Genomic DNA, 51,748 nt, shown 5'->3' with positions numbered 1-51,748 from the left:
ACTTGTCCAGGACGGCGGCGAGGAGCGCAGGACGTGGTGGTAGGGCGGTGACGACGGTGACCACCCAGCTCCCGAGTGTCGCCGACCCGAGCCACTGGGTCATCGACCGCAAGGCTCCGGCGGCGACCCTCCCCCAGGTCAAGGTGCCCGCGCACGCCGCACCGACCCGGCAGTCGCCGGAGCGGCCGGCCGACGTCTTCGGGGAGGTCCGCGATGTGGCCTACCACGGGCAGCTCTGTGGCACCGACGTGATCGACGCGAACAGCGGTCCCGGCCCCATGACCCTGACGCTGACCCAGACCCGTTCGACGGCGACCCAGTGGACGGCGAGCGCGTCGATCGACGTGTGGAAGATCTCTGCCGGCGTCGGCTTCAACGTGACCGACACCATCACGAACACCGAGTCCGGCTCCTACACGGTTCCGGCCGGGAAGTTCGGCAACCTGCAGGCGTACCAGCTCTTCGACTACTACACCTACAGCATCTACGACACCCAGGTCGGCGCCTACATCGGCGACGGGGAAGTGAAGAAGCCAGTAGGGTTCTGCTACAACAGCTCGACGAACTAGGAGAGTTGAGTACATGCGGCGATCCAGTCGGTTCCTGGGGGCGGCGAGCCTCGTCGCTACAGCCGTCCTCGCGGCTGCGTGTACCGACAACGGGACAGCGCCGGCGCCTCAGCAGGAAAGCGGTCCCTGGTTCCTGGAGGCGACGGCCGCCGCACGGGCGGATGCCGTCGTCCAGCGCAGTATCGACGCTCCGCCCGCCAAGGGCACCGCCAAGATCCTCGGCATCGCCGATGTCTCGGGCACCAGCGTCGTCCTCGCCGTCAGGAACGGCACCTGCCAGGTGGCAGTCCTGCCGGACGGGCTGACCGATCCGACCGCCACCGCTCCCGATTCCGTCGGAGCGCCGCGTCCCACTGCCAGTTCCTTCGCGGACACACACGTGGATTTCCCCGGGAATGTTCTTGCCGGAACATACACCCAGGCCTCCGCTCAGCTGAGCCCCTTCAAATTCACGGCCCTCGGCTGTGGCGAGAAGGCTATGGCGGTCAGGCTGGAAGGTGTCGGAAAATCCGCTGAGGCACAGAAGAAGGCCGGTGACTCGCTCCGTTTGTGGAAGAACGGGGCAGATCTGGTTCTGGCTGTCGGAACCCCTGAGGCAGTTCATCAGGCCCCGACGTCTGGATGATCGTCGCGCGAAGACGGAGGGTGCGCTCCCACGGGAGCGCACCCTCCGTCTTCGCACCTGCGGGCCCGTCAGTGATCCACAGCAGCGCCTGCCCGCCCGCCCCTCGTCCCCGACGACGGGACGGCCGGTCGGCAGCCAGGCGGACGGGGCGACATCGAAAGGCCAGGTCATGCGGTGAACCGTAGGGGCGGACGCTGACAGGGGCCGGCCGGTGACGGTCAGTCGGGGCGCTGGCCGTGGAGGAGGAGCGGGAGGGCGCGGCCGGTGAGGGCTTCGGCGGTGCGGGCGGCCTGGGAGGGGGCCATGTGGTTGGGGAGTTCGTGGACGGGGACGAAGCGGGCGCCGAGCAGGCGGCTGCGCTTCTGCGGCGGGACGGTGACGGGGTGTTCGTCGCGCAGGGTGCCGCCGTCGAAGACGACGTTGAAGCGCTCCAGGTAGCGGTCGGAGGGGGTGTAGTCGAGGGCGACGGCGTGGGTCAGGCGCAGGATGATGCCGGTCTGGGCCTGCAGGTGGCGGGCGGCGGCGCGGTGCGGGGGCTCGTTCGCCTTGCCGGCGCCGCCGGGCAGGATCATGCCGTCCAGGTAGTCCGGGTCGACGAGCAGGACGTCGCCGCGCTGGTTGCGGACGAGAACGAGGCAGCCGAGCCGGCAGATGGGGGGCTTGGCGAGCAGGCGGGGGTCGTGCACGGGGAGTTCACTTCCTGAGAGCGCAGAACAACAGGAGGGCGAAGCAGGCCCACCACAGCAGGCGGGCGAGGAGTTCAGTCGTCATACGTGAGGCGCTCGTAGCGCAGGCCCTTGCGGAGCAGGTCGACAATCCGCAGCAGGTCGAGGGGGCGGGCGGTGAGGTGCAGCAGGTACTCGCAGGTGGAGCGGCCGGTGTCCCAGTCCACCTCCAGGGTCGGGAGGTTGACCCGGCCGAGGGCGAGGACGGTGGTGAGGTCGTCCAGGACGGCGGCGGCCTGCCGGCGCTGCTCGGCGGTCACGCGGGAGAGGGTCACTGCTCCCCCGGCCGCTTGTGCACCTCGAACAGGCGCCAGGCCGAGAAGGCCTCGGTGAAGGAGGAGAAGCCGCTGCGCTCACCGTTGGGCTTGCACAGCCACGCCCCGGTGCACTCGTTGCGCACCCGGTAGCACCGGGCCTCGGTGTCCCACCGGACACCGTAGCCGTGAAGGCGGGGGGATTGGTCATGAGTCATGGGAGTCAAACTCTCTGCGATCGGAGTTTCACGTTCTGTGCACATGGTGGCCCAGCTTCACCTAGCATCGGAAGCGGAATTGGACTTGTCTTCCAGGACATCCAAGTTGGAGCACCCATGGTGAACATCAGGGAGATTGACCCAGAGTCAAGCCGCTGGGCTCCCTTCGGAGTTCTACTCCGCAGGTCACGGCGCGCGGCCAACCTCACCCAGAAGCAGCTCGCGAAGCGCATCGGCTGCCACCCCAGTACTGTCTCCGTCGCTGAAACTGCCACGAAGCAGGTGTCGAGACAGTTCGCCGAGAAGGCGGACGAAGTCCTCGGGACCCACGGCTCGCTGACGCTGATGTGGATCCAGGCCGCCAACAGCGCAGGCCTCGCCGAGGGGTTCGCCGAGTTCACCAAGCACGAGGCCCAGGCCACGGAGATAAGGCTGTTCGAGATCGGCGCCATTCCTGGCCTGTTCCAGACCCGGGCCTATGCCGAGGCCGAGCTGGCAGGCGCGGTCGATCTGGGTGAGGTCACCGCCGAGCAGGCCGAGGAACGTCTCAACTTCCGGATGACCAGGCAGAAGCTCCTGGAACGCACGCCTCCACCCCTGGTCTTCGTCGCCCTCGACGAGAGTGCTCTTCGATGGCGGCTCGGCGGTCCCTCTGTCATGGCCGAACAGCTCCAGCACCTCGAAGACCTGGCCAGCGGAATGCCGAACATCCTGGTGCAGGTTGTCCCCTTCACTATGGGCGTCCACCGATCGTTCCGCTCGGCCGTCACACTGCTGACAATCGGGGAAAGCACCCACTTCGGATACACCGAGACGCTGCACCGAGGTTTCCTCGAACGCGATCGGACCACTGTCGTGACGTGGCGCAGGAGATACGATCGTCTCCAAGTAGACGCGCCGCCCAGGGCCGAGTCCCTGAGCGTGATCAGAAGCATCCGGAAGGAACTGGCACCATGAGCTCCCGCCTCGACCTCTCCTCTGCACGCTGGGTCAAGTCCTCCCACAGCACCGACGGCGGCCAGTGCATCGAGGTCGCTCCCGGTTTTCCGAACGTGATGCCCGTGCGCGACTCCAAGGACCCCCACGGCCCGGCCCTCGTCTTCCCCGCCGCCGCCTGGCAGTCCTTCGTCACCGCCGTCCGCACCGGCGAGTTCGACGCCCGCTGACCCCAGCGCTTTTAGCCCCGCCGCCCCGGCCCCCGGGGCGGCGGGGCCGTCTCCACTCCTCCGCCAGGTTCAACTCCCCCGGCCACCGCGACTCCAGGGGTGATCCACGAGTGATCCGGCCGAACCTCCTCCAGCCGAACCTCAAGACCGGCCACGACCGGGAAGTTCTCGCCGTCTACCCGTACCGATCGGCCTGCCCGCGATCGGTCTGGGCGCAGCTGATCGCCGAGGCCCGGTCCGAGGTCTTCCTCGCCGGGTACACCAACTACTTCGCCTGGCTGGAGCAGCCCGAGTTGCTGCAGACCCTCCGCCGCAAGGTCGAGAGCGGGTGCCGGATCCGCTTCCTGCTCGGCGATCCGGATTCCGACACGACCCGCGAGCGTGAGCAGATCGAGGGACTCTGGTCCCGGGGCCGCGACATCCGCACCGCCCCGCTGGACGCATAGGAAGTCGGACCCGCCGACTTCCCACTCCTCCAGGAGGGAACCGCCATGAACCCCAACTCCCCCATCACCTGGCGCAAGAGCTCGTACAGCTCCGACGGCGGCCAGTGCGTCGAGGTCGCTCCCGGTTTTCCGAACGTGATGCCCGTCCGCGACTCCAAGGACCCCCACGGCCCCACCCTCGTGTTCTCCGCCGCCGCCTGGCAGTCCTTTGTCACCGCCGTCCGCACCGGCGAACTCCCCACTCCCTGAAACCGGGAGGACCCGACATGACCGACGGGAGCCGGGCAACATGAACCACTCCGGGATCTGGCTGAGCCGTTACGAGTTCCTCAGCAGCAGCCGCAACGGCACCTTCACCGGGCTGCACCACGTCGTCCTGACGCAGGAGGGCGACCGCATCACCGGGCGCTCGCTTCCCGGCGCCTCCTCCAACCCCGGTTCCCCGCTGTCCTTCGACCTGACCGTCGACCGGAACATCGTCACCGGCACCTGGGTCGAACAGACCGCTCAGGACGGCTACTACCACGGAGCCCGCTACCACGGTGCCGTTCAGCTGCTGGTCGATCCGACCGGGCGGCGCATGGCCGGCAAGTGGGTCGGGTTCGGCAAGGAATTCGACGTGAACACCGGCCCGTGGGCTCTCAGGCTGCTCGACAAGTCCACGACCGACGAAATTCTGGCCAAGTACAGCGCACCACCCGCAGAAGGCCCGGCGCTCCACAACTGACCTGCCTGCTCACGCGCCGCTGCCCCGGGGCAGCGGCGCCCCTGACCCTCCCGCCACGAGTACCAGCCCCACGCCGACCGCCCTGAGACGCCGGGGTGATGAACCGTGCCCCTGCCGAACCTCCTCCGGTCGAACCTCAAGACCGGCCACGACCGAGAAGTCGACGCCGTCGACTTCCCACTCCCCCAGGAGGGAACCGCCATGAACCCCAACTCCCCCATCACCTGGCGCAAGAGCTCGCACAGTGGGCAGGGCGGCCAGTGTGTCGAGGTCGCGGACGGCCACCAGAGCGTCGTTCCGGTCCGCGACTCCAAGAACCCCCACGGCCCAGCGCTCGTCTTCCCCGCCACCGCCTGGCAGTCCTTCGTCACCGCCGTCCGCACCGGCGAGTTCGACGCCCGCTAACCCCAGCAATCAGCCCCGCCGCCCTGGCACTCCGGGCAGCGGGGCCGTCTCCACCGAGGTTCCAGGGGTTGGCCGAACTCTCCCTGCATCGAGGACGCAGTGCCCCCGGACGAGCCGAGCCGCGCCGGCCTTTGCGGCTTCCGCTTCGCCGAGCACATCGAGGAACTCCGGTCCCGGGGCCGTGACATCCGCACCGCCCCGGTGGACGCGCGCACAGGAAGTCGGACCCGCCGACTTTCCGCTCCGCCCGGCCGGGGGCCGTCGGCAGGTCGGCCGGCTCCGGTCAGGATGCGGCGGGCAGCTGCGCGGCGAGCTCGGCGAGGACCCGGGCGGCCGGTTCCGGGGCGGCCAGCCACTTGAGGTGGCTGCCGGGGAGCGTGCGGACGGCGTAGGGGTTCCCGGGGGTCAGGGCGTCGGCCTCGCGGATCATCCGGTCCTGCATGGCGAGCGGGATGCTGGTGTCCTCGGTCAGCCGGACGTACGTCCGGGGGATCCGCCCCCAGGTGTCGGGGCGGGCCCGGTCGTCGGGGGTGCCGGCGTCGAGGTTCTCGTCGGGCTGGAAGGTGTTGAGGAGGACCAGGAACTCCTCGTCCGTCCCGTCGGCGAACAGCGCCGCCTTGAAGGCCGCGAGGGCGTCCGGGTCGGCGGTGCGGAAGTTGGAGCGCAGCAGCCCGAGTTCGGCGGGGTTGCCGACCAGCGCCGAGGCGAGCGCGGCGGGGTCGACCGCGGCCATCTCGGGTTCGGCGTAGTAGGCGCTGACGTCGAGGTCGACGGGGCACCAGGAGGAGACGTAGACGAGGTGGTCGATCAGGTCGGGCCGCTGGTTGGCGGCGACGGTGGCCGTCAAGCCGCCGCGGCTGTGCGAGACGAGGACGACGGGCCCGTTGCGCTTGGCCCGCTCCAGGATCCCGATCAGGTGCGCGGCGTTGTCGGCGAGCGTGACGCCCTTGATCACCCCGGGCGTCGCGGCGAGTTCGGCGAGGTCCTGCGGCGCCTGGTAGGCGCGCGGGTAGGTCGCGGCGAAGCCGTGTCCCGGGAGGTCGACGGCGACCGAGCGGTGCCCGAGGAGGCCGAGTTCGGCCTGGAGCGGGGCGAAGGAGAAGGAGTTGGCGAACGCTCCGTGGACCAGGACGAACGTCGGCTGCATCTGGGCTGGGACTGCCTTTCCGGGCGGCGGCGGTGGTGTCGGCGGCGGGGCGGCGCAGCCACTGGGGTGGTGCACGAACAGCTGCCCGCTGCCGGGGATTTCACCCTACTCGGTGAAGATCATCCGCACTACCCCCGGGCCGGGGCCGACCGGCCTCCGACCGGCCGTCAGGTCCAGGGCAGGGAGGAGCGGGTGCGCCAGTAGGCCTCGGCGGGTTCGGGCATGGCGGCGAGGGTGGCGAGGTCGTCCGGGGTGGGGGTGAGGTGGGCGGCGGCGAGGTTGGAGGCGAGCTGGGCGGGGGTGGCGGCGCCGGACAGGACGACGTCGGCCCAGGGCTGGGCGGCGGCGGCCGCCAGGGCGAGGGCGTCGGGGGTGGCGGCGGTGCGGGTGGCCAGGGCGCGCAGGGCGGCGGTGTCGTCCCCGGTGGCGTTGCGCCCGGCCAGGCGGCCGTTGGCCATGCCCTCCTTGACCACGACCAGCCAGCCGGCCCGGTGGGCCTCGGCGAGGGCGGGGGCGGCGGAGGTCTCCAGCAGGTTCCAGGTGGCCTGGACGGCGCTGAACAGCGGACGGCCGTCGACGGTGACGGCCAGGGCCCGGCGGATGGCCTCGGCCTGGGCGGGGCCGCTGGTGGACAGGCCCACCCGCACGCCCTCGGCGGCGAGGGCGGCCAGGCGCCGGTGCAGGGCGGGGTCGGTGAGGGCGGGGCTGTCGGTGGTGACCGAGTGGACCAGGTAGACGTCCAGGTGGGGGCCGAGCAGGGCGCGGGTCTCGCGGATCTGCCGGTCGTACACCGCCGTCGAGTGCTCCTTGACCTCGTGCGCGGTGACGCCGGTGGTGCGCCAGTCGGCCGTGTAGGTGTAGCCCCACTTGCTGCCGACCGTCACCTCGGCGGCGGCCTCCGGGTGTTCGGTGAGCCACTGGGCGAGGAACTCCTCGGCGCGGCCGTAGGAGCGGGCGGTGTCGAAGTAGCGCACCCCGGCGGCGTAGGCGGCGTCGAGGAGGGTGTGGGTGCGCTCGCGCAGGGCCTCGACGGTACGTTCGGCGGGCAGGTCGGCCGCGCGCCCGAGGGTGATGTAGCCGGGCCGGCCGACCGCCGCGGTGCCCAGGCCGAGCCGGGCCCGGGCCGGGGCACCGGGGACGGAGGCGGGGGCGGCGGCGGTGGGATCGGTCGGCATGCTGGCTCTCCTCGGGTGGCGCGACGGTGCTCACCTGGGACTTTAGACCGTCGGCAGCGGAGCCCGGGCCTGGGCGGCCGGAGCCCGGGCCGGGGCGGACGGGGCGGACGGGGCAAACAGGGCGGACGGGGCGGGCTGGGCGGACGGGGCCGGGGCGGCCGACTGGTCCAGGCGCAGCACGAAGTTGACGTAGCCGGGCGGTTTGCCCGGCCAGTGCCGGTCGTTGCTGGTGAGCAGCCGGCTGCGCACGCCGTCGCGTTCGGTGAGCGGTCCGGCGGTGGTGCGCAGGTTGGGTTGCCAGTCGCGGCCGCGCGGGCGGTGTTCCAGGGTGAGGGTCCAGCTCTCGCCGTCCACTTCCAGGACGGCGCCGGGCCGGCCGGGCAGCACCCGGGTGCCGGACGGGCCGCGGACGACCGCCCGTTGGTCGAAGTCGGCGTTGCGGCCGACCACGGTGATGCGCCAAGCGCCGTGGAACCTGAGCACGTTCGCCTCCCGCCCGTCGTGGCGCGCCGTCCGGCGGCGCGCCCCTCGTGGGGGTCAACGGCTGCGGGGTGTGCCGGGGATCAGACGGAGGGTGACCGGGCGGCGGCGGTCACGGGGCGGGGGCCGCCGGGGCGGGGGCCGTCCGGGCCGTGCGGGCGGCCCGGGCGGGTCCGGGCGGGGACCAGGCGCGGCGGGAGGACGAGCCGGGCGGCGGTGCGGCACGGCGGGGATACGGCGGTGCGGCACGGTGGGGGTGCGGCACAGCGGGGGTCGACGCCGTGCGGTCTCACGGGGGTTCGGCCCTTCCCGGCCGGGGCGCCGGGGCCGGTCGGGCGGTCCGGTGGAGATGCCAAGTGCCGCTGGTACGTGCTGATGTGATGATTCGTCAGCTCGGGTCGGCGGCGCCTGCGGGTCTGCCCGTCCAGGATGTCAGCCGACGCTACGCGGGTCAACTGGCGTTGACTGCGGGTATCTTCTGATCCATGCCAGCTGATGCCGTTCGGCTATCGTGACCTGGCCGGCCCTGTCCGTCCGCCGAGGTCGCGGCGCGGAGGGCCCGGGCGTGAGGAAGGTGGGGCATGACGGAGTCGACGGGGGACGGCGTTCGGGTGGGACCGGAGGGCGCTCCACCGGAGCCCGCCGGGGACGGCACCGCGAACGCGGACACGGGAGCGGGTACGGGCACGGGCGCCGACGCGGACACGGAGACGGACGCGGGCACCGGCACCGGCACGGAGGCGGGCGGCCCCGCGAGCACGGAGGCGGACGGCCCCGCGAGCACGGAGGCCGGCGGGCTGGCGGCCCGGATCGAGGCCCTGTTCCACACGGTGCGCCGCCCCGACCGCGAGCAGTACACCAACGAGGAGGTGGCCCGGGCCTGCCGCGAGGCGACCGGGGAGTCCTTCTCCACCACCTACCTGTGGCAGCTGCGCACCGGGCGCCGGGACAACCCGACCAAGCGCCACCTGGAGGCGCTGGCCCACTTCTTCCAGGTCCCGCCCGCGTACTTCTTCGACGAGCAGCAGGGCGCCGAGATCGCCAAGGAGCTGGCCCTGCTCGGCGCGCTGCGCGACGCGGGGGTGCGCAGCCTGGCGCTGCGGGCGGTGGGCCTGTCGCCGGAGGGCCTGGACACCGTGAGCGAGTTGGTCGACGTGATCGCCCGTCGGGACGCGGCGCGCAAACGCCCTTCGCCCTGAGCGCGGGCCGCGCCACCCCGCGGGGCCTTCGGGCCGCCGGGGTACGGGGCCGCCGGAGCTGCGGGGCCGCCGGGGCCGCGGGGCGGGCGCAGGAGCGTGGGAGGCCCGTGCGGAGGCGCCGGCGGAGGAACCGTAGGGGTGGGAGCGGTGAGGGGAGCTCGGGTTGTGGGGTGAGTTGTGGGGCGGCCGGGACTACCGGTCCTCGCTGCGGCGCTGTCGCCGGATGGCCGAACGGCTGGAGCTGCCGCGCCCGTTCGACCCGGTGGTGCTGCTGGAGCAACTGGCGGTGCGGCGCGGGCGGCCGATCGAGCTGCTGCCGGTGCCGGCCCGGCCGCACGCCCCCTGCGGGCTGCTGGTCTCCACCCTGGAGGCGGACTACATCCTGTACGCGGCGGACACCGGTGTGCTGCACCAGCGGCACATCCTGGTGCACGAGATCGCGCACCTGCTGCTCGACCACGCCGGCTCCGCGCCGCTGGCCCCGGCCGCCGCGCTGCTGCCCAACCTCTCCCCGGCGCTGGTGCAGCGGGTGCTGGGGCGCACCAGCTACGACGAGCCGCAGGAGCGGGAGGCGGAGCTACTGGCCTCGCTGATCCTGAGCCGGGCGGAACGGGCCGACGCCGCCGACCGGTCGGGGGCCGGGCGGGCGCCGGCCGGCGGGTCGCTGGACGCGCTGGGCGTCCTGCTGGCCGCCAGGCGGCACGGCGGCCCGAACGACGACGGCCCGAACGACGGCGGCCCGAACGACGACGGCCCGAACGACGACGGGCCGCAGGACGCCGGGCCGACGGACGAGGGCCCGACGGACGCCGGGCCGCAGGGGCGCCGGTCGTGAGCGAACTCGCCCTCTACCCCGTCGGGTTGTTCTTCGTGCTCAGCTCCGCCCACTTCTCCCGCAGCCGGATCGACTCCCGCCCCGCCGCCCGCTTCACCTGCTACGGCACGGCCCTGCTCGGCACCGCCCTGCTGGTGCTCGCCCCGCCGACCGTACGGGCGGTGCAGGGCACGGGGGTTCCGGTGCTGGCGGTGCTGGTGATCGTGCTGGGCGACGGGCTGCGCGACGGCGCGGCCGCGGCGATGCGGCTGCTCGTACCGGCGCTACGGGCGGCCGACGCCGCGGGCTCGGCCGGCACCGCCGCCGCGGACAACGGCGACGGCACCGGCACTGCCGCCGACGCCGCCGAGCCCCTACGGCGGGAGGTGCGGGGTGGACTGGCCCTGCTGGCCGGGGTGCTGGGGCTGCGGGTGGCGCTGATCACCGCCGCCGCGCCGGGCCTGGCGGGCCAGGACCTGAGCGTCGGCCCCGAGCTGTCCGCCCGGCTGGCGCTGGCCGGGTACACCGCCGTGGGCATGCTGCACACCGCGGTGTGCCTGACCGCGCTGCTGCGCGAGCTGGCCCGGCGCGCCCGCGCGGCCGGCCCCGGGCGGCTGGGCACCGGGCTGCGGCTGCTGGCCGGCGGGCTGGTGGCCGGGCTGCTGTGGAACGCCTGGAGCGTGGACGACGTGCTGCGCGCGGCCGTCACCGGCAGCCAGGACGGCCCCGAGGACCTCCTGTGCGCGGCGCTGGGCGGGCTGTGCGCGGCGCTGATCGCGGCCGGCCTGGGCAGCACCCTGTGGCCCGCGGCGACCGGGGCGGTGCGCGGCTGGCTGCGCGCCCACCGCCGCTACCGGGCGCTCACCCCGCTCTGGCGCGACCTGCACACCGTGCTGCCGGAGATCGCCCTCGACCCGGCCCGCCGGCTGCCGCTGCCCCCGCGCGACCCCCGGTTCGCGCTCTACCGGCGGATCATCGAGATCCACGACGCCCGGCTGATCCTGCGCCAGCACCTGGACCCGCGTGCCGCGCAGTGGCTCGACCGCGCCACCCGGCGCTTCCCGCCGCCCGCCGACCACACCGCTGCCACCGCCGAGGCGGCGTCGCTGGCCGCCGCCCTGGAACTGGCCGCGGCCGGCACCCTGCCCGGGCCCGCCGCACCCGCGGCGCCCGCGGCCGACGCCCTGGGTTCCTTGGAGTCCCCGGACACCCTGGACGGGGAGGCCGACCACCTCGCCCACCTGGCCCGGGTCTACGCCACCTGCCCGGCCGTCGCCGAGGTCCGCACCCGCGCCCGCGCCGAGCGGACCCGGGCCGCGACGGCCACGCGGTGACGGGCCCTACGGGCAGGTTCCGTCACCGCTCCCAGTACCACCGGACCGCTTCGAACAGCAGGCCCAGGGGGAAGAGCGGGACCATCGAGAGCACGCCGGGCCCGGTCCCCTTCGCCGGGACGGGTTCGGGTTCCTCCCTTTCCTCCACCGGGACGGTTCCCGGGTGGTACCGGAAGTGCAGCCCGAGCTCGCCCGGAGCGGTGGTCACCGAGTCCAGGCGCAGCTGCCGGTCCGCCTCGTTCGTGAAGCGTGGCTTCGCCCAGTGCATGGACACGGTGGCGATCGGGGCCTCGTCCGCAGGGGCGCCCTCGAGGGCTGCCGACCAGCTGGAACCGTCGATCCGGTACGGGTAGTCGACTGCCCGGTCGATGAGGTCGCCCAGGGTGGTCGTCGGGTCGACGGTGAAGTCCCAGTGGTGTGGTGGGTCGTCTCCCGGGTGCACGCTGTCGCGCGTCAGGATCACTCGCATGCCCGGCACGCTAGCCCGACGAACCAATTATCGTCAATCTGACGCAAACCTCCCGGGTGGAGCCCCGCCGCCTCCGGACCGTGACGGCCCCGCGGTGACGGGCCGGCCGTGACGGCCCCGCCGTGAGCCGCCGTGGGCCGCCGTGGGCCGCCGTCAGGCGTCGAGCAGTTCGGTGACCAGCCGCACGGCCTCCGGCACCTCGACGTGGTCGTCCAGGGCGGCGCCGAAGTGCCCGCCGGTCGCGGTCACCACGGCGGTGGCACCCAGGCCCCGGACGAACAGCCCCACGTGCTCGGCGGGGTCGGGCTGGTTCACCGGGTCGTCCATGGCCTGCAGAACCCGGAAGCCGCGCGCCGTACGCCGGATCCGCTCCCAGTCGAAGCCGCCCTCGAAGAACCCCGCGAGCAGCTCGTAGCCCACCTCGTGCGCCGAGGCGGCCACCAGCACCACCCCGGCGAACACCCCGTCGGCCTCCGGGTCGTGGCCCTCCAGGAAGCGCAGCACGTTGACCGCGCCGATGCTGTGCCCGACCAGCACGGTCGACCCGGCCGGCCCCGCCGCCCGGACCGCCTCGCCGTAGACCGCGCGCCAGGCCTCCCGCTGCGGGGCGGCGGCCTCGGGCAGCCGCGGCACGGTGACCCGGTGCCCGGCGGCCTCCAACCGCTCGGCCAGGTACGGGAACCAGACACTGTCGTCACTCGCGCCCAGGCCGTGCGACACCACGATCTCGCTCATGTGCGATCCACTCCCCATGAATCCTTCGGACCCTTCCGGATCCTTTGGCCCTCAATCGAAACGCTCCGTCGCGTTTCGATTGAACGGTAGCACGCTGCTACGGTGACGGGGTGCCAACCGCAGAAACCCCCGGCCGTCGCACCGGCGGCCGCATCCGCAGCCAGGACGCCCACGACGCGGTCCTGGCCGCCGCCGTCGAACTCGTCGAGGAACTCGGCTACCAGGCCGTCACCGTCGAACGGGTCGCCGCCCGCGCCGACGTCGCCAAGAGCACCATCTACCGATGGTGGAAGTCCAAGGCGCCACTGGTGCTGGACGCCTACCGCACCGCCGTCGAACAGCGGATGCCCGAACCCGACACCGGCACCCTGGCCGGCGACCTGACCGCCTTCACCACCGCCCTGTACGGCGTCGCCTCCCACCCCCTGCGGGTGCGCACCCTGCGCGGCCTGATGGCCGAGGCCCAGCTCGACCCCGCCTTCGCCGAAGCCTTCCGCCAGTGGGTGCAGAGTCGCCGCGACGTCGTGCTCACCCTGCTCGCGCGCGGCGTCCAGCGCGGTGAACTCCCGCCCGCCGCCGACCTGGAGGCGGCCACCGACCGGCTCTTCGGCCTCTTCTGGTACCGGCTGATGGTCGGCCACCAGCCACTGGAACCCGCCCAGGCCGCCGACCACGTACGGCAGTTGCTGGACGGCCTACGCGCCGGGCGGGCGGGCTGACCGTACGACACCGCGTCGGCCCAGCCCGTACGTCAGTCCCACCAGAAGCCCCAGTGGACGGCGCCGACCAGGTCCTCGGCGTAGCCGGCCAGGCCCTCCTCGGCCCCGAGGACGTTGTCCGGGCAGAACGCGGCGTGCTCGGCCGCCACCAGCAGCGCCTGCGCCCGGCTCGTCGGCGGCGCGGCGACGCTCAACTCCATGGAGGCGGCGCCCACTTCGACCAGGCGGGCGCCGAAGCGCTGCTGCCAGCCGTGCAGTACGGCGGCGATCTCGCCGGTGTCGCCGTGGCCGTTGGTGCCGTTCCAGCCGCAGGCGGCCAGCGCCTGGGCGCCGCCGTCCGCGCGGACCAGGCCGATCCGCAGCGAGGGCCGGGCGCGCAGCAGTTGGCGGGCCAGGCGGTCGGCGCACTCCTGCGGGTCGCGCTGCGGCACCGGGGCGGGGGCGGGGCCGGGCCAGGTGTCGCCGTAGGGGGCCAGCGCCTCCAGCAGGTCGGCCCGGTCCTGCGGGTCGCCGCTCGGGCACCACAGCAGCGACTTCTCCCACCACTCGCGCAGCAGGGCCGCCACGTCGTACCGGTCCGCCCGGAACTCCCCCGACCCGCCCGGCTCCCCCGGCTCCCCCGGTTCGCCCGGTTCGCCGGGTTCGCCGGGTTCGAGCCCCAGGTCCCGCGCCTCCAGGTGCGGGACGCCGTTGCCGGGCGCCAGCAGCAGCGGCCACAGCCCCGAGCGCGCGTGCTCCCGGCGCAGCCGCTCCCACGCGCCCTGCGGCGCCGGCCCGTCGCTCACCCACAGCGACGGCACCACCTGCCGCCCCGGCAGCAGTGGCGCCGTACGGCCTTCGGCGCTGCGGTCGGGGAAGCGTCGGCGCAGGTCGCGGAGCAACTGGGAGTCGATCATGCCCCCACGGTAGGGGTACGCACCGACAACGCCCCCGGCAGGCCCGCCCCACCCCGTCGTCCGCCTCGACGCCGCCGGGGTCGTGCAGCTGCCCGCGCAGGACCCCGCTCCTCACCAGATCCTCGTGCGGTCCGGGCGCGCGGGGGCTCGGGGGGCGGTTCTAGGGTGGTGGGAGGAGTGCGGCGGCCGGTCCGTCGTGTCCCGGGGTCTGCGCTGGGTGGCTGGAGGTGGGGCATGGGTGGCGCGTCCGATGGGCGTCGGGTGAGGGTGCTGGCGGCGGCGGTGCTGCTGGCCGCGGGCGCGGCGGTGGTGCCCGGGGCGGGGGTGGCCTCCGCCGCCGGGAGTGCGCCGGTGCGGGCCTGTCCGGTGCGGGCCGGGGCGCCGGGGCCGCCGCCGGGGGCCGTACCGGCCTCGGTGCCGGTGCCGGACGGGGTGGACGTGCCGGCGACGGCGGCGGTGTACGGCGCCCGCTACCCCGGTGAGGTGCACTTCCTGGTCGCGCCCGCGGGCTGGACCTGCGACGCGGTGTTCTTCGCCGGGGACGGCGGCCAGCAGGCCTACCTCCACCCCGGCGCCCCGGCCGCCGACCCGGCCGGCACCCGCTTCGACGCGGTGGTGCAGGCCGTGTTCGTCAGCGGCGGCGCACAGACCGAGATCGACCTGGCCTGCGGACTGCTCCCCGCGGCCGGGGCCGCCCCCGCCACCTGCAACGCCCCGCAGCGCTCGCCCGCGACCCTGGTGCACCCGCTCCCCACCCGGGCCCCGGGCCTGCTGCTGGCGGCCGTCGGCGTCCCGGCGAACGCCACCGAGCCCAACCTTCCGGCCGCCGGCGGGCCGAACCGTACGGTCGCCCTGGTCACCTTCCAGTCGCCCGGCGGGCCCGCCCAGGAGGTCAGCTGCGCCCTCCCGGCGTCCGCCTCGCCCGTCGCCACCTGCCGGGCCGCGCTGGGCCACCTGCTGGCCACCGGGGCCGCCGCCGGGCAGCTCACCCGCGCCGACCTGGCCGCGGCCCTGGCGGACCTGGACGCCTTCGTGGGCGGCTACCTCGCGCCGCAGCCGTAGTGGTGTGACCCTCAGGACTGCCCGACGACCAGCCGTACCAGTGCGACCGCGTCCCTGAGGCTGAGGCCGGGGTGGGCGCGGCGCAGTTCCCGTACGGCCTTGACCTCGGCCGTGCGGGGGTCGATCCCGGCGTGTGCCAGGACGCTGCGGGCCCAGTCCACCGGGGTCGGGGCGGCGGGCGGGACGAAGTCCTCGACGATCCGCAGGGCCCGGCGCAGGCCCGGCTGTTCGGCCTGGTCGGCGGTGTCCAGGGCGGCGTGCAGGGCGGCCCTGAGCGGTTCGAGGCCGGCCGGCTGCGGGGAGCCGGGCAGGGGGACGAGCATGGTGGTACCTCTTTCTTCCTTGCTTCGGGGTCAGGGGGCCAGGGGTCAGTGGGCGCTCATGGCTCTCAGTAGGCGCTCTTGGCCAGGCGCTTGCGCTCGCGTTCGGACAGCACGGAGCCGGACTCCTTACGGGCCATCCGGCGCAGCAGGCCGGGGGCCAGCAGGAAGCCCGCGAGGGCCCAGCACAGCAGCACGCCGGTGATCTGCGGGTGCTGCCAACTGCCGGAAACCTCCAGGGCCTTGGCGCTGTCGGGCAGCAGGGCGGAGCGCACTCCCTGGGCGATCCAGCGCAGCGGGAAGACCGAGCCGACGGCCTGGAGGGCGGTGGGCAGGTCGCGCAGCGGGGCGAAGGCGCCGGAGATGAACATCAGCCCGAGCATGGGCATCATGTACAGCGCGAGGGCCTCGCGGGCCGGGGGCAGCAGGGCGCCGATCGCGGCGCCCATCGGGACGACGGCGGCGGTGCCCAGCAGCAGGGTGAGGGCCAGGGTGAGCCACTGTCCGGGGGTGGCGGGCAGGTCGGCGTGCAGCAGCAGGGCGCCGCCGGCCAGCAGCAGGAGGATGGAGGCGCCCATGGTCACCAGGACGAAGAGCGCCTTGGCGACCAGGTAGGCGGGCATCGCCCCGGGGACGCCGCGCAGGCGCAGCAGGGTGCCGTCCTCCCGGTCGCCGGAGAGGAACTGGGGGACGGTCATCAGTCCGAACATGAAGACGGTGGAGGCGATGCCGCCGGCCAGGCTGAGCTGGGTCAGGGCGTCGCCGGAGCCGTCGGTGCCCGCGTTGCCCGCTGCTGTGCCGCTGGGGCCGTCGGAGCCGGAGCGCCAGTAGGAGATGGCGAGGAAGACCAGCGGGGTGGTCAGGTAGGAGTAGAAGTCCTTGCGGCTGCGCAGGAGTTGGCGCAGTTCGACGGCGCCGCGGCGCAGGCCGAGGACGTAGGGGTTCACGGGGTTCACGGGGTTCACGCGGCCTCCGCCGGGTCGGTCGAGGGGGTGGCGACCATGCCGAGGTAGGTGTCCTCCAGGCTGGGGCGGCGCACCTCCAGGTCGGGGATCGGTCCGCCGAGTCGCTGGTGCAGGTCCCAGACCGTCTGCGAGGGGTCGGCGGTGCGCAGGCTGCGCGGGGTGCCGTCGGGTTCGCTCCAGCGCACCTCGGACTCGGCCCGGGCGGCTTCGGCGAGTTCGGCCAGGGTGCCGCAGGCGGTGAGGCGGCCGGCTTGCAGGATGCCGATGCGGTCGGCCAGTTGCTGGGCCTCGGTGAGGTCGTGGGTGGTGAGCAGGATGGTGGTGGCGCGTTCGTCGCGCAGTTCGCGCAGCAGGGCGTGGAAGTCGCGGCGGGCCTCGGGGTCGAAGCCGGCGGTGGGTTCGTCGAGGAAGAGCAGGTCGGGGCGGCCGACCAGGCCGAGGGCCACGTCGAGGCGGCGGCGCTGTCCGCCGGAGAGGGTGGCCGCGGTGCGGTCGGCCTGGTCGGTGAGGCCGACCCGGGCCAGCAGTTCGGCGGGCTCGTAGGGGTCGGGGTAGTAGCGGGCGAGGTGGCCGAGCAGTTCGCCGACGCGCCAGCGGCCGTGGTCGCGGCTGGACTGCAGGACGATCCCGATCCGGGCGCGCCAGGCGGGGTCGTCGCGGGCCGGGTCCTGTCCGAGGACGGTGACCTCGCCGGCGGAGCGGCGGCGGTAGCCCTCCAGGATCTCGATGGTGGTGCTCTTGCCGGCGCCGTTGGGGCCGAGCAGGGCGAAGAGTTCGGAGCGTTCCACGCTGAGGTCCAGGCCGTCCAGGACGTCCCGGCTGCCGTAGCGCATCCGCAGTCCGGACGTCAGGATCGCCGGTTCTCCCCCGGGCCGTTCGTCTCCGGAGCGCTCGGCCGCGCGCTCCTGCGGCGTCGTCGTCGCGGTCATGTCCCTGCCTCCCCCTTGCACATGCCCGCCACGCTAGTACTTGCCCGGCGGGAAAGTAAATGCCAGGATCTCCGGTGCTGTCAGAAGCCTTCCGGGACCGGGGAGTTGGAGCATCAGGTGAGCGTTCACGACATCGCCCCCGAGGACGCCCTCGCGTCCTTGCGCACCGCGCAGCGGGCCCGGGCGGCGGCCCGGCGGCCCAACCCGCTGCCCGCCTGGTACCCGGCCACGGCCGCGGGCCTGTTCGGGGCGGGCTTCGCCGGGATCGGCCTGTCCGTCCTGCTTCCGGAGCGGCTGTGGATCGCGACGGCGCTGCTGCGACTGGCGGCGGCGCTGCTGCTGGTGGGCCACGTGGTGGTCAGCCACCGGGTCGAGCACCGGCCGGGCATCGTCGCGGCCCTGCCGCGCGGGGCCGCCGGGCTGCGCGCGGCCGCGCTCCAGCTGCTGCCGCCGGCCGCGGCCGGGGCGCTGGCCCTGCCCTTCGGCCTGCCCGGGTTCCTGCTCACCCTCGGCCTCGCGGGGGGCCTGACCCACTTCCTGCTGCTGCGCCGCAGGCGGGCGGCCGGGGCGGGCGCCGAGTGAGCGCCGGGCCGCCGCCGGAACCGGCCTTCGACGAGCTGATCCACCAGCCCACCCGGCTCGCCGTGGTCGCCTTCCTGTCCGGCTGCGCGGAGGCGGAGTTCCGCGCCGTACGGGAGGGCTGCGGGATCTCGGAGTCGGCGCTGAGCAAGGTGGCCGCCACCCTGGAGGCCGCCTCCTACGTCAGGCTGCGCCGCGGCTACGTCGGCAAGCGGCCCCGCACCTGGCTGCGCCTGACCCCCGAGGGCCGCCGCGCCCTGGCCGCCCACCTCGCCGAGTTGCAGCGCATCGCCGCCTCCGCCACCGCCCTCGGCGCCGCCCTGGAACAGGCGGCGGCCGAGGGGTAGCCCGGGCGGGGCCGCGTATCCGACTCACGGCTTCCTTCCGTGCGAGGCGGCGGGCGCGCATTCGCACCACACCACCTTCCCCACCCCGCCCGGGCGCGGGAAGCACCCCCACTCGCCGGCCAGGGCCGCCACCAGGAGCAGCCCGCGCCCTCCCCCGGCGGCGGGGTCGGGCCGCTGGGGCACGGGCGGCCGCTCACCCGCGTCGTGCACCTCGATGCGCAGCCGGGTGGCGTTCAGATCGAAGGACACCCAGATCAGCCGCCCCGGCAGGCCCGAGTGGAGGACGGCGTTGCCAACCAGCTCCGAGGTGAGCAGCTCGCCGACCTCGCGGTAGCGGTCGCCGTCCGCCACCGTGGCGAGCAGCTCGCGCAGCATCCGCCGCGCGAGCGACGGCGAGCGGCGCGATCGCGGGAACCAGCAGCCGCGACGGACGGACGGACTGGCGGACGCATCGGTTTCAGGCATGGCGGAGCCACCTCCGGTGGGGTTGGGGATCAGGATCGGGCGAGAACGCCCGGCAACGGATCGAGGCATGGGGATGCCCGGCAGCAAGCTCGCGTTGATCACGCTCTGTGTCGCGACTTGCTACGCCAGGTAGCATGCATCCGCTTTAAGATCATCCGCAACGTTGCCTGAGGAAAAGGTGCGGGAAGTCGGGATTGCCTGCGCGGCTACTGTGAGCGCAGATTGACTGCTGATCAGAGGAGGTTGCGTGCAACCGGATCGCGTGGCGAGCGCGCCGTCCACCGTGCTGGGACGGCAGTTGGGCGAGGAACTGCGGGGCATGCGGGAGCGTGCGGGCTTGAGCACCGGCACGGTTGCCGAGGCGCTGGACTGCACCAAGGGCAAGATCTCGCGAATCGAGAACGGTCGCAGCCCTGTTCGGATTCCGGATCTCACTGCGATGCTCCGGCTCTACGGCGTTGACGAACCGACCGTTCACGAGCGCCTGGCCGAGCTTGCTCGCACGGCCAACAAACGGCGGCGCGGCAGTGGCTGGTGGAACGAGTACGGCGACGTGCTCGCGGACACCTACCGCGACTTCGTCGCACTGGAGGCCGTGGCGTCCTCGGTGCGCACGTTTCAAAGCCAGATGATCCCGGCACTGTTGCAGACCCCGGACTACGCACGCGCGCTCACCGCGGCGGGCCGCCGCTGGAAGCGGCCGGAAGAGGTCGAGCAATTCGTGACCGTTCGCCTGAGGCGGCAGGAACGCTTGACCGCCGACCCGCCGCTGTTCCTCTCGGTCGTGCTCGCCGAAGGTGCTCTGCGCCAACAAGTCGGCGGGCCTGCCGTCCTACGGGATCAGCTCGCGCACTTGGCGCAGGCGGCATCATTGCCCAACGTGACGATCCGGGTGGTTCCGTTCAGCGTCGGCGCGCACGCCAGCATGGCCGGGCCCTACGTGATCCTGGGATTCCCTTCCGAGGCCGCGATGGATGTCGTCCTGCTGGACAACCCGTCGGGATCCATGTGGCTCGAGGGTGCGACGGAGGTGCAGGCGTACTCGGAGCTTTGGGACGATGCCTCCACGAAGGCACTGCCGCCTACGGAATCCCTGCAACTGATCACCTCTATCAAGGATCTCGACGCATGAGGCACATACCCGACTTCTCCACCGTCACTTGGCGCAAGAGCTCGTACAGCGGCCCCGACAACGAATGCGTCGAAGTCGCGGACGGGCTCCCGGGCGTGCTTCCCGTCCGCGACTCCAAGGACCCGCAGGGGCCCTCACTCCTCTTCACCGCCGATGCCTGGACCGCCTTCATCGCCGCCGTCCGCGCGGGGGACTTCCCGGCGTAGGAAGTCGGCCGGGCCGACTTCCTGTGCAGAGAGCCGGAGGATGCCGTTGGGCGGCCCGGCCGGGGCGAACCTGGCCGGGCCGCCGTTGCTTCGGCGCTCCCCGGGCGGCGGGGCGGCCGGGGGCTGTCGGCGGGAAGGAATATCGTCCGTCTTCGTCGAGCGTGTCGATCCACGGGCGCGCCGTTCGACCTTGGGTTGGAAGGGGCCGGGAGGCGGCCCCCCGTCGAAGGAGGTCTGTGATGGCGAAGTACATGCTGATCATGCGGGGCACGGACGAGTCCATGGCGAAGATGATGGAGACGCCCTTCGAGGAGATGCTGGAGACCGTGGGGCGCTTCAACGAGGAGCTGATCCGGGCGGGCGTGCTGGTGGCCGCCGAGGGGCTGGACGACCCGTCGCAGGGCGTGGTGGTCGACTACAGCGGCGAGACGCCGGTGGTCACCGACGGCCCGTACGGGGAGACCAAGGAGCTGTTCGGCGGCTTCTACCTGCTCGACGTGGCCTCCAAGGAGGAGGCCGTGGAGTGGGCCAAGCGGATGCCGGCCCTGCCCGGCTCCAAGTGCGAGGTGCGCCGGGTGCCGAGCATCGAGGAGTTCCCGCAGGACAACGAGTGGATCGTCAAGGAGCGGGCCTGGCGCGAGCGCACCGGCCAGCTCTGATGCCCGCAGCCACCGACGGCCCCGACCGCCTCGACGGCCCGCCGGACGCCGAGGCCGCCCGGCGGGCCGTCGAGGCGGTGTGGCGGATCGAGTCCGCCCGGATCGTGGGCGCACTCGCCCGCTACACCGGGGACTTCGCGCTGGCCGAGGACGTCGCCCAGGAGGCACTGGCCGAGGCCCTGGTCTCCTGGGCGCGCGACGGCGCCCCGGCCAACCCGGTGGGCTGGCTGCTGGCCTGCGCCCGGCGCCGGGCCATCGACGCCTTCCGCCGCGCCTCGGCGCTGGACGAGCGCTACGCCGCGCTGGCCGGCGGCCTGGCCGAGGGCCAGTTCAGCACCGGCTCGGCGACCGGCCCCGACCCGGCGCCGGAGCTGCCGTTCGACCCCGACCGGGTCGACGACGACGTCCTCGCCCTGATGTTCACCGCCTGCCACCCGGTGCTCTCCCCCGAGGCCCGGGTGGCGCTCACCCTGCGGGTGGTGGGCGGCCTGTCCAGCGAGGAGATCGCCCGGGCGTTCCTGGTGCCGGTGCCCACCGTGCAGGCCCGCATCACCCGCGCCAAGAAGACCATCGCCGCCGCGCACGTCCCCTTCGAGCTGCCGCCGCCCCGGGAGCGGCGGGCACGGCTGGGCGCCGTCCTGAGCGTCCTGTACGTGGTCTTCACCGAGGGCTCGACGGCCACCGCCGGCAACGACCTGCTGCGCACCGACCTCGCCTACGAGGCGCTGCGGCTGGCCCGGACGCTGGCCGCCCTGTTGCCCGAGGAGCCCGAGGTGCACGGCCAGCTCGCCCTGTTCGAGCTCACCGCCTCGCGCTTCCCGGCCCGCACCGGCCCGGACGGGGAGGCGGTGCTCCTGGAGGACCAGGACCGGCGCCGCTGGGACCACTCGGCGATCCGCCGCGGCCTGGCGGCCCTGGGCCGGGCCGCCGCCCCGGGCCGGGGCCTGGGCCCGTACGGCCTCCAGGCGGCGATCGCCGCCTGCCACACGGCGGCGCCGTCGGTGGCCGACACCGACTGGGAACGGATCGTGCTGCTCTACGAGGCGCTCGGCCGGGTGGCGCCGTCCCCGGTGGTCGAACTCAACCGGGCGGTGGCCGTCGCGATGGCCGAGGGGCCGGGACCGGCGCTCGCCCTGGTCGACGACCTGGCCGTCTCCGGACGCCTGGCCGGCTCCCACCTGCTGCCGGGGGTGCGCGGCGAACTGCTGACCCGCCTCGGGCGCACCACCGAGGCCCGGGCGGAGCTGGAACTCGCCGCCCGGCTGTGCCGCAACACCCGCGAGCGGGCGGTGCTGCTGCGCAAGGCGGCCGCGCTCGACTCCGTGGGGTGACCGTACGGCCCCGCGTCCGGTTGTCGGACGCGGGGCCGTACGGCTCTGCCGTTGAGCCGTTCAGCACTGCGGCCGGCGGCCGTGGTTGGCCCCGCGCCTGGCCCGGGCCTTCTTCTTGCGGCGGCGCTTCGACGACATGGCGACTCCTCTCGCAACCGGCCCCCTGGTCCCCCGGCCTTGGGGCCCCCGGCCTTCCACCGTTCCACACCCGGGCCGCCCCGGCCCGTCGAAGAGCCCCCGTCGCCCTCGCCGCCCCGTCGGCCCCGTCGCCCCCCGGGCCGAACGCTCAGGCCCGGCCCGCCAGGGCGGCGCGCCAGGCGGGGCTGTCCACGTAGTGGTTGTCGAAGCGCTCGGCGGAGGCGGCGATCGCCCCCGGGTCGGCCTCGCCGCGCATGACCGTCCCCAGCAGGCGCAGGTAGTCGAAGCGGTCCATGCCGGGGGCGAACACGAACAGCACGTCGGCCTCGGAGCCCGGGGCGGCGGCGAAGGCGTGCGGGGTGTGCGGGGGCACGGCCAGGAAGTCGCCCGCGTTCAGGACGGTGACCTCCTCCCCGACCAGCACCCGCAGCGAGCCGCTGATCACGAAGAACAGTTCCGTCGCCCGGGTGTGGAAGTGGGCCGGGGCCCCGACCGCGCCCCGGGCGAAGGCGGAGCGGTAGACGGTGAAGCCGCCCTCGCCCGGGGCCGTTTCCGCGAGCAGGGTCATGGTGGCGCTCGGGTCCGCGCAGGTCTCGGCCTCGCCGTGGCGGGCCAGGACCGGGGCGGTGGCGGTGGCGGGAGCGGTGTTCTTCGTCGTCGTCATGTGACCAGACTAGGAGCGGAAAGACCCACGATCAGGGGGCAATCGATCACCGTTTCCGTGGGTCAATTCCGCTCGCGGGGCCCGTGCCGGACCGCCCCGAGTACGGGCGCAGCGTGCGCAGTTGGGGGATCCACCGGGCCGTCCTGGACGAGGGGGTGCGCACCCCGGAGGAGTTCGAGCGCCACCGCGCCGGGTTCTCCTGAGACTCTCCCGAGGATCTCCCGAGCCCGCCGCCCGTCGACCGCCGCCCGTCGTCCGTCGGGTCCGTCGTCCGTCGGGTCCGCCGGCCGCCGGGTCCGTCACTGGCCCACGCGGCCGTCCACGCACTCGCGCAGCAGGTCGGCGTGGCCGCAGTGGCGGGCGTACTCCTCGATGCGGTGCACCTGGAGCTCCCGGACCGAGAGCCGCTGCTTGCCGAGGCGCTCGCCGAGGTCCGGGTGGGCGGCCAACACGGCGTCCAGGGCGGCCTGTTCGCGTTCCAGGTCGCGCCAGGCGGCCTCGACCAGGGCCGGGTCGGGGAGCGCTCCGTCGAAGTCGGCGTCGCGGGGACCGTAGAGCTTGGGCTGCGGCTCGTCCTCGCGGATCCAGTTGTGCCAGTGGCGTTCCACCTCGGCCAGGTGGCGCACCAGGCCGAGCAGCGACATGGTCGAGGGCGGCACCGAGCGCCGGGCGAGCTGCTCGGCGTCCAGGCCCTCGCACTTCATCCGCAGGGTGAGGCGGTAGTTGGTCAGGTAGTCCTCGATGGTGGCGGCTTCGCCGTCCGGGGAGGGGCCTTCGCTGTTGCGCGGGTCGTCGGCCGGGTCGGCCCACATGTCGGGGTAGACGGTGGCCTGGGTCCATCGCTCGGGTCGCTCGCTCATCCCCGCATGCTCGCCCACACTCCCGGCCCGTTCAACCCGGTTTCCCTGCGGCCGGATCCGGGACTGCCGGCCGGCTCGGGGGCGGCGGGCCGGTTCGGGGGCGGCGGGCCGTCAGTCGCGCCGGCCGGCGCGCGCCGCTTCGCGCAGGAAGCCGAGGAAGCCGGTCACGGCGGGTGGCACCCGGCGGCCCCGGAGGGTGGCGGTGCGGACGTGGCGCACGGGGGTGTCCTGGGGGTGGAGCGGGACCAGGGCGATGTCGGGGCGGGCGGCGCGGGCGGCCAGGGCGGGGATCAGGGTGGGGCCCAACCCCGCGGCGACCAGGCCGAGTTTGGCGGCCCAGGCACCGACGGCGTACTCGATGCGGGGCTGGAAGCCGCTGCGCAGGCAGGCGGCGAGCAGGGTGGACCCGGGGTCGCGGCGGGCGGCGATCCAGGGTTCGTCGGCGAGTTCGGCCAGCCGCAGGCGGCGCCGGCCGGCGAGCCGGTGGCCGCGCGGGAGGGCGACCAGGACGGGGTCGCGCAGCAGCGGGCGCAGGTCGAACTGGTCGGTGTCGTAGGCGTCCTGGGGGTTCTCGGCGTAGGAGGCGACCACGGCGAGGTCGATGGTGGCGTCGGCGAGGCGCTCCAGCAGGTGGGTGCTGAGGCCTTCGGTGAGGGTGGTCTCGACCTGCGGGTGGGCGGTGCGGAAGGCGGCGAGGGCGGCGGGGAGGAGTTCGGCGTTGGCGCTGTCGAAGGCGCCCACCCGCAGGCGTCCGGCGTCGAGTTCGGTGAGGGCGACGAGGTCGCGGCGGGTGGTGTCGAGGCGTTCCAGCAGGGCCTCGGCGTGCGGGAGCAGGGCGCGGCCGTGTTCGGTCAGCCGGACTCCGCGGGCCAGGCGGTCGAACAGCGGGGCGCCCAACTCGGCTTCCAGGGTGGCGATCTGGCGGGAGACCGCGGACTGGGTGAAGCCCAGGCGCTCGCCGGCGGCGGTGAAGGAGCCCAGGTGCGCGACGGTGCGGAAGACGTCCAGCCAAGCCATGTCCATTGGGCATGGGTACCATGCGAGACATTCGTTTGTCGCCTGGCTCGGGGGTGCCTAGCGTGGGGGCCATGGAAAAGATCGCCTTTCTGGGCCTGGGCCGGATGGGGCTGCCGATGGCCCGTCGCCTGGCCGCCGCCGGCTACCCGTTGACCGTGTGGAACCGCACGCCCGGCCGGGCCGACGGCCTGACCGAGGCTTCGAGCCCGGCCGAGGCCGTGGCCGGGGCCGGCATCGTGGTCACGATGCTCTCCGACCCGCAGGCCGCCGCCGAGGTCGCCGGACGCTTCACCGCCGCGCTGGCCCCCGGCACCCTGTGGATCGACATGTCCTCGATCGGCCCGCGCGCCGTCGCCGGGCTGCGCGGGCAACTGCCGGACGGCGTGGCCCTGGTGGACGCCCCGGTGCTGGGCAGCGTCGGCCCGGCCGCCCGCGGCGAGCTGACCGTCTACGCGGGCGGCGAGGACGGCGACCTGGAGCGCGCCGAGCCCGTGCTGTCCCACCTGGGCCGGGTGCGGCGCTGCGGGGGCCCCGGGGCGGGGGCGGCGTTGAAGGTGGTGGTGATGGGCGCGATCGTCACCTCGGTCGCCGTCCTGGACGAAGTGCTGTCGGTGGCCGGCGAGTTGGGCGTGCCGCAGGAGCAGGCGCTGGAGGTGCTGGCGGGCGGGCCGCTCGCGGGGGTGGTGGCCCGGGCGCGCAGCACGGAGTCGGACTTCCCGGTGCGGCTGGCCGCCAAGGACCTCGCCCTGGCGGGCGGCGGCCCGCTGCTGGCGGCGGCCCGTCAGGCGCTGCTGGCGGACCCGTCGATCGCGGACCGGGACCTGTCGGCGGTGGTGCGGGCGCTGCGGGAGGAGTGATCCCCTGGGGGCGGAGCGCCCCGGGTCGGGCCCGGGGCGGCGGGCCCGGTGCGGCGGGCGGGCCCGGGGCGGAACGGGCCCGGCTCGGAGGAACGTCCAGCCCCGGCCCGCCCCCGGCGCGGGCCACTTGGTGGCCGCCGCCGATGGCCGAGCGCGCGTGCCGTCCGGTGTAGTGGGGGCGTCCGCGCCGACCACCGAGGAAGGGCGCCCCTTGTCCGCTCGCAGCGCCGTGCACGGCGTCGCCCGACTCGCCGGGCCACGGCTGCCCCTGGTGTCCTTCCTCGCCCGGCTGCCCGCCGCACTGTGCCCGACCGGGACGCTGCTGATGGTGACCGCGCTGGACGGGGTGGGCCGCGGCGGGGTGGTGGCGGGCCTGCTGTGGGGCGGGCAGGCGGTGGGCGGGCCGTTGCTGGGCCGGCTGGCCGACCGGCGCGGCCACCGGCCGGTGATCCTGGCGGCGTCGCTGGCCAACGCGCTGCTGACGGCCGCCCTGGTGGTGGCCTCGGTCGCCGGCCTGGCGCCGGCGGTGCAGGCCGGGTGCGCGGCGCTGGCCGGTTTCACCGTGCCGCAGATCGGGCCGCTGTCGCGCACCCGCTGGATCGCGCTGGCGGGCGGGCGCCGGGACGGCCACCAACTGGTCGGTCCGGCACTGGCCTTCGACGCGGTGGTGGACGAGACGAGTTTCGTGGCCGGCCCCGCCCTGGTCGGGGTGCTGGCCTGGGCGGTGCACCCGGCGGCGGGCCTGGTGTGCGCGGCGGCGCTGATGGCGCTGTTCGGCACGGTGTTCGCGCTGCACCCCACGGCTCCGGCGGCGGTGGCGCGCGCGGTGGCGGCGGGGCGGGTGCTCTCCGGGCCGCTGCTGGTGCTGATCGCCGTGACGGTGCTGCAGGGCGTGGTGTTCGGCGCCGCCAACACCGGCGTGCAGTACCTGGCCCGGGGCGACGCGGGCGTCGGCGGCCTGGTCTGGTCGGCGATGGGGGTGAGCAGCGCGGCGGCCGGGGTCGTGCTGGCCTCGTTCGCGGAGCGTTTCGACCTCACCGCGCGGCTGCGCACGGCGGTGGCGGCGCAGGCGGTGCTGCTGCTGGGGCTGCTGCCGGTGGGCGGGGTGGCGGGTGCGGCGGTGGCGGTGGGGGCGGTCGGGTTCGCGGTGGCGCCGGCGCTGATCGCGGTGTTCGGGCTGGTGGAGCGGGTCGCGCCGGCGGGTCGGATGGCGGAGGCTATGACGCTGCTGGGCAGCGGGCTGATCGCGGGTCAGGGCCTGGCGGTGACGGGGGCGGGGCCGCTGGTCGGCGCGTACGGCCACCTGGCGGCGTTCGCGCTGGCCTGTGCGGCCGGGGCGCTGGCCCTGCTGCTGGTGCTGGCGCTGGTGCGGCTGCGGCGCTTCCCGCCGGCCCGTCCGGCGCCGGCCCCGCTGGCGGCGGCGGCCGCGGCCTCCTGACACCCGCGGCCTCCTGTCACCCGCGCCTTCGTGACGCCCGCGCCTTCGTGATTCCCGCGCCTTCCCGGCTCCCGGGGCCGTCAACCGCGCGCCTCCTGCGGATCCCCCCGGGGCCGGTCAACCCCCAGCCCCCCGTTCACCCGGTCAGGGGGGCTGGTGTGCGGGCCGGGGGGCGTGGGCCGTAGCGTCGTGGCGGCGGACGGTGACGGCCCGGGGAGGGCGGCAGGAGTGCAGGTCATGAGGGCTGGACGGGGCGGGCGGGCCGGAGCGGCCGGACGGGCGGGACGGGGCGCGGTGGCGGTGGCGCTGGCGGCGGTGGTGCTGGCGGCGTCGGCGTGCGGGGCTCCGCCCTCCGGGGCCGGACCGGACAGCGCCGACCTGGCCGGACGGGCGCCGCGCGCGGACGCGACCGGCGGGGTGGCGCCGGATCCGGACGGCCGTCCGGTGGCGCTGGTCTACCGGGGCCCGGCGGCCTGCGAGGGTTGCCCGGAGGCGGCGCACGACCTGCTGGAGCACGACGGCTACGCGGTGCGCTACATCGGGCCCGAGGAGGAGGTCCGCTTCGGCCCGGACGCGCTGTCCGGCGCGGCGCTGTACGTGCAGCCGGGCGGCACCAACGGGCAGGAGGTGTCCACCGCCTGGCGCCTGTTGCAGCGTGACCCGGGCTTCTCCCCGGAGCTGGTGCGCGCCTACGTGCGCGGCGGCGGGCACTACCTGGGGCTGTGCATGGGCGGCTACCTGGCCGGCCACGACCCCGGCTACGGCCTCCTGCCGGGCGACTCCGGGCAGTACATCGGCTCCCGGGGCGCCACCGTCACCGACGAGCAGGACCACCTGGTCGACGTCTCCTGGCGCGGGCAGCCGCGGCGGATGTACTTCCAGGACGGCCCGTACTTCGACGTGGAGGGCCCGGACGCGCGGGTGCTGGCCCGCTACACCAACGACCGGGCCGCGGCCGTGGTCGCCCCGTACGGCTCGGGCCGGGTGGCGGTCACCGGCCCGCACCCGGAGGCCCCGGCCGACTGGTACCGCGACTACGGCCTGCCGGACGAGTCGCCGACCGGCCTGGCCCTGGGCGAGGACCTGGTGCACACCCTGGTGGGCACGGAGCCGAAGTCCTGAACACGGAGCCGAAGTCCTGAACCGGGCCCCGGCCCCCACCCACCCCTGACGCACCCCCGAGCCGACCCCGACCCCGTCGGCCCGCCCCCGCGCGCACTAGTGCACCGGCCGGCACCCCCGGGGCCACCGCAGCAGCCGGGCAACCACCCCGCACCGGCCCCGGGCCAACCCTCGACCGACCCCGAGCCGACCCCGAAGCGCCCCTAGTGCACTAGTGCAGCAGCCCCAAATCACCACAGAACACGGCTTGTTGAGCGCCATGCGTACGCCGTACGGTTGCAGGCATGGAGAACACCGACATCCTCGTCTCCGGCGCCGGCATCGCCGGCCCCGCCCTCGCCCACTGGCTGCGCCGCCACGGCTTCCACTCCACCGTCGTCGAGCGGGCCCCCGCCCCGCGCCCCGGCGGGCAGGCCGTCGACCTGCGCGGCGCCGGACGCACCGTCATCGAGCGGATGGGCCTGATGGAGCGCGCCCGCGCGCTGTGCGTGGAGCAGCGCGGCATCGCCCTGGTCGACACCCGCGGCCGGCACACCGCCCGGATGCCCGTGGAGCTGTTCGGGGGCGAGGGCATCGTCTCCGAGCTGGAGATCCTGCGCGGCGACCTCGCCGAGCTGCTCCGGCAGGCCACCGACGGCGTCGAGTACCTGTACGGCGACACGGTCACCGCCCTGGCCGAGGACGCGGACGGCGTCACCGTCGACTTCGAGAACTCCCCCACCCGCCGCTTCCACCTGGTCGTCGGCGCCGACGGGCTGCACTCGGCGGTGCGCCGCCTGGCCTTCGGCGCGGAGCCGGAGCACTACCGCCCGCTCGGCGGGCACCACTGCTGGTTCACCGTCCACGACCCGGCGCTGGCCCGCGAGTTGGACCGCTGGTTCCTGATGTACAACGCCCCCGGCGGGCTGGTCGCCACCGCCCGGCCGGGCCGGCTGCCCGGGGAGGTCAAGGCCTCCCTGGCCTTCCGCTGCGGCCCGCTCGCCCTCGAGCGCGGCGACGCCGCCGCCCGGCGCCGCCTGGTCGCCGACCGCTTCGCCGGCGCCGGCTGGCGGGTGGAGCGCCTGGTCGCCGGGCTGGCCGCCGCCGACGACTTCGCCTTCGACTCCTTCGGCCAGATCCACCTGGAGCGCTACAGCCGCGGGCGCGTCGCGCTGCTCGGCGACGCCGGCTACAGCCCCAGCCCGCTCACCGGCCTGGGCACCAGCCTCGCCCTGGTCGGCGCCTACCTGCTGGCCGGTGAACTCGCCGCCGCGGCCGGTGACTTCACCGCCGCCTACACCCGCTACGAGGAGCTGATGCGCCCCTACGTGACCCGCGCCCAGGAGCTGCCGCCCGGCGGCGTCGGCGGCTACGCCCCCGACAGCGCCCTGATGATCCGCCTGCGCGCCGCCTCGATGCGCTGGATGGGCCGCTGGCCGCTGCGCGCCGTCCTGGCCGCCCAGTTCGCCAAGGCCGGCGACATCGCCCTGCCCGACTACCCACTGCCCGCCTACCCACTGCCCGACAACCCGCCGGCCGCCCACCCGCTGCCCGCCCGCACCACCTGAGGCGCGCCCCGGGCTTGCACCTCACGCGACGTCAGGAGGGATGCTCGTGCCATGCCCTCCGATGAACAGACCTGGAAGGTCGGCCCGCTCGCCGAGGCGAGCGGACTGACCGTACGCACCCTCCACCACTGGGACCACCTCGGCCTGCTCTCCCCCTCCCGGCGCACCGCCTCCGGCCACCGCGCCTACACCGAGCGGGACGTCGTGCGGCTCTACCAGATCCTCGCGCTGCGCCGCCTGGGCCTGGGCCTGGAGACCATCGCCACCTGCCTGGACGCCGGTGTGGACGCGCGGCGCCTGGTGCGCGAGCACCTGGCCGCCACCGAGGCCTCGCTGGCCGCGCTGCAGGAGCTGCGCGAGCGCCTGGACCACCTGGACGGCGAACTCGCCGCCGAACGCGAGCCCGGCACCGAGGACCTGCTGCGCCTGGTGCGGGCCACCGGCGCCACCCGGCCCGCCGCCGACGAGGCCCTGCGCCGCCACCTCGACGAGGACCAGCTGCACGCCCTCGCCGACCACGCCGCCGCCCTGGGCCCGGCCGCCCACTACCTGCTGGAGGTCGAGTGGCCCCAGCTCTACCGCCGGGCCGAGGCGCTGCGCGCCGCCGGCACCGATGCGGCCGACCCCCGGGTGCGGCGCATCGCCGCCCGCCTCGACGAGCTCTCCCGCCTGTTCAGCGGCGGCGACACCACGCTGTCCGCCGCCGTGCGCACCGCCTGGCGCAAGGACCCGGCCGCCCTGTCCGGCGACCCGGCCGCCCCGGCCGACGCCTGGGCCGACCTGCGCACCTTCCTGGACCGGGCCCGCGGGAGCGCCTCGTGATCCCCCGTCGGGCGCGGCTGCGCATCGCCCTGTCCAGCACCCTGCCCGTCCTGGCGGCGACTGTCCTGGTGCTGTTGCCGCTGTCCGTGGCGGGTCTGCTGCCCTGGTCGGTGCCGCCGGCCGTGCTGCTGGCCCAGGCGGTGCAGGCCTGGCTGGTCCTGCACCGCCTGGGCCGCCCCACGGGCGGGTCCTGAGCGCCGCTCGGGCCGACGGCTACGCGGCGCGCGGCTGGTTGAAGCGCAGCATGTTGCCGGCCGGGTCGCGGAAGGCGCAGTCGCGCACGCCGTAGGGCTGGTCCATCGGTTCCTGGAGGACCTCGGCGCCGGCGGCGCGGATGCGCTCGAAGGTGGCGTCGCAGTCGTCGGTGCGGAAGATGACGCCGCGCAGCAGCCCCTTGGCGAGGAGTTCGGCGGCGGCCCGGCGGTCGTCCTCGGAGGCGTGCGGGTCCGCCAGCGGCGGTTCCAGGACGATCTCCACCCCGGGCTGCTCGGGCGAGCCGACGGTGACCCAGCGCATGCCCTCGAAGCCGACGTCGTTGCGCACTTCGAAGCCGAGGACGTCGCGGTAGAAGGCGAGCGCCTTGTCGTGGTCGTCGACGGCGATGAAGCACTGTGCGAGTTCGATGCTCATGGGCCTCAAGTTACGGGAGCGGGGCCGCCCTTCGCCTCACATGCGGCGCCTCAGGTGCGGCGCCTCAGGTGCGGCGCACCGGGCGGGTGCGGATCTTGGCGATGCAGGCGGGGATCGGCTCGCCGTCGGCGTGGTCGCGGGCGCGGTAGGCGCTGGGGCTCTCGCCGACCAGTTCGGTGAAGCGGCTGCTGAACGAGCCCAGCGAGGTGCAGCCCACCGCCATGCACACGTCGGTGACGCTGAGGTCGCCGCGGCGCAGCAGCGCCTTGGCCCGTTCGATGCGGCGGGTCATGAGGTAGCTGTACGGGGTCTCGCCGTAGGCGGTGCGGAAGCTGCGGGAGAAGTGGCCGGGCGACATCAGCGCGGTGCCGGCCAGGGCGGGCACGTCCAGCGGCTGGTCGTACTCGCGGTCCATCCGGTCGCGGGCCCGGCGCAGCCGGACGAGGTCTTCGAGGGGTACGCGGGTGGGCACACCAGCCACCGTACCGGGCCGCTCGGACACTCTCCCCCGCCCGGCGGCGGCCCGCTCGCGCCCGCGGGCCGGGCGGTGGCGCTGGGCGGGGCCATGGAGCGTGGTGCCCGCCGCTGGAGCGGCGGGCACCGGCCCCCTCAGGGCGTGCGCGGGCCGCGGGCGAGCAGCGGGGCGGTGCCGTCGTGCGGCAGGACGACGAGGTAGCGCCAGGGGCCGTCCTCGGCCAGGGCCAGCGAGAGGGTGTGCGCGCCGAAGGCCGCAGCGGCGGGGGCGGCGCCCTCGGTCAGTTCGTCCAGGCCCGCGTGCGACACCAGGAAGTCCGCGGGGCCGTTGAGCCACCTGGGGACGGGCGCGCCGCGGCGCAGCGCGGCGAGCAGGTCCGTGCGCAGCGGCCCCTCGGCGGCGTCCAGGACCCGTTCGTGCAGGCGTTCCTGGACGCCGGGGCGGGACGGGGCGGTGGCGGCGAGGTGCTGGCAGCGCGGGCAGAAGCGGGCGCCGATGCGGATGCCGAACGGGTGGCGGTAGCGGGTGATGGTCCGTGGCTGCTCCTGGCACAGCGTCCGGTCGTCGCCGACCGCGGCGTGCTCCGGCTCGTCCGGTTCGCCCTGGACGGTGCAGGCCCCGAAGTGGGCGGGCTGCCGGGCGCCGGCGAAGGACCAGCCGGTGTGCGTGTCGGTGTTCATGCGCGGGACCCTCCCACGGCGGCCGGGGCGCGGGCATCCGCTTTTCGTGGCACCCGGCCCCGGCCCCCCGGCCCCCCCGGCTGCGACTGCCGGCAGCGGCGATCTAGGGTGGCGCCATGATCTCCTCTCCGATATCCGGCCCCGTATCCGACCCGATATCCGACCCTGCCGAGGCGCTGCGGGTGCTGTTGGAGGGCAATGCCCGTTTCGTCGGGGGCAGCCCCGAGCACCCCAACCAGGACGCCGGGCGGCGGGCCGCGCTGGCGCCGGCGCAGAAGCCCTTCGCGGTGCTGTTCGGCTGTTCGGACTCCCGGCTGGCCGCCGAGATCATCTTCGACCGGGGCCTGGGTGACCTGTTCGTGGTGCGCACCGCCGGTCATGTGACCGGTGCGGAGGCGCTGGGCAGCATCGAGTACGGGGTGGCGGTGCTGGAGTGCCCGCTGGTGGTGGTGCTCGGGCACGACTCCTGCGGCGCGGTGGCGGCGGCGCTGGACTCCCTGGAGCAGGGCAGGCTGCCCGGCGGGTTCGTGCGGGACGTGGTGGAGCGGGTGACGCCGAGCGTGCTGTCGGCGAGGGCGGCGGGCATCGAGGACCCGGACGCGATCGTGGACGAGCACATCCGCCAGACGGTGGACCTGCTGCTGGAGCGCTCGCAGCTGCTGGCCGCCAAGGTCGCCGAGGGGCGGGCCGCGGTGGTGGGCCTGTCGTACCGGCTGACCGACGGCCAGGCCCGTACGGTCGCCGTCCGCGGCCTGGGCTGACCGTCCGCGTCCTGGGCTGACCTCCGGCGCGCAGGCGCGGCGGGTACGGAACGCCGTGTCCGATCCCCGCCAGCGCCGGGGCGCGGGCGGGGGCAGAGTCGGTGGCCGGTCGCGGACCGTCCGGTCCGGGCCACCGACTCACCCGAGGCGAGGACGGCTCTTCCCGTGCACAAGGTCACCGATCTCAAGGTCCTGTACTTCGGCACCCCCGTGGTGCTGATCGGCTCGCGCAACGAGGACGGGAGCGCCAACCTGGCGCCGATGTCCTCGGCCTGGTGGCTGGGCCAGTCCTGCGTGCTGGGCCTGGGCAACAGCTCCCAGACGTCGATCAACCTGCGGCGCGAGGGCGAGTGCGTGCTCAACCTGCCCTCGGCGGCGCAGGTCGACGCCGTCGACGCGCTGGCGCTGCTGACCGCCAACCCGCGGATCTCCGAGTACCGGCTCGCGCAGGGCTACCGGCACGAGCGGAACAAGTTCGCCGCCGCGGGGCTGACCGAGCTGCCCGGCGAGCTGGTGGGGGCGCCGCGGGCCGCCGAGTGCCCGGTGCAGCTGGAGTGCCGGCTGGAGGAGGCCAGGGCGCTGGCGGGCAACCCGGGGTGCACCGCCTTCGAGGTGTCGGTGGTGCGCGCGCACGTGGACGAGCGGCTGATCGTGCCGGGCAGCGACCACTACGTGGACCCGGTCGGCTGGGACCCGCTGATCATGAAGTTCTGCGAGTTCTTCGGCGAGGGCCGGCGCCTGACGCCCTCGCGGCTGGCGGAGGGCTGGCGGATGCCGGGCAGGCTGCCGGCCGCGGTGTGACGGCGGCCCGACGGCGGCGGTTCAGCGGGCGCGGTTCAGCGGTGGGTGAAGAAGCGGCCGATCGCGCCCGCGAACCCGCGGAAGCGGAGCATGAGCAGCAGCACGACGGGCACCAGCGCCTGTGTGCCTGCGGTCACCGGCAGGCCCGCGCACGCGAACAGGACGGCGCCCGCCACCGGGAGCAGGAACGCGGCCAGGACCAGCGCCCAGGCCGCGTTCTCCCAAGGACGGGGGCGGCGGCCCCCGCTCTTCAGCAGCACGGCGAAGAAGAGCAGGACGGTCGCGCCCCATTCCACCGGTGCGAGCACCAGGCCGAGCAGCGCGTCCAGGGCCCAGCGGGTCACGCGGTCCTCGCCCCGCAGGAGTCGCACACCCGGGTCGCGGGCAGTTCCAGGAAGCAGTTCGGGCAGATCGCCGGCGGGCGCGGGGCGGTGGCGGTAACCGCGGCGGCGGTCTTCGCGGTGGCGGTCTTCCTGCGGGTCACCGTGGTGGTCAGGCGCGGGGCCAGGGCGGGGATGCCGCCGTCGGCGGGCAGGTCGGCGCCGAAGTGCCGGTAGCAGGCGAGGCGGGCGGCGGCGGCGTGCTGTTCGCGGTCCATCTCGTCCAGGATGGGCGGCTGCCCGGCGACCTCCAGGACGTCCTGGTAGGCGGCCCCGACCATGCCGTCGGCGGCGTGCACGACCAGGGAGGTCAGCGGCGGGTCGCCGCGCCGGTGGGCCTCGCGCACCACCAGGGCCAGCACCTTGCCGATCCAGTGCCGCTGGTTGACGCTGGTGCGCACCCCGGAGGCCTGCTGGACGGCCTCGGCCAGCTCGGCGTAGGTGATCACCGCGTGGTAGCGGCCTGCCACGTCCACCAGGGCCGGGTAGGCCGCCCTGGTCCACACGATGTGCGCCTGGCTGACGGCGACGGGCGTGCCGTCCGCCTCCCGCCAGTAGCCGCGCTGCTGCTGCGTCATCCCGTCCGCCCCTCGTCCCCTCGCGCCTGTCGGCCCCCGCCGGGAGCGAGGCTACCCCGCTGCGGTGTCCGGTTTCCTGCCGGGGGCGCGGCCGGGGCGCTTGACTTCAAGTGCTGTTGAAGTCGTCCAATGGGTGCCGACCGCAGCCGTACGGGCTTTCGCGGTCGATGCCCCGCCCGTACGGGAACGGACCGGGGCCGGGGCCGCCTTCCTTCGATCGTGCCGTTGGCGGCCCCGGCCCTCGTCACCGCCCGGCCCTCGTCACCGTTCCGGTCCTCGTCACCGTTCCGGTCCTCGTGCGGCGTCGTGCCCCGCGGGTTCAGCGCCGCGGCCGGAGGCCGTCCAGGGTGAGGTCGAGCAGGCGCTCGGCCTGCTGCCGGTGCTCGGCGCCCGCCGAGGTGAGGGCGATGCCCTCCAGGGCGGCGGCGAGGTCGGTGGGCCGGATGTCGGTGCGGATCACGCCGGCGGCCGCGCAGGCGTCCATGAGCGTGGCGACGGCGTTCCGGATCATCTCCCGGCTGCCGCCGTAGGGGTTGGCCCCGGTGGCGGCGATGGCGCGCAGGGCGTCGATCATGCCGTACTTGGCGGTGACGTAGTCCAGGAACAGGCGGGTCCAGGCGCGCAGGGCCCGCTCGGGCGGGTGCCGCGCGAGCAGGGCGGGGGCGGCCTCGCACAGCTGGACCACCTCGTTGCGGTAGACCGCCTCGATCAGGGCCTCCCGGGTGGGGAAGTTGCGGTACAGGGTGGCGCTGCCCACGCCCGCCTCCTTGGCGATGCGTTCCAGGTGGGCGTCCGGTCCTTGTTCCCCGAACACGCGCGCGGCGGCGGTGAGGATCTTCTCCCGGTTGCGCCGCGCGTCGGCCCGCAGCGGCCGGGGTGCTCCGTCGGTCATCGGTGCTCGCCGTCCTCGTTCCTCGGTGGTCTTCGTCCGTCGGCGGTCTTCCCGCTTGATAAACGGAGGCGGCCCCACTTAGCCTGAGGGAAGCGGGGGCGCCTCCGTTTTCACTGTAGGGCAGTGCGCCCACCGCGTACGCACCGGGGAGAGGGAGAGGCTCATGACGGGCATCCAGGGCAAGGTCATCGCGATCACGGGCGCCAGCAGCGGCATCGGGGAGGCGACCGCGCACCACCTCGCCGAGCGGGGCGCCCGCCTCGTGCTCGGGGCCCGGCGCCGGGAGCGGCTGGAGGCCGTCGTGGCGGCCGTCACCGCCCGGGGCGCGGCCGCCACCGGCGTCGTCGTCGACGTCACGCGCCGCGAGGACCTGCGGCGCCTGACCGACACGGCCCTGGACCGGTACGGCCGGCTCGACGTGCTGGTCTCCAACGCGGGCACGATGGCCGTCTCGCCGTTCGACGAGCTGCGCCAGGACGACTGGGACGCCATGGTCGCCACCCACGTCACCGGCCTGCTCAACGGCATCGGGGCGGCCCTGCCGGTCTTCCGCCGCCAGGGCGGCGGCCAGTTCGTCAACGTCGGCTCCACCGCGGCCCACGTCGTCAGGCCTCCGCAGGGGGTCTACGCGGCCACCAAGGCGGCGGTGAAGGTGCTCACCGAGGGCCTGCGCCAGGAGGCGGGGCCCGACCTGCGCGTCACCCTCGTCTCCCCCGGCTTCACCCACACCGAGGGCGTCGGCAAGGGGGCCGGCCCCGAGGTCGCGGCCGCGCTGGTGCGCCGGCGCGACGAGATCGCCATGCCGCCCTCCGCCGTGGCCTCGGCCATCGGCTACGCCGTCGCGCAGCCGGACGGCGTCGACGTCAGCGAGATCGTCGTACGCCCCACCGCCCAGGACTGAGCCCCGCCCAGGACCGAGCCCCGCGCACCCGGGCCCGCACCGGCACCGGCACGGGCCCGGGCACGGACACCGGCACCGGCACGGGCGCACCGGACCGACAGGCGCCGCCTTCGCCATGGCCGTGGACACGGCGTTCCTCTCCCGGGTCCGGGCGCAGCGCAGGCGGTGCGGCCGCGGGGGGATCCGTGGCCGCACCGCCGGTGCGCGGGCTGGTCCGTGCGGGCTACCGCGCGGCGGCCCGGCGGCGGCCGCGGGCGGCGCGGCGCCCGGCCGGCGGGGTGGCGTCGGCGTTCCAGGCGGCGACCGGGTTGCCCAGCCAGCGGGTGGCGGCGGGGACGTTCTCGCCGCGCATCACCAGGGAGGCCGGGCCGACCGTGGTGTCGTCGCCGAGGGAGGAGTTGAGCAGCACGATCGAGTGCGGCCCGGTGGTGGAGCCGGCGCCCAGGTGGACGGGGCCCAGCCGCATCACCCGGTCGTGGAACAGGTGGGTCTGCAGCACGGTGCCGCGGTTGACGCTGGCGCCCGCCCCGACGGTGACCAGGTCGCTCTCGGGCAGCCAGTGGGTCTCGCACCACGCCCCGCGTCCGATCCTCGCGCCGAGGCTGCGCAGCCACAGGTTGAGGTAGGGGGTGCCGGTCATGGCGGCGCCGCCGAAGGGCATGGCGAGTTCCTCGACGAAGGTGTCGTAGAGCTCGTTGCGCCATACGAAGGAGGACCACAGCGGGTGCTCGGACACCCGGAAGCGTCCGACCAGCAGCCACTTGGCGAGGGTGGTGACCGCGCACGCGGCCGCGGCGGCGGCCACCAGTACCAGGCCGGCCGCGGCGGCGGCGGTGCCCAGGCCGTAGTCGTCGCGCAGCGCCTGGAGGGCGGCGAAGACCAGGTCGGCCAGGATCGCGGCGACGACGACCGGCAGCAGGCGGCAGACCTCGACGCCGGCCCGGGCCCACATCAGGCGCCTGGGCGGGTTGTAGGTGCGGTCCTCGCCGCCGGCGGCGGCCACCCGGGGCAGGGCGAAGGCGGGCCGGCCCAGCCAGGAGGAGCCCTCGGGGGCGTGGGCGGGGGTGTCGGAGAGCACGCCGACCAGGGAGTTGTCGGGCAGTGAGCGGCCGGGGCCGACGATGCCGGAGTTGCCGACGAAGGAGCGGCGTCCGACGTGGGAGCGGCCCAGGTGCAGCCAGCCCCCGCGCAGCTCGTAGGGGGCGACGAGGGTGTCGTCGGCGAGGAAGGCGCCGTCGTCGACCCGCATCAGGGCGGGCAGGGCGAGCACGGTGGAGGCCTCCACCCGGCGGCCGATCTTCGCGCCGAGCAGGCGCAGCCACACCGGGGTGAGGAGGCCGGCGTAGAAGGGGAACAGGGTGCGCCGGGCGCCGTCGCCGAGGTGGGAGACCGCCCAGGCGCAGAACGCGACGCCGCCGGTGGCCGGGTGGAAGCCCGGGCGCAGCGGGAGGGAGAGCAGGCGGATCAGGAGGGCTATCAGCGCGGCGTGGCACAGGAGGGTCAGGACGGCCAGTGGCACGGTCAGCGGCAGCAGCTGGAGCAGGGCGGCGGGCAGGGTGCGGTCGTGGTCGACCAGCGGGTAGAGGATGGACAGCGCGGGCAGGGCGGCCAGGACGGGCAGGAGGCCGAAGACGGCGAAGGCGGCGCCGTAGGCGGGCTTCCAGGCGCGCGAGCGCTTGGCGGGGTGGGCCGGCCAGGGGGTGGGGGCCTCGGTGCAGGGGCGGGCCGGGGAGCCGTGCCAGTGCTCGCCGGGCGGGACGGCGGCGGTGACGCAGGAGCCGGGGGCGATCTGGGCGCCGGCGCCGATGCGGGCGCCGGGCATCACGGTGGCGCGGTGGCCGACGGCGGCGCCCTCGCCGATGTCGAGGTGGCCGAGCTGGAGGGTGTCGCCGTCGAGCCACCAGCCGGCGATGTCGACCTCGGGTTCGAGGCTGGCGCCGTTGCCGATCCGGGCCAGGCCGGTGACCGGGGGCGCGGTGTGCAGGTGGACGTCGCGGCCGACGCGGCAGCCGAGCATCCGGGCGTAGCGCACGGCCCAGGGGGTGCCGGCGAGGTTGCCGGTGCCGAACATGGCGGTGTAGCGCTCGGCGGCCCACAGTCGCAGGTGGACGTGGCCGCCGCGGGGGTGGCTGCCGGGGCGGATGCCGGCGGTGATCAGGCGGGCGCCGGCGGCGGCGAGCAGGGTGCGGCCGGGGGCGGTGAAGAAGAGGAGCGCGCCGGCGGCCACGGGCCACCAGGAGCTGTGCGGGGCCCAGGGGAGGCCGGGGCCCATGAGGTTGTCGGCGGCGATCAGGACGATGATCCAGCGCAGGCCGGAGAGGCCGAACATGGCGAGCAGCATCAGGGTCTGCCAGAGGGCGGCGCTGCGCGGGGTGGGGCGCACCGGTGTGCGGGGCGTGGTGGTGGTCGCGGCGGCTTCCGGCCCGGCCGCGGCCGCCTGGGCCCGCGGGGCCGGGGCGAGGGAGTCGAGGTAGCCGGCGAGGTCGCCGAGTACCGGGTGGGCGTAGAGGTCGGCGACGGAGACGCCGCTGTGGCGGGTGCGCAGTTCGGAGACCAGGCGGGCGGCGGTGAGGCTGGAGCCGCCGAGGGCGAAGAAGTCGTCGCCGCCGGCGGGGGCCGTGCCGAGCAGGCGCTCCCACTGGGCGGCGAGCCAGCCGGCGGTGCCGTCCAGGGGCTGGGCGGGGCCGCCGCCGCCGGTGGTGGTGCCGGTGGTGGGCAGGGGCCAGGGCAGGGCGTTCCGGTCGACCTTGCCGGAGGTCTTGGTGGGCAGGGAGTCGACCAGGGCCAGGACGGGCACCAGGGGGGCGGGCAGGCGTTCGAGCAGGTGCTGGCGGGCGGTGGCCAGGTCGGGGGTGGTGCCGGGTCGGGCGACCAGGTAGCCGACCAGCAGGTCGGCGCCGGCGGGGGTCTTGCGGACGGCGGCGGCGGCCGCGCGGATGCCGGGCAGGGCCTGGAGGGCGGCGTCGATCTCGCCGAGTTCGATGCGGCGGCCGCCGAGTTTGATCTGGTCGTCGGCGCGGCCGAGGAAGACCAGGCCCTCGGGGTCGTTGCGGACCAGGTCGCCGCTGCGGTAGACGCGGGGGGAGGCGATGGCGGGGTGGGGGCTGTACTTCTCGGCGTCCTTGGCGGGGTCGAGGTAGCGGGCGGTGCCGATGCCGCTGATCAGGAGTTCGCCGCTCTCGTACCAGGGCACGGGGTGGCCGTTGGGGTCGACGACGGCGATCTCCCAGCCGTCCAGGGGTGCGCCGATGCGTACCGGCTGGCCGGGGAGCAGGCGGGCGGCGGTGGCGACGACGGTGGTCTCGGTGGGGCCGTAGGTGTTCCAGAACTCGCGGCCGGGCACGGCCAGGCGCTCCACCAGTTCGGCCGGGCAGGCCTCGCCGCCGACGATGATCAGGCGGACCTGGTCCAGGCACTCCTGGGGCCACAGGGCGAGCAGGGTGGGGACGGTGGAGATCGCGGTGATGCGGCGCTGGAGGAGCCAGGGGCCGAGGTCGGTGCCGGCCTTGACCAGGGAGCGGGGGGCGGGCACGAGGCAGGCGCCGTGGCGCCAGGCCAGCCACATCTCCTCGCAGGAGGCGTCGAAGGCCACCGACAGGCCCGCGAGGACGCGGTCGCCGGGGCCCAGCGGCTGGTGGCGCAGGAAGATCCGGGCCTCGGCGTCGACGAAGGCGGCGGCGCTGCGGTGGGTGACGGCGACGCCCTTGGGGCGGCCGGTGGTGCCGGAGGTGAAGATGATCCAGGCGTCGTCGGCGGGGGTGGGCCAGGCGGGGCGGCCCGAGGGCCGGGCGGTGGGGCCGGCGAACAGGCGGCGTTGGGCGCCGACGACGGCGCAGACCCGGGCGTCCTGCCAGATCATCTCGGCGCGCTCGTCGGGGTCGTCGGCGTCCACCGGGACGTAGGCGGCGCCGCAGCGCAGCACGGCGAGGATGGCGACGTACAGGTCGGCGGTGCCGGAGGGGATGCGCACGCCCACCCGGTCGCCGGTGCCGATGCCGTGGCCGGCCAGGACGCCGGCGAGGGCGTCGACCTCCTGCATCAGGGTGCTGTAGTCGAGGACGGTGTCGCCGGTGTCCAGGGCGGGCGCGTGCGGGTGCGCGTCGGCCGTGGCGGCGATGACGTCCAGGAGGCTTCGGGGGTGGGCGGGCTGGGCCACCGGCCAGCCCGCCGCCTGCCCGGGGTGGGGGCGGTGCAGCGTGGCTGGGCCGGCCGTGTCGTGCCGTGCGTCCATGGGGTGGTTTTCCTCGGCTCCGTATTCCTGGGAGGGCGCGCATCGCCTGCTACGTGCGGTGACGTCCGGGTCACCCGGTGGGAGGCGCCCACTCACCATGACTCCGCTGGGAGTCGGCTGGATGCAGCGCAGGCGCGGTCAAAGGGAATTCTCATCATCGATGCCGTTTCCTCAGGCACCGATACGAATCGAATGTCATTTCGAGGTTTTTCGAGCGTTTTCGATGGTGAAGGCTAGTCGGCGGACACCGGAGGGGCGTGACGACGGAGGGAAGAGTGATGAACACCATGGCGACCGGAACGGTACAGGTAGTGAGGGGTCGACTACCGAATCGGGGGGTTTCGGTCGGATTCTCGACCTGTGCACGTCATTCTCGTGTGGGTGCGGGCGGCTGCCGCCGTCCCTTTCCGTGCGGATGTCTCCTGTGAATTCGGTGTGCGCCGCAACCGGCGGCCGCGGCGGCGGTGGCCGGGGCGGCGGCCGGGACCGGCTCCTGTGGTACGCGGCGTACGGGTCCAACCTGCACGCCGCCCGCTTCTCCTGCTACCTCTGCGGCGGCCGTCCGGACGGCGCGGCCCGCACCTGCCCGGGCTGCCGCGACCGGCGCCCGCCGCGCGCCAGCGCCGCCCTGACCCTGCCCGGCACGGTGTACTTCGCCGGGCACTCGGCCACCTGGGGCGGCGCCACCGCCTTCTACGACCCCGCCGCGCCCGGACGGGTGCCCTGCCGCGCCTACCTCGTCACGGCCGGCCAGTTCGGCGACGTCGCCGCCCAGGAGATACACCGCCGCCCCGGCACCGACCTCGACCTCACCCGGGTCCTGGCCACCGGACGCGACCGGCTCGGCCCCGGCCGCTACGAGACCCTCCTGCACGTGGGAGCACTTCGGGGGCGCCCGGTGCTCACCCTCACCTCCCCCACCGGCCTGGCCGGCGCCACCTGCGCCGCCCCCTCCCCCGCCTACCTGCGCACCCTGGCCGCCGGCCTCGCCGAATCCCACACCTGGGGCCCCTGGCGCACCGCCGGCTACCTCGCCACCCGCCCCGGCGCCGCCGGCCACTGGCCGGTGCCGGCGGTCGCGGCGCTGCTGGACTGAACAAGCGGCACCGCCCCGCCGGGCCGGCCAGGGGCGGCCAGGGGTGCAACAGGCCTGCGCTGAAAGGGCGTTGACGCCTCAGGCACCGACGGGGTCAGGCGCCGGGCGTCGGGGGGCGGATGCCGAGCCACTGCTCGGCATCCCAGGCCCGGTAGCGCTCCAGCTCGGTGAAGCCCAGCCTGGCCGCGAGCCGCATCGAGGCGGTGTTGGCGCTCTGGGTGGCCAGCACCACCGGCTCGCCGGGCAGCACGCCGGCGAGCCAGGCCAGGGCCGCCGTGCACGCCTCGGCGGCGTAGCCGGCCCCCCAGGCCCGGGGCAGGAACAGGTAGCCGAGGTCGAGAGCGCCGGCGGCGGCCGGGCGGTGGTGGCCGCTCGCCCTCCGGAGCAGGACCAGGCCGACCATCGCCCCGTCGAGTTCGGCGACGAAGGTCCCGGGCCGGTCCTCGGGCGCCCCGGGCAGCTCGCGCTCGACCTCCTCGCGCGGCCGGGCCCCGCCGAGGTAGGTGTGCACCTCGGGCGAGGAGAGCAGGTCGACGAACGCCGCGCGGTCGCCCTCCCGGCTCCCGCGCAGCACGAGGCGCTCGGTGCGGATCGGCACGGGCGGCCAGACCGCCGCCCCCAGGTCCAGGTCTTCCATCCGCGCACCCTACAAGGGCCCGCCGCAGGCCAGTTGAGGCAGGCCTGCCGTCACAGCCGGCCCCAGGCCACGAAGGCCGCCAGCAGCAGGTAGAGCGCGTCCACCGCCACCAGCGGGTACTCCCGGCGCCGCAGGCGCACCGCCGCCGCGCCGGCCATCATCAGCACCAGGCCGAGCGCGGCCAGCGGCACCAGCACCGGCGCGACGTGCAGCAGCGCGGGCAGCACCAGGCCCAAGGCGGCCAGGACCTCGAGGGCGCCGATCGCCCGCACCCCCGCCGCGCTGAAATCCTCGACCCAGCGGCCGCTGCGCCCGGCGGCGGCGATCCGCTCCTTGGGCACCAGCACCTTGAAGGCGCCGCCGAGCAGGTAGGCGGCGGCCAGCAGGGCGGTGACGGTCCACAGGGCAGGGTTCATGGTGTTCGTTCTCCTCGGTACGTTGTCCGCTGCTGCCCTCTGGGACAGGGCGGCCGGGCGGCCTGTGACAGCCGCCCGCGGTGACGCGCGCCACCCCGGGGCCGGGGCGGCGCCGGGACGGGACGGAGTGGCCATGGCAGCAGCGGCGGGCGCGACGGAGGCGGCGGGGTACCGGCCGCTGCTGTTCTCCATCGCCTACGGCATGACGGGTTCGGTGGGCGACGCCGAGGACCTCGTCCAGGACACCTTCCTCAACCTGACCCGCGCCCAGCGGGCGGGCACCACCGTCACCAACCTCAAGGCGTACCTGACCACGTCGGTCACCCGCCTGGGCATCAACCACCTCGGCTCGGCGCGGGTGCGGCGCGAGTCCTACGTCGGCGAGTGGCTGCCCGAGCCGGTCGTCGCCTTCGCCGAGCGCCCCGGCGACGCCCCGGCCGAGCACGCCGAACTGGCCGACTCGCTGTCGATGGCCCTGCTGCTGATGCTGGAGGCCCTCTCCCCCGTGGAGCGGGCGGTGTTCCTGCTGCGCGAGGCCTTCGGCTACGGCTACCCGGAGGTCGCGGAGCTGACCGGCAAGTCGGAGGCGAACTGCCGTCAGATCCTGGCCCGGGCCCGCAAGCGCCTGGCCGCGGGCGACGCCCAGGCCCCGGCACCCACGGCCCGCCGGGCGGAGGGCGACGAACTGGCGCGCCGCTTCTTCGCGGTGGCCGCCGGCGGGGACCTGACCCAACTCCTCGACCTGCTCGCCCCCGACGTGGTCTTCCACGGCGACGGCGGCGGCAAGGCGCAGTCGGTCGGCAGGTCGGTCGCCGGCCAGGAGCGCGTCGCCCAGCTGCTCGCCTTCGGCTTCGGCCGCAGCCGCGAACTCGGCATCACCCTGCACCCGGCACTGGTCAACGGCCGCCCGGGCGCCGTCTCCTACGACCCGCAGGGGCGCGTGACCTCCGTCCTGGAACTGCACATCGTCGACGGCGCGATCCGGGCGCTGCACTCCGTGTCCAACCCCGACAAGCTCGGCCACCTCGGCGAGGTCTCCGACCTCGGCCTGCGGCGGGTGCGGGAACGCCAGGGCGCGTCCGACAACGCCCCAGGCCTACGAATCCCGTTCGGGTGAACCACCGCGCCCCGGCGTAGGGGTGGGGCCGGGCGGGGGTAACCCCGTCACCGGGAGTCGCGAAGGCCCGTACCGGTGCGGGCCTTCGCGGCTGCCTCCCCGGCCCCCGCCGTGAGCGCCCGGCGACGACGCACGCGCCCCCGCCTCGGCCGCACCCTCCCACGGGTGCAGGCCGCAGGGCGGCCCCGCCCGGTCACGGCGCACCGCCGCATTCCCGATCGCGTGCCGCCGACCGCGCCGGGCGCAACGGAAGGGGCCGCAGCCCCCTGCCCTGCCCGGCCCCCGGCCCGGCCCGGCCCGCGAAAACAGTAGCCATGGACATAGTAGCCATGTACAGTATCCGTCATGAGCGAAGCAGCCGAGAGCGCCACCGCCGGATTCCTGGTCTGGCGCCTGTCCATGAAATGGCGGGCCGCCATCGACCGGGCCCTGGCGCCGCTGGGCCTGACCCACGCCCAGTACGCGCTGCTGGGCTCGCTGTACGGCCTGGCGCGCACCGGGCAGCGCCCCAGCCAGCGCCAACTCGCCGACCACACCGGCCTGGAGGCCCTCTACGTCTCCAAGCTCGCCCGCGCCCTGGAGGCCGCCGCACTGGTCGAGCGCACCCGGGACCCGAAGGACCCGCGCGCGATGCGGCTCTCGCTCACCGACCAGGGCCGCGAGGTCACCGGGTGCGCGATCACCGTCGTCCAGGGCCTGCTGGAGCAGCTGCTGGAACCGCTGGGCGGCCAACACAGCCCGCGCACCCGGGAGTTCACCCGCGAGCTGACGGCCCTGCTCGACGTACCGCTGGACCCGCACACCGACGACAACGAGGAGCAGCCCCAGCCATGACCACCACCACCGCAACCACCACCGCAACCACCACCGCCACCGCCCCCGTGGCCGCCCCCGCGCTCAACCCCCGCTCCATCGCCCTGGCCCACTACGCCGCCCGCGCCCTCCTGGAGGGCGTCCTGGCCCGCCACGGCGCCACCTTCGAGCAGAGCGTGACGCTGCGCGCCGTCACCGCCGCGGGCGGGTCGGTCGGGGCCGGCGAACTCGTCGCCGAGGTCACCGGCGCGCTCAAGGCCCCGGAGGCGGCGGTGCGCGCCGTCGTCGGCGAGCTGACGGCGGCCGCCCTGCTGGCCGAGCGTCCGGACGGGAGCCTCGAACTCACCACGGCCGGGCGCGAGTTGTACGAGCGCGCCGGCGCCGAGACGGCCGGGATCTCGGCCCGCCTGTACGCGGGCATCCCGGACGCGGACCTGGCCGCCGCCGGACGGGCGCTGGCCCTGATCACCGAGCGCGCGAACGCCGAACTGGCCCGCCAGGCCGGGTGAGCAGCGGCCACGCACCCCCGGCCGCCGGAGACTGATCCGTCCACCGGTGGGAGAGTGTGGCCGTGGAGACTACCGACCGACCGCTGACGGCGAACGTGATCGCGGCCCTGACGTACTGGCCCGGCGTCATCTGGGGTGGCCAGAAGCATCCCCCGGACCCGGTGGACGTGACCGTCCTACCGCCGTTCTTCAACGGGCTGCTGCGGGACCTTCCGTGGTGGAACCGCGACTGGAGGGTCGACCGCGTCGAGCCGGGAACTCCCGTGGAGACCGGGGACCACCGCTGCGATCCCGCCGTGAGGTTCGCCGAGGTGTCGGTCCCGGGGACGGTCGTCTCCGGCGACGGCGAGAGCCTGCCGTTCGTCGCGAAGGTCGGGTTCACGGGCGACCGGCTGGTCCGCTTCCAGGCCAAGGTCGGTGACGTGGTGATCGGCCCGGCCCTCTCCCCTGCCGGGCGGCCGGAGCCGCATCCGTTCGGGCGGGTGCTCACCGGGTTGATGGAACTGCGCGGGATCCCGGTCAGGGACGTGGCCAGGGGCGCCGGACTGTCGATGTCCACCGTCCGGATGCTCCGCCGCGGGCACAACCCGGACCTGCCGCTGGTCCGCCTGATCGCCGAGGCCCTGGACATGTCCGAGGCGGACCTCCGGGTCATCGCCGGGCTCGACGACGGCGGTTCCCGGTAGCCGACGGTAAGGCGGTTCGAGGGACGGGCGGCCGGGGCCACGGATCCGCAACTACGCAACCCGGTCACTCGACGAAGTAGCTGGCCCCGGAGGCCGTGGCGGACTCCCCCGGCCCCACCTCCAGCGTCACCGGGCCCCGGCAGTCCGCGGCGGAGTGCACCAGGACCGTCGAGCTCGTGAGGTTCTCCACGGCGACCGGCGAGGTGGCCGGGTAGCAGCCGCGCTGCGGGTTCTCGTGGGGCACGCCGTTCACCACCAGGAGCCCGATGGCGGCCTGGGCGGGGACGGCGAGGGCGAGCGTCCCGGCGGAGGCCAGCAGGACGAGGGCGAAGAACCGGCGACGCATGGAGCGATCCTCTCGTTTCGGGCCCGGCGCCGTCGGGCGGCGCCGGTGCGCAGGATCCTCCCGGCGCCGGGGCGGATACGGCAATCGCCCGAACCGGCGACGCAACAGGGCCGGTTGAGCGCCCCCGTTGATCCCTCGGAAGTCCACGCGGCCTCGAGCGGGCTGCCGTCGTACGTCCTGCGGTAGGGCCCGGCGTCGTGTTCGTCGCAGGCCGGGACACAGGTGGCTGCTTGACGATGCCGGCGCAGGGAACGTCGCGCCGCACGACCTGGTCCCGGGGTATGACTCCGGTACCCCACGGGGGCTACGAACGACGCCGGAAGGTTTGCCTCCACGGGTTGATTCGACGCGCGGCCGCGGACCCTAGGTTCGAGCCCATGAAACGCAATCGCCGTATCAGCGCCGTCGCGGCGCTGACGCTCGCCGCCCTCGTCACCGGAACCGGCGCCGGGTTCGCCGCCACGACGACCACACCGTCGGCCTCACCGTCGGCCTCACGGTCGGTCACACCGCCGGCCACGCACGCGTTCAACACCGCACCGGCCACGGCCACCGCGCCCACGCCGGCCTTCCACGGCACGCTCCCCGCGCCGACCGGCCCCTACGCCGCCGGCGAGGAGGTCATCCACCTCACCGACACGAGCCGCCTTGACCCGTGGGTGCCGTCGTCGGGCCCGCGCCAACTGACCGTCACGATGGTCTACCCGGCCGTCCCCGGGACCGGGGCCCCGGCCCCGTACATGACCCTCGCCGAGGCAGCCGGAGTCCTCCAGCGCCGGAAGCTGCCGGCGAGCTCCGGCGTCACCCCGCAGACCCTTTCCGGCGTCACCACCCACGCCTTCGACGGCGCCCGGCCGCAGGGCGGCAAGCATCCGCTGGTCGTCCTCTCACCCGCCTACGAGAACCCGCGCATGACGCTCACCTCGCTCGCGACCGACCTGGCCAGTCACGGCTACGTCGTCGCGCTGGTCGGCGACACCTTCGGGGACAGCGGCGAGACGCTGGCGGACGGCCGGACGCCGCCCTGCGCGATCTGCGACGACCCGGCGCTCGACTTCGACGCCGTCGCCGCCAACCGCGCGCGGGACGCGTCCTTCGTGATCGACCGGTTGACGCACGGCAACACCGCGTGGCGCCTGGCACACCTCATCGACAAGCACGAGATCGGCATGGCCGGACACTCCATCGGCGGAGCGGCGGCCGCCGCCACGATGATCGCCGACCCGCGCGTACGGGCCGGAGTGAACATGGACGGCTCCTTCCACCCGGACCCGCTGCCCGGCCAGATCGACCGGCCGTTCCTCATGCTGGGTGCGGCCGCCTCCAACGACTCGGCCGGCGGCGAGTGGGAGCAGCCCTGGGCCGCCCTCGGCGGCTACAAGAAGTGGCTGACGTTCACCGGCGCCGACCACTTCAGTTTCAGCGACCTGGACCTGCTTATGGAGGAGGCCGGGTTCCCGACGCCGCCCCTCTCCCCGGAACGCGGGGTGGCGCTCACGCGTGAGTACGTGACGGCGTTCTTCGACCGGACGCTGCAGGGGATCCACCGTCCGCTGCTGGACGGCCCCTCGCCGGACAATCCGGAAGTGCTCTTCCAGCACTAGGTGTACTGACCACGGAGGTTGGTGACAGGGCTCACGGCGTGGTGATCTTGAAATGAGTGAGGGCCTTCTGGCTCGGTGTGGATTGCGACATCTGCACCTACAGCCAGAAAGGCCCTCATGCCACACCGTAACGCACCGCTGACCGAGACCGGACGCCTGCGCCTGGCCCGCTGCGTGGTGGAGGACGGCTGGCCGCTGCCCGAACCCGCCACGGTGCCGACCGGCGTGACCACCGCGACCTTCGCGGGTGTCAACGGCAGCGGCACGGCCGACTGGGCGCGGCGCAACATCAACGTCCACCGCGAGTACGGTCAGGACTGCACGAACTTCGTCTCCAAGGCGCTGTACTACGGTGGCGGAATGCAATTCCGCCAGGGCAACCGAACCAGGGACTACGCCTGGTGGGACAAGGGCTACCTCTTCTTCAAGCCCTTCAAGAGCTACACCTGGTCCGCCGCGCAGAACCTCTACACCCACCTGACCGGCTACCGGCAGACCCAGGCCATCATGGGCGCGCACTCCGCGAAGCCCGGCGACCTCGTGTTCTTCAAGTGGGTCGGCGAGTCCCGGATCGACCACGCCGCCGTCGTGGTCAGCTACGGCCGCAAGATGGAGCTGCGCCAGCACGGCCTGGTCGACCAGACCACGCTGTACGACGCGCTGGCCCGCCAGCGCCGCGCCGGCAAGCCGGTCGAGCGGTTCTGGATCGTCCGTCCGCTGGGTACGTCCTGATGGCCGGCCGCTGGAAGACGTCGACCATCGTCGCCGTCGGCGCCGTGGCCGTCGCCGTCTCGGCGGTGGGGATCGCCACCTGGCAGCTCTCCGCGGGAAGCGACTCGCTCCGCTACGCCGACGACTACGCGCAGCACGAACCGCTGCGCGTGACCGGCTACCCGTCCGCCGGCAGCCTGCGGCTGACGCAGGAGGTCGTGTGGCGGCTCGCCGACGGGTCGCGGGGCAAGCTGGCGGCCATGGCCACCTCCGACGGGTCGGCCGCCGAGGCGAACACCACGGCGGCCAACTGGGTGACCACCTTTCACGAGGGGGCGACGGGACCGGTGACCGCGGAGTTCCACGGCGAGGCATCGGAGCGGCAGACCGTGGTGCTGTACTTCGAGCGCACCCGGCAGGTCAAACAGATCAACCTGCGCCTGGACGGGAACGCCGGAGAGGACGGCTGGAAGGTCTCGATGCGGGAGACCGACCCTCAGGAGGCCGCCGCCCCGCCCACCTGGGCACCGGCAACCCCCGGCGGAACCCTTCCCCCGCCCACCAGACCATGACGCCGCTCGCACGGTGAACGGCGGTCGGGGGGGGGGGGCCCCCGGGGGGGGGGCGCCCCCCCCCCGCGGGGGGCGCCGGGGGGGGGGGGCGCCCGCCGCGCCCCCCCCGCGGCGGCGCGGGGGGCCCCCCCCGCCCCCCCCCCCCGGCGGCCCCCCCCCCCCCCCCCCCCCCCCCCCCCGGCGGGGGGGGGGGGGGCCCCCCCCCGGGGCGGCCCCCCCCCCCCCGACCGCCGTTTCGGCGGCACTGGCTCCGGTACCGCGGGACGCTCAGCGATCGCGTCGAGCGGTGCCCACGCGTTCGACTCCTCCCTGTCGGGCAGTGCAGAGATCACGCCGACCGGTGCCCGAATGTGACACGAGATTGTCGGGGACTTCGCCGCACTCAAGGCCGAGGCCGACCGCGAGCACGCGGGCTAGTGCCGCGTCAGGCAGTGTTTGCCCCGTTGTTCATGACGATCACTCGCCACCTGCTGAAAGGTGTGATCTTTAGAAGTTCTTCTGTGCCGGCCCGGCTTGTGCGGGATGATGCGGGCCAGGCGCGGCAGTCGGCAGGTAGGGACGAGTCAGCAGAGCCGCGCCGCGGACCTTGTGCGGCTCAGGTCCGGATCCCGTCCACGCCGCGGGCCGCGGGCCGCGAACTGCCCACGATCCGCGGCGCTGCACGAGTAGCCGCGCGCCGGCAGCCCCCTCAGAGCCGCATGAGCCCGGCGGCGGTCGGCCGGAATCCGCACTGACCGTAGAAGGACTCCAGGTGCGGCTCGTAGTCGACGTGCAGCCACTCGGCACCGCTCGCCTTCGCCTCGTCGGCGGCCGCCCTCACCAGCCGCACCCCGAGCCCCTGCCGGCGTTCATCCGGGTGCACGGTCGTGTCCAGGATGAAGGCGTGCGCGCCGCCGTCGCCGACGACGTTCACGAATCCGACCAGCCGGTCACCTCGACGCGCCGCGATCCAGGTCAGACTGCGGGACAGCACCGGTGCGAAGGAGGTCGGCCGGTGGGCCGGCCACGACGCGCCGAACAACTCGTTGAGTTCGGCATCCGTCAGGTCAGGACACACGACCAACACCTCGTCGCCGGCCTGCGACGCATCACTGATCACCATGCACAGCAGCCTGCCATGCGCGCCCACGGCTGTGATCACCCCCTCCACGAACCTCCGGGGAGCAGCACTGGTCGAGCGCCGCGCGGGGGCCCACCGCCGGTTCGAGCAGCGACAGGGTGCGCTGCTGCGCGTCGAGGCCGGCGCGGATGCCCACCGGCAGCGGCAGGTTCGGGCCGGCGTGCCCGACGTCGACGTTGCCCAGGACCGGGATGTCACGATCGCCGAGGACGTCGAGGACGATCTCGCGCAGGGTCGGGGAGGTGCCGGGCTCCAGTCCGCCGATCTCGCGTGGAACGCCCACGACCATGCCGGAGATCCGGTCGAGGATGCCGCTGTGCCGCATCACCTGCAGGTAGCTCCACACGTACGATGCCAGGCCGCCCATCTCCTCCCAGAACAGCACCGCGCCGTCGAAGCGTTCGAGCGGCAGCGCGAAGGGCGTCGCCTGCGCCAGCACGATGCGGTTGATCACCCCGCCGATCAGCGGCCCCTCGGCACGACCGGGACGCCAGCACTCCCAGGACGGGCTCGCGGGCAGCGCGCCGATCGCCCCGGTACCGGTCAGCAGCCTGGTGTAGAGCTCCTCGAGTTCTGCTTGGCGTGCCGCTGGCGCGTACGGCCAGTGCCCGCCGAAGCCGGGGACGGCCATGTCGGCGTGGAAGCCGACCAGGCCCGTGCGCGCATGGAGCACCAGGTGCAGCAGCGAGATGTCGCTGTAGCCGAGGATCGGCTTGGGGTCGGCCCTGACCGCCTCGACGTCGATCAGGTCGAGGTAGCCGAGCGCCGTCTGGCCGCCGTCACTGGCGACGATCGCGCGTACCTCGGGATCACGCAGAAGAGCGTTGAGCTCCCCGGCGATCTCGGCCGGCGTGGCCGCGCTCCACCAGTGGCGCCGTCCTGCTTCGAGCAGCGGAGCCCGCCGCACGCGGAACCCCATCCGCTCGAACACCTCCACCGTCCGCTCGACGTTGGGCTCGTAAGCGGCCGGCAGCGGGCCGGACAGCGCGGCGATGACGACGAGGTCCCCGGGCGCCAGGGCGCGCGGCCGCAGCAGTGGGGGCGGGGGCGTGGAGGCGGTCATGGCGCCAGTGTCGCCGCTGCCACGGCCCGGGTCACCCGAGTTATTTCCGCCGCCGTGGGGCGTGTCGGGCACGCCCCTAGGGCGTGTCTGACAATTCGCGTCGGATCAGCGCGCGGCGTTGGGGTGCGTGCATCGCAAGGCGGAGGAGGGAGTCCATGCGGAGCAT

63 protein-coding genes and 1 pseudogene are annotated in these 51,748 nt (G+C 74.7%); 36 read left to right on the top strand and 28 right to left on the bottom strand.

Features of this window, described 5'->3' with window-relative positions:
• Positions 1 to 56 precede the first annotated feature (56 nt).
• A complete protein-coding gene (locus tag ACIQWA_RS30465; protein ID WP_402487941.1) occupies positions 57 to 569 on the top strand; it encodes a hypothetical protein in 513 nt (170 codons plus the stop codon).
• A 13-nt stretch (positions 570 to 582) separates the two neighbouring features.
• On the top strand, positions 583 to 1,194 hold the full coding sequence (locus tag ACIQWA_RS30460) for a hypothetical protein (RefSeq protein ID WP_402487940.1): 612 nt from the start codon (positions 583 to 585) through the stop codon (positions 1,192 to 1,194).
• 218 nt (positions 1,195 to 1,412) lie between these two features.
• On the opposite strand, the gene ACIQWA_RS30455 is transcribed toward ACIQWA_RS30460, so the two are convergent.
• The 3 genes from ACIQWA_RS30455 to ACIQWA_RS30445 all read right to left on the bottom strand — a co-directional run bounded on the left by ACIQWA_RS30455 (position 1,413) and on the right by ACIQWA_RS30445 (position 2,391).
• Complete coding sequence (locus ACIQWA_RS30455; RefSeq protein ID WP_402487938.1) at positions 1,413 to 1,880, bottom strand: NUDIX domain-containing protein; 468 nt, start codon at positions 1,878 to 1,880, stop codon at positions 1,413 to 1,415.
• 74 nt (positions 1,881 to 1,954) lie between these two features.
• Positions 1,955 to 2,179, bottom strand: coding sequence for a hypothetical protein (locus tag ACIQWA_RS30450; RefSeq protein WP_402487936.1), 225 nt, complete (start codon positions 2,177 to 2,179; stop codon positions 1,955 to 1,957).
• Positions 2,180 to 2,190: 11 nt separating this feature from the next.
• Positions 2,191 to 2,391 carry a hypothetical protein gene (locus ACIQWA_RS30445; RefSeq protein ID WP_402487934.1) on the bottom strand — a complete coding sequence of 67 codons (201 nt, stop codon included), beginning with the start codon at positions 2,389 to 2,391 and terminating at the stop codon, positions 2,191 to 2,193.
• Positions 2,392 to 2,508: 117 nt separating this feature from the next.
• Here ACIQWA_RS30445 and ACIQWA_RS30440 point away from each other — a divergent pair, with 117 nt between their 5' ends.
• The 6 genes and pseudogenes from ACIQWA_RS30440 to ACIQWA_RS30415 all read left to right on the top strand — a co-directional run bounded on the left by ACIQWA_RS30440 (position 2,509) and on the right by ACIQWA_RS30415 (position 5,135).
• Complete coding sequence (locus ACIQWA_RS30440) at positions 2,509 to 3,348, top strand: helix-turn-helix transcriptional regulator (RefSeq protein ID WP_402487933.1); 840 nt, start codon at positions 2,509 to 2,511, stop codon at positions 3,346 to 3,348.
• Positions 3,345 to 3,557: a DUF397 domain-containing protein gene (locus tag ACIQWA_RS30435; protein WP_402487931.1), complete on the top strand. Its 213-nt coding sequence runs from the start codon at positions 3,345 to 3,347 to the stop codon at positions 3,555 to 3,557. Before ACIQWA_RS30440 ends, ACIQWA_RS30435 begins: the two co-directional genes overlap by 4 nt.
• Before the next feature lie 110 nt (positions 3,558 to 3,667).
• Entirely contained in the window at positions 3,668 to 4,003 is a 336-nt protein-coding gene (locus tag ACIQWA_RS30430; RefSeq protein WP_402487930.1) for a hypothetical protein, read from the top strand.
• Positions 4,004 to 4,048: 45 nt separating this feature from the next.
• Positions 4,049 to 4,252: a DUF397 domain-containing protein gene (locus ACIQWA_RS30425; protein ID WP_402487929.1), complete on the top strand. Its 204-nt coding sequence runs from the start codon at positions 4,049 to 4,051 to the stop codon at positions 4,250 to 4,252.
• Positions 4,253 to 4,301: 49 nt separating this feature from the next.
• A pseudogene (locus tag ACIQWA_RS30420) lies at positions 4,302 to 4,730 on the top strand (DNA-binding protein); the annotation flags it as partial.
• A 201-nt stretch (positions 4,731 to 4,931) separates the two neighbouring features.
• A complete protein-coding gene (locus ACIQWA_RS30415) occupies positions 4,932 to 5,135 on the top strand; it encodes a DUF397 domain-containing protein (protein WP_402488006.1) in 204 nt (67 codons plus the stop codon).
• 283 nt (positions 5,136 to 5,418) lie between these two features.
• On the opposite strand, the gene ACIQWA_RS30410 is transcribed toward ACIQWA_RS30415, so the two are convergent.
• The 3 genes from ACIQWA_RS30410 to ACIQWA_RS30400 all read right to left on the bottom strand — a co-directional run bounded on the left by ACIQWA_RS30410 (position 5,419) and on the right by ACIQWA_RS30400 (position 7,940).
• Positions 5,419 to 6,282 (bottom strand): alpha/beta fold hydrolase, encoded by an 864-nt coding sequence (locus ACIQWA_RS30410; RefSeq protein ID WP_402487928.1) that lies wholly within the window; start codon positions 6,280 to 6,282, stop codon positions 5,419 to 5,421.
• 167 nt (positions 6,283 to 6,449) lie between these two features.
• Positions 6,450 to 7,457: an aldo/keto reductase gene (locus tag ACIQWA_RS30405; RefSeq protein ID WP_402487926.1), complete on the bottom strand. Its 1,008-nt coding sequence runs from the start codon at positions 7,455 to 7,457 to the stop codon at positions 6,450 to 6,452.
• 42 nt (positions 7,458 to 7,499) lie between these two features.
• Positions 7,500 to 7,940 carry a hypothetical protein gene (locus ACIQWA_RS30400; protein WP_402487925.1) on the bottom strand — a complete coding sequence of 147 codons (441 nt, stop codon included), beginning with the start codon at positions 7,938 to 7,940 and terminating at the stop codon, positions 7,500 to 7,502.
• 578 nt (positions 7,941 to 8,518) lie between these two features.
• Between ACIQWA_RS30400 and ACIQWA_RS30395 the strand changes: the two genes are divergently transcribed.
• The 3 genes from ACIQWA_RS30395 to ACIQWA_RS30385 all read left to right on the top strand — a co-directional run bounded on the left by ACIQWA_RS30395 (position 8,519) and on the right by ACIQWA_RS30385 (position 11,284).
• The gene (locus ACIQWA_RS30395; RefSeq protein ID WP_402487923.1) at positions 8,519 to 9,136 is read left to right on the top strand and encodes an XRE family transcriptional regulator; all 618 of its coding nucleotides are present in this window, start codon (positions 8,519 to 8,521) and stop codon (positions 9,134 to 9,136) included.
• Positions 9,137 to 9,299: 163 nt separating this feature from the next.
• Entirely contained in the window at positions 9,300 to 9,971 is a 672-nt protein-coding gene (locus ACIQWA_RS30390) for a ParH-like protein (RefSeq protein ID WP_402487921.1), read from the top strand.
• Positions 9,968 to 11,284: an MAB_1171c family putative transporter gene (locus tag ACIQWA_RS30385; RefSeq protein WP_402487920.1), complete on the top strand. Its 1,317-nt coding sequence runs from the start codon at positions 9,968 to 9,970 to the stop codon at positions 11,282 to 11,284. Before ACIQWA_RS30390 ends, ACIQWA_RS30385 begins: the two co-directional genes overlap by 4 nt.
• A 22-nt stretch (positions 11,285 to 11,306) precedes the next feature.
• On the opposite strand, the gene ACIQWA_RS30380 is transcribed toward ACIQWA_RS30385, so the two are convergent.
• Positions 11,307 to 11,753 carry a hypothetical protein gene (locus ACIQWA_RS30380; RefSeq protein ID WP_402487918.1) on the bottom strand — a complete coding sequence of 149 codons (447 nt, stop codon included), beginning with the start codon at positions 11,751 to 11,753 and terminating at the stop codon, positions 11,307 to 11,309.
• 153 nt (positions 11,754 to 11,906) lie between these two features.
• Complete coding sequence (locus ACIQWA_RS30375; RefSeq protein ID WP_402487917.1) at positions 11,907 to 12,488, bottom strand: RBBP9/YdeN family alpha/beta hydrolase; 582 nt, start codon at positions 12,486 to 12,488, stop codon at positions 11,907 to 11,909.
• 110 nt (positions 12,489 to 12,598) lie between these two features.
• On the opposite strand from ACIQWA_RS30375, the gene ACIQWA_RS30370 reads away from it, so the two are divergent.
• Positions 12,599 to 13,207, top strand: a complete 609-nt coding sequence (locus ACIQWA_RS30370) for a TetR/AcrR family transcriptional regulator (protein ID WP_402487916.1) — start codon at positions 12,599 to 12,601, stop codon at positions 13,205 to 13,207.
• Positions 13,208 to 13,239: 32 nt separating this feature from the next.
• Here the strand turns inward: ACIQWA_RS30370 and ACIQWA_RS30365 are convergent, their stop codons facing one another.
• Positions 13,240 to 14,103 (bottom strand): DUF4253 domain-containing protein, encoded by an 864-nt coding sequence (locus tag ACIQWA_RS30365; protein ID WP_402487914.1) that lies wholly within the window; start codon positions 14,101 to 14,103, stop codon positions 13,240 to 13,242.
• A 234-nt stretch (positions 14,104 to 14,337) separates the two neighbouring features.
• On the opposite strand from ACIQWA_RS30365, the gene ACIQWA_RS30360 reads away from it, so the two are divergent.
• Complete coding sequence (locus tag ACIQWA_RS30360) at positions 14,338 to 15,165, top strand: hypothetical protein (RefSeq protein WP_402487912.1); 828 nt, start codon at positions 14,338 to 14,340, stop codon at positions 15,163 to 15,165.
• 11 nt (positions 15,166 to 15,176) lie between these two features.
• Here ACIQWA_RS30360 and ACIQWA_RS30355 read toward each other — a convergent pair whose 3' ends face one another.
• The 3 genes from ACIQWA_RS30355 to ACIQWA_RS30345 all read right to left on the bottom strand — a co-directional run bounded on the left by ACIQWA_RS30355 (position 15,177) and on the right by ACIQWA_RS30345 (position 17,379).
• Complete coding sequence (locus tag ACIQWA_RS30355; RefSeq protein ID WP_402487911.1) at positions 15,177 to 15,488, bottom strand: hypothetical protein; 312 nt, start codon at positions 15,486 to 15,488, stop codon at positions 15,177 to 15,179.
• 65 nt (positions 15,489 to 15,553) lie between these two features.
• Positions 15,554 to 16,450, bottom strand: a complete 897-nt coding sequence (locus ACIQWA_RS30350) for an ABC transporter permease (RefSeq protein ID WP_402487909.1) — start codon at positions 16,448 to 16,450, stop codon at positions 15,554 to 15,556.
• Complete coding sequence (locus ACIQWA_RS30345; protein ID WP_402487907.1) at positions 16,447 to 17,379, bottom strand: ABC transporter ATP-binding protein; 933 nt, start codon at positions 17,377 to 17,379, stop codon at positions 16,447 to 16,449. The genes ACIQWA_RS30350 and ACIQWA_RS30345 overlap by 4 nt, the downstream gene beginning before the upstream one ends.
• Before the next feature lie 117 nt (positions 17,380 to 17,496).
• Between ACIQWA_RS30345 and ACIQWA_RS30340 the strand changes: the two genes are divergently transcribed.
• The gene (locus tag ACIQWA_RS30340) at positions 17,497 to 17,961 is read left to right on the top strand and encodes a hypothetical protein (protein ID WP_402487905.1); all 465 of its coding nucleotides are present in this window, start codon (positions 17,497 to 17,499) and stop codon (positions 17,959 to 17,961) included.
• Positions 17,958 to 18,305 (top strand): transcriptional regulator, encoded by a 348-nt coding sequence (locus ACIQWA_RS30335; protein ID WP_402487904.1) that lies wholly within the window; start codon positions 17,958 to 17,960, stop codon positions 18,303 to 18,305. The genes ACIQWA_RS30340 and ACIQWA_RS30335 overlap by 4 nt, the downstream gene beginning before the upstream one ends.
• A gap of 24 nt (positions 18,306 to 18,329) precedes the next feature.
• Here ACIQWA_RS30335 and ACIQWA_RS30330 read toward each other — a convergent pair whose 3' ends face one another.
• Positions 18,330 to 18,770 (bottom strand): ATP-binding protein, encoded by a 441-nt coding sequence (locus ACIQWA_RS30330; protein WP_402487902.1) that lies wholly within the window; start codon positions 18,768 to 18,770, stop codon positions 18,330 to 18,332.
• A 247-nt stretch (positions 18,771 to 19,017) separates the two neighbouring features.
• On the opposite strand from ACIQWA_RS30330, the gene ACIQWA_RS30325 reads away from it, so the two are divergent.
• From ACIQWA_RS30325 to ACIQWA_RS30310, 4 genes are all read left to right on the top strand, one after another.
• Entirely contained in the window at positions 19,018 to 19,902 is an 885-nt protein-coding gene (locus ACIQWA_RS30325; protein WP_402487900.1) for a helix-turn-helix domain-containing protein, read from the top strand.
• Entirely contained in the window at positions 19,899 to 20,108 is a 210-nt protein-coding gene (locus tag ACIQWA_RS30320; protein ID WP_402487898.1) for a DUF397 domain-containing protein, read from the top strand. Before ACIQWA_RS30325 ends, ACIQWA_RS30320 begins: the two co-directional genes overlap by 4 nt.
• Before the next feature lie 239 nt (positions 20,109 to 20,347).
• Complete coding sequence (locus ACIQWA_RS30315) at positions 20,348 to 20,767, top strand: YciI family protein (RefSeq protein WP_402487896.1); 420 nt, start codon at positions 20,348 to 20,350, stop codon at positions 20,765 to 20,767.
• Positions 20,767 to 22,098, top strand: coding sequence for an RNA polymerase sigma factor (locus tag ACIQWA_RS30310; protein ID WP_402487894.1), 1,332 nt, complete (start codon positions 20,767 to 20,769; stop codon positions 22,096 to 22,098). The genes ACIQWA_RS30315 and ACIQWA_RS30310 overlap by 1 nt, the downstream gene beginning before the upstream one ends.
• A 286-nt stretch (positions 22,099 to 22,384) precedes the next feature.
• Here ACIQWA_RS30310 and ACIQWA_RS30305 read toward each other — a convergent pair whose 3' ends face one another.
• The 3 genes from ACIQWA_RS30305 to ACIQWA_RS30295 all read right to left on the bottom strand — a co-directional run bounded on the left by ACIQWA_RS30305 (position 22,385) and on the right by ACIQWA_RS30295 (position 24,783).
• Positions 22,385 to 22,900, bottom strand: a complete 516-nt coding sequence (locus ACIQWA_RS30305; RefSeq protein ID WP_402487892.1) for a cupin domain-containing protein — start codon at positions 22,898 to 22,900, stop codon at positions 22,385 to 22,387.
• 299 nt (positions 22,901 to 23,199) lie between these two features.
• A complete protein-coding gene (locus ACIQWA_RS30300; RefSeq protein WP_402487890.1) occupies positions 23,200 to 23,760 on the bottom strand; it encodes a DinB family protein in 561 nt (186 codons plus the stop codon).
• 111 nt (positions 23,761 to 23,871) lie between these two features.
• Positions 23,872 to 24,783, bottom strand: a complete 912-nt coding sequence (locus ACIQWA_RS30295; protein ID WP_402487888.1) for a LysR family transcriptional regulator — start codon at positions 24,781 to 24,783, stop codon at positions 23,872 to 23,874.
• A gap of 65 nt (positions 24,784 to 24,848) precedes the next feature.
• Here ACIQWA_RS30295 and ACIQWA_RS30290 point away from each other — a divergent pair, with 65 nt between their 5' ends.
• The 6 genes from ACIQWA_RS30290 (at position 24,849) to ACIQWA_RS30265 (ending at position 30,757) form a co-directional block, all read left to right on the top strand.
• Positions 24,849 to 25,634 carry an NAD(P)-dependent oxidoreductase gene (locus ACIQWA_RS30290; RefSeq protein ID WP_402487887.1) on the top strand — a complete coding sequence of 262 codons (786 nt, stop codon included), beginning with the start codon at positions 24,849 to 24,851 and terminating at the stop codon, positions 25,632 to 25,634.
• A gap of 211 nt (positions 25,635 to 25,845) precedes the next feature.
• A complete protein-coding gene (locus tag ACIQWA_RS30285) occupies positions 25,846 to 27,072 on the top strand; it encodes an MFS transporter (RefSeq protein ID WP_402487885.1) in 1,227 nt (408 codons plus the stop codon).
• A 237-nt stretch (positions 27,073 to 27,309) separates the two neighbouring features.
• The gene (locus tag ACIQWA_RS30280) at positions 27,310 to 28,194 is read left to right on the top strand and encodes a BPL-N domain-containing protein (RefSeq protein WP_402487883.1); all 885 of its coding nucleotides are present in this window, start codon (positions 27,310 to 27,312) and stop codon (positions 28,192 to 28,194) included.
• A 284-nt stretch (positions 28,195 to 28,478) separates the two neighbouring features.
• On the top strand, positions 28,479 to 29,741 hold the full coding sequence (locus ACIQWA_RS30275) for an FAD-dependent monooxygenase (RefSeq protein WP_402487881.1): 1,263 nt from the start codon (positions 28,479 to 28,481) through the stop codon (positions 29,739 to 29,741).
• Positions 29,742 to 29,792: 51 nt separating this feature from the next.
• Entirely contained in the window at positions 29,793 to 30,563 is a 771-nt protein-coding gene (locus ACIQWA_RS30270; RefSeq protein ID WP_402487880.1) for a MerR family transcriptional regulator, read from the top strand.
• Entirely contained in the window at positions 30,560 to 30,757 is a 198-nt protein-coding gene (locus ACIQWA_RS30265) for a hypothetical protein (RefSeq protein WP_402487878.1), read from the top strand. Before ACIQWA_RS30270 ends, ACIQWA_RS30265 begins: the two co-directional genes overlap by 4 nt.
• Positions 30,758 to 30,776: 19 nt before the next feature.
• On the opposite strand, the gene ACIQWA_RS30260 is transcribed toward ACIQWA_RS30265, so the two are convergent.
• The 3 genes from ACIQWA_RS30260 to ACIQWA_RS30250 all read right to left on the bottom strand — a co-directional run bounded on the left by ACIQWA_RS30260 (position 30,777) and on the right by ACIQWA_RS30250 (position 32,348).
• Positions 30,777 to 31,193 carry a VOC family protein gene (locus ACIQWA_RS30260; protein ID WP_350509502.1) on the bottom strand — a complete coding sequence of 139 codons (417 nt, stop codon included), beginning with the start codon at positions 31,191 to 31,193 and terminating at the stop codon, positions 30,777 to 30,779.
• Positions 31,194 to 31,257: 64 nt separating this feature from the next.
• The gene (locus tag ACIQWA_RS30255; protein ID WP_360232389.1) at positions 31,258 to 31,608 is read right to left on the bottom strand and encodes a helix-turn-helix transcriptional regulator; all 351 of its coding nucleotides are present in this window, start codon (positions 31,606 to 31,608) and stop codon (positions 31,258 to 31,260) included.
• A 194-nt stretch (positions 31,609 to 31,802) separates the two neighbouring features.
• A complete protein-coding gene (locus ACIQWA_RS30250; RefSeq protein ID WP_402487876.1) occupies positions 31,803 to 32,348 on the bottom strand; it encodes a hypothetical protein in 546 nt (181 codons plus the stop codon).
• Between the two features lie 116 nt (positions 32,349 to 32,464).
• On the opposite strand from ACIQWA_RS30250, the gene ACIQWA_RS30245 reads away from it, so the two are divergent.
• Positions 32,465 to 33,109, top strand: coding sequence for a carbonic anhydrase (locus ACIQWA_RS30245; RefSeq protein WP_402487874.1), 645 nt, complete (start codon positions 32,465 to 32,467; stop codon positions 33,107 to 33,109).
• A gap of 165 nt (positions 33,110 to 33,274) precedes the next feature.
• Positions 33,275 to 33,910: a flavin reductase family protein gene (locus ACIQWA_RS30240; RefSeq protein WP_402487872.1), complete on the top strand. Its 636-nt coding sequence runs from the start codon at positions 33,275 to 33,277 to the stop codon at positions 33,908 to 33,910.
• Positions 33,911 to 33,945: 35 nt separating this feature from the next.
• Here the strand turns inward: ACIQWA_RS30240 and ACIQWA_RS30235 are convergent, their stop codons facing one another.
• From ACIQWA_RS30235 to ACIQWA_RS30225, 3 genes are all read right to left on the bottom strand, one after another.
• Positions 33,946 to 34,254, bottom strand: coding sequence for a hypothetical protein (locus tag ACIQWA_RS30235; protein ID WP_402487871.1), 309 nt, complete (start codon positions 34,252 to 34,254; stop codon positions 33,946 to 33,948).
• On the bottom strand, positions 34,251 to 34,868 hold the full coding sequence (locus tag ACIQWA_RS30230; RefSeq protein ID WP_402487869.1) for a hypothetical protein: 618 nt from the start codon (positions 34,866 to 34,868) through the stop codon (positions 34,251 to 34,253). The genes ACIQWA_RS30235 and ACIQWA_RS30230 overlap by 4 nt, the downstream gene beginning before the upstream one ends.
• 319 nt (positions 34,869 to 35,187) lie before the next feature.
• On the bottom strand, positions 35,188 to 35,760 hold the full coding sequence (locus ACIQWA_RS30225) for a TetR/AcrR family transcriptional regulator (protein WP_402487867.1): 573 nt from the start codon (positions 35,758 to 35,760) through the stop codon (positions 35,188 to 35,190).
• Positions 35,761 to 35,923: 163 nt separating this feature from the next.
• On the opposite strand from ACIQWA_RS30225, the gene ACIQWA_RS30220 reads away from it, so the two are divergent.
• Complete coding sequence (locus ACIQWA_RS30220; RefSeq protein ID WP_360232235.1) at positions 35,924 to 36,661, top strand: SDR family oxidoreductase; 738 nt, start codon at positions 35,924 to 35,926, stop codon at positions 36,659 to 36,661.
• Positions 36,662 to 36,884: 223 nt separating this feature from the next.
• Here ACIQWA_RS30220 and ACIQWA_RS30215 read toward each other — a convergent pair whose 3' ends face one another.
• Positions 36,885 to 40,892 carry a Pls/PosA family non-ribosomal peptide synthetase gene (locus ACIQWA_RS30215; RefSeq protein ID WP_402487865.1) on the bottom strand — a complete coding sequence of 1,336 codons (4,008 nt, stop codon included), beginning with the start codon at positions 40,890 to 40,892 and terminating at the stop codon, positions 36,885 to 36,887.
• A gap of 433 nt (positions 40,893 to 41,325) precedes the next feature.
• On the opposite strand from ACIQWA_RS30215, the gene ACIQWA_RS30210 reads away from it, so the two are divergent.
• Positions 41,326 to 41,988, top strand: coding sequence for a histone deacetylase (locus ACIQWA_RS30210; protein WP_402487863.1), 663 nt, complete (start codon positions 41,326 to 41,328; stop codon positions 41,986 to 41,988).
• A 94-nt stretch (positions 41,989 to 42,082) separates the two neighbouring features.
• Here ACIQWA_RS30210 and ACIQWA_RS30205 read toward each other — a convergent pair whose 3' ends face one another.
• Positions 42,083 to 42,625: a GNAT family N-acetyltransferase gene (locus ACIQWA_RS30205; RefSeq protein ID WP_402487861.1), complete on the bottom strand. Its 543-nt coding sequence runs from the start codon at positions 42,623 to 42,625 to the stop codon at positions 42,083 to 42,085.
• A 50-nt stretch (positions 42,626 to 42,675) separates the two neighbouring features.
• On the bottom strand, positions 42,676 to 43,041 hold the full coding sequence (locus ACIQWA_RS30200) for a DoxX family protein (protein WP_402487859.1): 366 nt from the start codon (positions 43,039 to 43,041) through the stop codon (positions 42,676 to 42,678).
• 133 nt (positions 43,042 to 43,174) lie between these two features.
• Here ACIQWA_RS30200 and sigJ point away from each other — a divergent pair, with 133 nt between their 5' ends.
• The 4 genes from sigJ to ACIQWA_RS30180 all read left to right on the top strand — a co-directional run bounded on the left by sigJ (position 43,175) and on the right by ACIQWA_RS30180 (position 46,166).
• Positions 43,175 to 44,158, top strand: a complete 984-nt coding sequence (sigJ, locus tag ACIQWA_RS30195; RefSeq protein ID WP_402487856.1) for an RNA polymerase sigma factor SigJ — start codon at positions 43,175 to 43,177, stop codon at positions 44,156 to 44,158.
• Between the two features lie 345 nt (positions 44,159 to 44,503).
• Positions 44,504 to 44,992, top strand: a complete 489-nt coding sequence (locus ACIQWA_RS30190; protein ID WP_402487855.1) for a MarR family winged helix-turn-helix transcriptional regulator — start codon at positions 44,504 to 44,506, stop codon at positions 44,990 to 44,992.
• Positions 44,989 to 45,480, top strand: a complete 492-nt coding sequence (locus ACIQWA_RS30185; RefSeq protein ID WP_402487853.1) for a MarR family transcriptional regulator — start codon at positions 44,989 to 44,991, stop codon at positions 45,478 to 45,480. Before ACIQWA_RS30190 ends, ACIQWA_RS30185 begins: the two co-directional genes overlap by 4 nt.
• Before the next feature lie 62 nt (positions 45,481 to 45,542).
• Positions 45,543 to 46,166, top strand: a complete 624-nt coding sequence (locus ACIQWA_RS30180) for a helix-turn-helix domain-containing protein (RefSeq protein WP_402487851.1) — start codon at positions 45,543 to 45,545, stop codon at positions 46,164 to 46,166.
• Positions 46,167 to 46,230: 64 nt separating this feature from the next.
• On the opposite strand, the gene ACIQWA_RS30175 is transcribed toward ACIQWA_RS30180, so the two are convergent.
• Positions 46,231 to 46,512, bottom strand: a complete 282-nt coding sequence (locus ACIQWA_RS30175; RefSeq protein ID WP_402487849.1) for a hypothetical protein — start codon at positions 46,510 to 46,512, stop codon at positions 46,231 to 46,233.
• A gap of 377 nt (positions 46,513 to 46,889) precedes the next feature.
• Between ACIQWA_RS30175 and ACIQWA_RS30170 the strand changes: the two genes are divergently transcribed.
• From ACIQWA_RS30170 to ACIQWA_RS30160, 3 genes are all read left to right on the top strand, one after another.
• On the top strand, positions 46,890 to 48,116 hold the full coding sequence (locus ACIQWA_RS30170; RefSeq protein ID WP_402487847.1) for an alpha/beta hydrolase family protein: 1,227 nt from the start codon (positions 46,890 to 46,892) through the stop codon (positions 48,114 to 48,116).
• Positions 48,117 to 48,233: 117 nt separating this feature from the next.
• Complete coding sequence (locus tag ACIQWA_RS30165) at positions 48,234 to 48,848, top strand: amidase domain-containing protein (RefSeq protein WP_402487845.1); 615 nt, start codon at positions 48,234 to 48,236, stop codon at positions 48,846 to 48,848.
• A complete protein-coding gene (locus ACIQWA_RS30160) occupies positions 48,848 to 49,399 on the top strand; it encodes a hypothetical protein (RefSeq protein WP_402487844.1) in 552 nt (183 codons plus the stop codon). The genes ACIQWA_RS30165 and ACIQWA_RS30160 overlap by 1 nt, the downstream gene beginning before the upstream one ends.
• Positions 49,400 to 50,087: 688 nt before the next feature.
• Here the strand turns inward: ACIQWA_RS30160 and ACIQWA_RS30155 are convergent.
• Together ACIQWA_RS30155 and ACIQWA_RS30150 are read right to left on the bottom strand one after the other, a co-directional pair.
• A complete protein-coding gene (locus ACIQWA_RS30155) occupies positions 50,088 to 50,501 on the bottom strand; it encodes a GNAT family N-acetyltransferase (RefSeq protein WP_402488004.1) in 414 nt (137 codons plus the stop codon).
• Positions 50,488 to 51,582: an LD-carboxypeptidase gene (locus ACIQWA_RS30150; RefSeq protein WP_402487842.1), complete on the bottom strand. Its 1,095-nt coding sequence runs from the start codon at positions 51,580 to 51,582 to the stop codon at positions 50,488 to 50,490. The genes ACIQWA_RS30155 and ACIQWA_RS30150 overlap by 14 nt, the downstream gene beginning before the upstream one ends.
• Between the last annotated feature and the right edge of the window lie 166 nt (positions 51,583 to 51,748).

The sequence above is a fragment of the Kitasatospora sp. NPDC098652 genome (assembly GCF_044760155.1).
Taxonomy (GTDB): domain Bacteria; phylum Actinomycetota; class Actinomycetes; order Streptomycetales; family Streptomycetaceae; genus Kitasatospora.
This window is presented reverse-complemented; position numbering and strand designations above follow the sequence as displayed.

Coding starts and splice junctions, on each gene's coding strand:
- ACIQWA_RS30460 (WP_402487940.1), top strand. CDS start 583: ATGCGGCGATCCAGTCGGTTCCTGGGGGCGGCGAGCCTCGTCGCTACA.
- ACIQWA_RS30445 (WP_402487934.1), bottom strand. CDS start 2,391: ATGACTCATGACCAATCCCCCCGCCTTCACGGCTACGGTGTCCGGTGG.
- ACIQWA_RS30440 (WP_402487933.1), top strand. CDS start 2,509: ATGGTGAACATCAGGGAGATTGACCCAGAGTCAAGCCGCTGGGCTCCC.
- ACIQWA_RS30435 (WP_402487931.1), top strand. CDS start 3,345: ATGAGCTCCCGCCTCGACCTCTCCTCTGCACGCTGGGTCAAGTCCTCC.
- ACIQWA_RS30425 (WP_402487929.1), top strand. CDS start 4,049: ATGAACCCCAACTCCCCCATCACCTGGCGCAAGAGCTCGTACAGCTCC.
- ACIQWA_RS30415 (WP_402488006.1), top strand. CDS start 4,932: ATGAACCCCAACTCCCCCATCACCTGGCGCAAGAGCTCGCACAGTGGG.
- ACIQWA_RS30410 (WP_402487928.1), bottom strand. CDS start 6,282: ATGCAGCCGACGTTCGTCCTGGTCCACGGAGCGTTCGCCAACTCCTTC.
- ACIQWA_RS30405 (WP_402487926.1), bottom strand. CDS start 7,457: ATGCCGACCGATCCCACCGCCGCCGCCCCCGCCTCCGTCCCCGGTGCC.
- ACIQWA_RS30395 (WP_402487923.1), top strand. CDS start 8,519: ATGACGGAGTCGACGGGGGACGGCGTTCGGGTGGGACCGGAGGGCGCT.
- ACIQWA_RS30380 (WP_402487918.1), bottom strand. CDS start 11,753: ATGCGAGTGATCCTGACGCGCGACAGCGTGCACCCGGGAGACGACCCA.
- ACIQWA_RS30375 (WP_402487917.1), bottom strand. CDS start 12,488: ATGAGCGAGATCGTGGTGTCGCACGGCCTGGGCGCGAGTGACGACAGT.
- ACIQWA_RS30365 (WP_402487914.1), bottom strand. CDS start 14,103: ATGATCGACTCCCAGTTGCTCCGCGACCTGCGCCGACGCTTCCCCGAC.
- ACIQWA_RS30360 (WP_402487912.1), top strand. CDS start 14,338: ATGGGTGGCGCGTCCGATGGGCGTCGGGTGAGGGTGCTGGCGGCGGCG.
- ACIQWA_RS30355 (WP_402487911.1), bottom strand. CDS start 15,488: ATGCTCGTCCCCCTGCCCGGCTCCCCGCAGCCGGCCGGCCTCGAACCG.
- ACIQWA_RS30345 (WP_402487907.1), bottom strand. CDS start 17,379: ATGACCGCGACGACGACGCCGCAGGAGCGCGCGGCCGAGCGCTCCGGA.
- ACIQWA_RS30330 (WP_402487902.1), bottom strand. CDS start 18,770: ATGCCTGAAACCGATGCGTCCGCCAGTCCGTCCGTCCGTCGCGGCTGC.
- ACIQWA_RS30320 (WP_402487898.1), top strand. CDS start 19,899: ATGAGGCACATACCCGACTTCTCCACCGTCACTTGGCGCAAGAGCTCG.
- ACIQWA_RS30315 (WP_402487896.1), top strand. CDS start 20,348: ATGGCGAAGTACATGCTGATCATGCGGGGCACGGACGAGTCCATGGCG.
- ACIQWA_RS30310 (WP_402487894.1), top strand. CDS start 20,767: ATGCCCGCAGCCACCGACGGCCCCGACCGCCTCGACGGCCCGCCGGAC.
- ACIQWA_RS30305 (WP_402487892.1), bottom strand. CDS start 22,900: ATGACGACGACGAAGAACACCGCTCCCGCCACCGCCACCGCCCCGGTC.
- ACIQWA_RS30300 (WP_402487890.1), bottom strand. CDS start 23,760: ATGAGCGAGCGACCCGAGCGATGGACCCAGGCCACCGTCTACCCCGAC.
- ACIQWA_RS30295 (WP_402487888.1), bottom strand. CDS start 24,783: ATGGACATGGCTTGGCTGGACGTCTTCCGCACCGTCGCGCACCTGGGC.
- ACIQWA_RS30290 (WP_402487887.1), top strand. CDS start 24,849: ATGGAAAAGATCGCCTTTCTGGGCCTGGGCCGGATGGGGCTGCCGATG.
- ACIQWA_RS30280 (WP_402487883.1), top strand. CDS start 27,310: ATGAGGGCTGGACGGGGCGGGCGGGCCGGAGCGGCCGGACGGGCGGGA.
- ACIQWA_RS30275 (WP_402487881.1), top strand. CDS start 28,479: ATGGAGAACACCGACATCCTCGTCTCCGGCGCCGGCATCGCCGGCCCC.
- ACIQWA_RS30270 (WP_402487880.1), top strand. CDS start 29,793: ATGCCCTCCGATGAACAGACCTGGAAGGTCGGCCCGCTCGCCGAGGCG.
- ACIQWA_RS30260 (WP_350509502.1), bottom strand. CDS start 31,193: ATGAGCATCGAACTCGCACAGTGCTTCATCGCCGTCGACGACCACGAC.
- ACIQWA_RS30255 (WP_360232389.1), bottom strand. CDS start 31,608: ATGGACCGCGAGTACGACCAGCCGCTGGACGTGCCCGCCCTGGCCGGC.
- ACIQWA_RS30250 (WP_402487876.1), bottom strand. CDS start 32,348: ATGAACACCGACACGCACACCGGCTGGTCCTTCGCCGGCGCCCGGCAG.
- ACIQWA_RS30245 (WP_402487874.1), top strand. CDS start 32,465: ATGATCTCCTCTCCGATATCCGGCCCCGTATCCGACCCGATATCCGAC.
- ACIQWA_RS30230 (WP_402487869.1), bottom strand. CDS start 34,868: ATGACGCAGCAGCAGCGCGGCTACTGGCGGGAGGCGGACGGCACGCCC.
- ACIQWA_RS30225 (WP_402487867.1), bottom strand. CDS start 35,760: ATGACCGACGGAGCACCCCGGCCGCTGCGGGCCGACGCGCGGCGCAAC.
- ACIQWA_RS30220 (WP_360232235.1), top strand. CDS start 35,924: ATGACGGGCATCCAGGGCAAGGTCATCGCGATCACGGGCGCCAGCAGC.
- ACIQWA_RS30215 (WP_402487865.1), bottom strand. CDS start 40,892: ATGGACGCACGGCACGACACGGCCGGCCCAGCCACGCTGCACCGCCCC.
- ACIQWA_RS30205 (WP_402487861.1), bottom strand. CDS start 42,625: ATGGAAGACCTGGACCTGGGGGCGGCGGTCTGGCCGCCCGTGCCGATC.
- ACIQWA_RS30200 (WP_402487859.1), bottom strand. CDS start 43,041: ATGAACCCTGCCCTGTGGACCGTCACCGCCCTGCTGGCCGCCGCCTAC.
- sigJ (WP_402487856.1), top strand. CDS start 43,175: ATGGCAGCAGCGGCGGGCGCGACGGAGGCGGCGGGGTACCGGCCGCTG.
- ACIQWA_RS30190 (WP_402487855.1), top strand. CDS start 44,504: ATGAGCGAAGCAGCCGAGAGCGCCACCGCCGGATTCCTGGTCTGGCGC.
- ACIQWA_RS30185 (WP_402487853.1), top strand. CDS start 44,989: ATGACCACCACCACCGCAACCACCACCGCAACCACCACCGCCACCGCC.
- ACIQWA_RS30175 (WP_402487849.1), bottom strand. CDS start 46,512: ATGCGTCGCCGGTTCTTCGCCCTCGTCCTGCTGGCCTCCGCCGGGACG.
- ACIQWA_RS30170 (WP_402487847.1), top strand. CDS start 46,890: ATGAAACGCAATCGCCGTATCAGCGCCGTCGCGGCGCTGACGCTCGCC.
- ACIQWA_RS30165 (WP_402487845.1), top strand. CDS start 48,234: ATGCCACACCGTAACGCACCGCTGACCGAGACCGGACGCCTGCGCCTG.
- ACIQWA_RS30160 (WP_402487844.1), top strand. CDS start 48,848: ATGGCCGGCCGCTGGAAGACGTCGACCATCGTCGCCGTCGGCGCCGTG.
- ACIQWA_RS30155 (WP_402488004.1), bottom strand. CDS start 50,501: ATGGTGATCAGTGATGCGTCGCAGGCCGGCGACGAGGTGTTGGTCGTG.
- ACIQWA_RS30150 (WP_402487842.1), bottom strand. CDS start 51,582: ATGACCGCCTCCACGCCCCCGCCCCCACTGCTGCGGCCGCGCGCCCTG.